Annotated in this window: 47 protein-coding genes and 1 riboswitch (2 of these 48 only partly in view); of the genes, 19 read left to right on the forward strand and 28 right to left on the reverse strand. The window is 72.3% G+C overall.

The genetic code is table 11. The features are described from left to right. The 3 genes from AQJ58_RS09710 to AQJ58_RS09720 form a co-directional block, all read right to left on the reverse strand. Positions 1 to 377: the beginning of an alkaline phosphatase family protein gene (locus AQJ58_RS09710; RefSeq protein WP_067247385.1), read on the reverse strand. The gene continues 814 nt to the left of window position 1, outside the view; the window shows 377 of its 1191 coding nt (coding positions 1-377); it begins with the start codon at positions 375 to 377; the stop codon falls past the left edge of the window. Beyond that, positions 377 to 973 carry a DUF5998 family protein gene (locus AQJ58_RS09715; RefSeq protein WP_079078802.1) on the reverse strand — a complete coding sequence of 199 codons (597 nt, stop codon included), beginning with the start codon at positions 971 to 973 and terminating at the stop codon, positions 377 to 379. The genes AQJ58_RS09710 and AQJ58_RS09715 overlap by 1 nt, the downstream gene beginning before the upstream one ends. Before the next feature lie 75 nt (positions 974 to 1048). Beyond that, the gene (locus AQJ58_RS09720) at positions 1049 to 3868 is read right to left on the reverse strand and encodes a bifunctional acetate--CoA ligase family protein/GNAT family N-acetyltransferase (RefSeq protein WP_067247389.1); all 2820 of its coding nucleotides are present in this window, start codon (positions 3866 to 3868) and stop codon (positions 1049 to 1051) included. Positions 3869 to 4061: 193 nt separating this feature from the next. On the opposite strand from AQJ58_RS09720, the gene AQJ58_RS09725 reads away from it, so the two are divergent. After that, positions 4062 to 4343 (forward strand): HPr family phosphocarrier protein, encoded by a 282-nt coding sequence (locus AQJ58_RS09725; protein WP_067247392.1) that lies wholly within the window; start codon positions 4062 to 4064, stop codon positions 4341 to 4343. Between the two features lie 177 nt (positions 4344 to 4520). Here AQJ58_RS09725 and AQJ58_RS09730 read toward each other — a convergent pair whose 3' ends face one another. The 4 genes from AQJ58_RS09730 to AQJ58_RS09745 all read right to left on the reverse strand — a co-directional run bounded on the left by AQJ58_RS09730 (position 4521) and on the right by AQJ58_RS09745 (position 9263). Continuing rightward, positions 4521 to 5216, reverse strand: a complete 696-nt coding sequence (locus AQJ58_RS09730; protein WP_067247395.1) for a GntR family transcriptional regulator — start codon at positions 5214 to 5216, stop codon at positions 4521 to 4523. A gap of 199 nt (positions 5217 to 5415) precedes the next feature. Continuing rightward, entirely contained in the window at positions 5416 to 6159 is a 744-nt protein-coding gene (locus tag AQJ58_RS09735) for a M23 family metallopeptidase (protein ID WP_067247397.1), read from the reverse strand. Between the two features lie 14 nt (positions 6160 to 6173). Then, a riboswitch (cyclic di-AMP (ydaO/yuaA leader) is annotated at positions 6174 to 6336 on the reverse strand. Positions 6337 to 6528: 192 nt separating this feature from the next. Next, positions 6529 to 7917 carry a M16 family metallopeptidase gene (locus AQJ58_RS09740; protein ID WP_067247399.1) on the reverse strand — a complete coding sequence of 463 codons (1389 nt, stop codon included), beginning with the start codon at positions 7915 to 7917 and terminating at the stop codon, positions 6529 to 6531. Then, entirely contained in the window at positions 7914 to 9263 is a 1350-nt protein-coding gene (locus tag AQJ58_RS09745; RefSeq protein ID WP_067247402.1) for a M16 family metallopeptidase, read from the reverse strand. The genes AQJ58_RS09740 and AQJ58_RS09745 overlap by 4 nt, the downstream gene beginning before the upstream one ends. A gap of 267 nt (positions 9264 to 9530) precedes the next feature. On the opposite strand from AQJ58_RS09745, the gene AQJ58_RS09750 reads away from it, so the two are divergent. After that, on the forward strand, positions 9531 to 11987 hold the full coding sequence (locus tag AQJ58_RS09750) for a DNA gyrase/topoisomerase IV subunit A (protein WP_067247405.1): 2457 nt from the start codon (positions 9531 to 9533) through the stop codon (positions 11985 to 11987). Positions 11988 to 12049: 62 nt separating this feature from the next. Here AQJ58_RS09750 and AQJ58_RS09755 read toward each other — a convergent pair whose 3' ends face one another. After that, on the reverse strand, positions 12050 to 13117 hold the full coding sequence (locus AQJ58_RS09755; protein ID WP_079078803.1) for a CobW family GTP-binding protein: 1068 nt from the start codon (positions 13115 to 13117) through the stop codon (positions 12050 to 12052). A 319-nt stretch (positions 13118 to 13436) separates the two neighbouring features. Between AQJ58_RS09755 and AQJ58_RS09760 the strand changes: the two genes are divergently transcribed. Further along, the gene (locus AQJ58_RS09760) at positions 13437 to 13994 is read left to right on the forward strand and encodes a DUF6082 family protein (RefSeq protein WP_067247410.1); all 558 of its coding nucleotides are present in this window, start codon (positions 13437 to 13439) and stop codon (positions 13992 to 13994) included. Between the two features lie 211 nt (positions 13995 to 14205). Further along, positions 14206 to 14445, forward strand: coding sequence for a hypothetical protein (locus AQJ58_RS09765; RefSeq protein ID WP_107122000.1), 240 nt, complete (start codon positions 14206 to 14208; stop codon positions 14443 to 14445). Between the two features lie 175 nt (positions 14446 to 14620). Here the strand turns inward: AQJ58_RS09765 and AQJ58_RS09770 are convergent, their stop codons facing one another. The 3 genes from AQJ58_RS09770 to AQJ58_RS09780 are packed head-to-tail and all read right to left on the reverse strand — an operon-like array spanning position 14621 to position 17406. Beyond that, positions 14621 to 15658, reverse strand: coding sequence for an NAD(P)/FAD-dependent oxidoreductase (locus AQJ58_RS09770; protein WP_107122001.1), 1038 nt, complete (start codon positions 15656 to 15658; stop codon positions 14621 to 14623). Beyond that, positions 15655 to 16170 carry an isoprenylcysteine carboxyl methyltransferase family protein gene (locus tag AQJ58_RS09775; RefSeq protein WP_067247415.1) on the reverse strand — a complete coding sequence of 172 codons (516 nt, stop codon included), beginning with the start codon at positions 16168 to 16170 and terminating at the stop codon, positions 15655 to 15657. The genes AQJ58_RS09770 and AQJ58_RS09775 overlap by 4 nt, the downstream gene beginning before the upstream one ends. 9 nt (positions 16171 to 16179) lie before the next feature. Beyond that, the gene (locus AQJ58_RS09780) at positions 16180 to 17406 is read right to left on the reverse strand and encodes a type III polyketide synthase (RefSeq protein WP_079078804.1); all 1227 of its coding nucleotides are present in this window, start codon (positions 17404 to 17406) and stop codon (positions 16180 to 16182) included. A 247-nt stretch (positions 17407 to 17653) separates the two neighbouring features. On the opposite strand from AQJ58_RS09780, the gene AQJ58_RS09785 reads away from it, so the two are divergent. Both AQJ58_RS09785 and AQJ58_RS09790 read left to right on the forward strand, forming a co-directional pair. Continuing rightward, the gene (locus AQJ58_RS09785; RefSeq protein ID WP_107122013.1) at positions 17654 to 18511 is read left to right on the forward strand and encodes a UbiA family prenyltransferase; all 858 of its coding nucleotides are present in this window, start codon (positions 17654 to 17656) and stop codon (positions 18509 to 18511) included. 234 nt (positions 18512 to 18745) lie between these two features. Then, positions 18746 to 19396, forward strand: coding sequence for a hypothetical protein (locus AQJ58_RS09790; protein ID WP_067247417.1), 651 nt, complete (start codon positions 18746 to 18748; stop codon positions 19394 to 19396). A 39-nt stretch (positions 19397 to 19435) separates the two neighbouring features. Here AQJ58_RS09790 and AQJ58_RS09795 read toward each other — a convergent pair whose 3' ends face one another. Next, positions 19436 to 20080: a DUF488 domain-containing protein gene (locus tag AQJ58_RS09795; protein ID WP_079078805.1), complete on the reverse strand. Its 645-nt coding sequence runs from the start codon at positions 20078 to 20080 to the stop codon at positions 19436 to 19438. Between the two features lie 427 nt (positions 20081 to 20507). Here AQJ58_RS09795 and AQJ58_RS09800 point away from each other — a divergent pair, with 427 nt between their 5' ends. From AQJ58_RS09800 to AQJ58_RS09840, 9 genes are all read left to right on the forward strand, one after another. After that, positions 20508 to 21566 (forward strand): LacI family DNA-binding transcriptional regulator, encoded by a 1059-nt coding sequence (locus tag AQJ58_RS09800; RefSeq protein WP_067247420.1) that lies wholly within the window; start codon positions 20508 to 20510, stop codon positions 21564 to 21566. 441 nt (positions 21567 to 22007) lie between these two features. Further along, complete coding sequence (locus AQJ58_RS09805) at positions 22008 to 23516, forward strand: glycoside hydrolase family 32 protein (protein WP_067247423.1); 1509 nt, start codon at positions 22008 to 22010, stop codon at positions 23514 to 23516. 182 nt (positions 23517 to 23698) lie between these two features. Further along, the gene (locus AQJ58_RS09810; protein WP_067247426.1) at positions 23699 to 25045 is read left to right on the forward strand and encodes an ABC transporter substrate-binding protein; all 1347 of its coding nucleotides are present in this window, start codon (positions 23699 to 23701) and stop codon (positions 25043 to 25045) included. An 86-nt stretch (positions 25046 to 25131) separates the two neighbouring features. Further along, complete coding sequence (locus AQJ58_RS09815; RefSeq protein WP_067247817.1) at positions 25132 to 26112, forward strand: carbohydrate ABC transporter permease; 981 nt, start codon at positions 25132 to 25134, stop codon at positions 26110 to 26112. Between the two features lie 2 nt (positions 26113 to 26114). Beyond that, positions 26115 to 26951 carry a carbohydrate ABC transporter permease gene (locus AQJ58_RS09820; protein WP_079078806.1) on the forward strand — a complete coding sequence of 279 codons (837 nt, stop codon included), beginning with the start codon at positions 26115 to 26117 and terminating at the stop codon, positions 26949 to 26951. A 234-nt stretch (positions 26952 to 27185) separates the two neighbouring features. Further along, entirely contained in the window at positions 27186 to 28439 is a 1254-nt protein-coding gene (locus AQJ58_RS09825; RefSeq protein ID WP_067247428.1) for a citrate synthase, read from the forward strand. Between the two features lie 139 nt (positions 28440 to 28578). After that, on the forward strand, positions 28579 to 29520 hold the full coding sequence (locus AQJ58_RS09830; protein ID WP_067247431.1) for a ferredoxin family protein: 942 nt from the start codon (positions 28579 to 28581) through the stop codon (positions 29518 to 29520). A gap of 143 nt (positions 29521 to 29663) precedes the next feature. Then, entirely contained in the window at positions 29664 to 31334 is a 1671-nt protein-coding gene (locus AQJ58_RS09835; protein WP_067247434.1) for a sensor histidine kinase, read from the forward strand. Beyond that, on the forward strand, positions 31331 to 32011 hold the full coding sequence (locus tag AQJ58_RS09840) for a response regulator (protein WP_067247436.1): 681 nt from the start codon (positions 31331 to 31333) through the stop codon (positions 32009 to 32011). The genes AQJ58_RS09835 and AQJ58_RS09840 overlap by 4 nt, the downstream gene beginning before the upstream one ends. A gap of 21 nt (positions 32012 to 32032) precedes the next feature. On the opposite strand, the gene AQJ58_RS09845 is transcribed toward AQJ58_RS09840, so the two are convergent. From AQJ58_RS09845 to AQJ58_RS09855, 3 genes are all read right to left on the reverse strand, one after another. Then, positions 32033 to 33088, reverse strand: a complete 1056-nt coding sequence (locus AQJ58_RS09845; RefSeq protein ID WP_067247438.1) for an ABC transporter substrate-binding protein — start codon at positions 33086 to 33088, stop codon at positions 32033 to 32035. A 115-nt stretch (positions 33089 to 33203) separates the two neighbouring features. Continuing rightward, entirely contained in the window at positions 33204 to 34067 is an 864-nt protein-coding gene (locus AQJ58_RS09850) for an ABC transporter permease (protein ID WP_067247441.1), read from the reverse strand. Beyond that, the gene (locus tag AQJ58_RS09855; protein ID WP_067247443.1) at positions 34057 to 34872 is read right to left on the reverse strand and encodes an ABC transporter ATP-binding protein; all 816 of its coding nucleotides are present in this window, start codon (positions 34870 to 34872) and stop codon (positions 34057 to 34059) included. Before AQJ58_RS09855 ends, AQJ58_RS09850 begins: the two co-directional genes overlap by 11 nt. 161 nt (positions 34873 to 35033) lie before the next feature. On the opposite strand from AQJ58_RS09855, the gene AQJ58_RS09860 reads away from it, so the two are divergent. Further along, a complete protein-coding gene (locus AQJ58_RS09860) occupies positions 35034 to 35726 on the forward strand; it encodes a response regulator (protein ID WP_067247445.1) in 693 nt (230 codons plus the stop codon). A 122-nt stretch (positions 35727 to 35848) separates the two neighbouring features. Here AQJ58_RS09860 and AQJ58_RS09865 read toward each other — a convergent pair whose 3' ends face one another. The 6 genes from AQJ58_RS09865 to AQJ58_RS09890 all read right to left on the reverse strand — a co-directional run bounded on the left by AQJ58_RS09865 (position 35849) and on the right by AQJ58_RS09890 (position 42818). Beyond that, positions 35849 to 37441 (reverse strand): solute symporter family protein, encoded by a 1593-nt coding sequence (locus tag AQJ58_RS09865; protein WP_067247448.1) that lies wholly within the window; start codon positions 37439 to 37441, stop codon positions 35849 to 35851. Further along, a complete protein-coding gene (locus tag AQJ58_RS09870; RefSeq protein WP_067247450.1) occupies positions 37438 to 38007 on the reverse strand; it encodes a DUF485 domain-containing protein in 570 nt (189 codons plus the stop codon). The genes AQJ58_RS09865 and AQJ58_RS09870 overlap by 4 nt, the downstream gene beginning before the upstream one ends. 79 nt (positions 38008 to 38086) lie before the next feature. Continuing rightward, positions 38087 to 38770 carry a response regulator transcription factor gene (locus AQJ58_RS09875; protein ID WP_067247453.1) on the reverse strand — a complete coding sequence of 228 codons (684 nt, stop codon included), beginning with the start codon at positions 38768 to 38770 and terminating at the stop codon, positions 38087 to 38089. Further along, positions 38767 to 39918, reverse strand: a complete 1152-nt coding sequence (locus AQJ58_RS09880; RefSeq protein WP_067247455.1) for a sensor histidine kinase — start codon at positions 39916 to 39918, stop codon at positions 38767 to 38769. The genes AQJ58_RS09875 and AQJ58_RS09880 overlap by 4 nt, the downstream gene beginning before the upstream one ends. After that, positions 39915 to 40439, reverse strand: a complete 525-nt coding sequence (locus AQJ58_RS09885) for a DUF1453 family protein (protein WP_067247457.1) — start codon at positions 40437 to 40439, stop codon at positions 39915 to 39917. Before AQJ58_RS09885 ends, AQJ58_RS09880 begins: the two co-directional genes overlap by 4 nt. Before the next feature lie 255 nt (positions 40440 to 40694). Further along, positions 40695 to 42818, reverse strand: a complete 2124-nt coding sequence (locus tag AQJ58_RS09890; protein WP_067247460.1) for a DNA gyrase/topoisomerase IV subunit B — start codon at positions 42816 to 42818, stop codon at positions 40695 to 40697. A 445-nt stretch (positions 42819 to 43263) separates the two neighbouring features. Here AQJ58_RS09890 and AQJ58_RS09895 point away from each other — a divergent pair, with 445 nt between their 5' ends. After that, positions 43264 to 43494, forward strand: a complete 231-nt coding sequence (locus tag AQJ58_RS09895; protein WP_067247462.1) for a DUF7455 domain-containing protein — start codon at positions 43264 to 43266, stop codon at positions 43492 to 43494. Between the two features lie 166 nt (positions 43495 to 43660). Here AQJ58_RS09895 and AQJ58_RS09900 read toward each other — a convergent pair whose 3' ends face one another. The 7 genes from AQJ58_RS09900 to AQJ58_RS09930 all read right to left on the reverse strand — a co-directional run bounded on the left by AQJ58_RS09900 (position 43661) and on the right by AQJ58_RS09930 (position 54890). Further along, positions 43661 to 44587, reverse strand: coding sequence for a serine protease (locus tag AQJ58_RS09900; RefSeq protein WP_067247465.1), 927 nt, complete (start codon positions 44585 to 44587; stop codon positions 43661 to 43663). Positions 44588 to 44763: 176 nt separating this feature from the next. Further along, positions 44764 to 46314 (reverse strand): RNA polymerase sigma factor, encoded by a 1551-nt coding sequence (locus AQJ58_RS09905; RefSeq protein WP_067247822.1) that lies wholly within the window; start codon positions 46312 to 46314, stop codon positions 44764 to 44766. A 430-nt stretch (positions 46315 to 46744) separates the two neighbouring features. After that, positions 46745 to 47632 (reverse strand): FadR/GntR family transcriptional regulator, encoded by an 888-nt coding sequence (locus AQJ58_RS09910; protein WP_079078808.1) that lies wholly within the window; start codon positions 47630 to 47632, stop codon positions 46745 to 46747. Positions 47633 to 47795: 163 nt separating this feature from the next. Then, positions 47796 to 49901 (reverse strand): ABC transporter ATP-binding protein, encoded by a 2106-nt coding sequence (locus AQJ58_RS09915; RefSeq protein WP_067247469.1) that lies wholly within the window; start codon positions 49899 to 49901, stop codon positions 47796 to 47798. 143 nt (positions 49902 to 50044) lie between these two features. Then, entirely contained in the window at positions 50045 to 50803 is a 759-nt protein-coding gene (locus tag AQJ58_RS09920) for an NUDIX hydrolase (protein WP_067247472.1), read from the reverse strand. Between the two features lie 131 nt (positions 50804 to 50934). Then, complete coding sequence (locus tag AQJ58_RS09925) at positions 50935 to 53025, reverse strand: glycogen debranching N-terminal domain-containing protein (RefSeq protein ID WP_079078809.1); 2091 nt, start codon at positions 53023 to 53025, stop codon at positions 50935 to 50937. A gap of 245 nt (positions 53026 to 53270) precedes the next feature. Then, positions 53271 to 54890 (reverse strand): DUF4192 domain-containing protein, encoded by a 1620-nt coding sequence (locus AQJ58_RS09930; protein ID WP_079078810.1) that lies wholly within the window; start codon positions 54888 to 54890, stop codon positions 53271 to 53273. 131 nt (positions 54891 to 55021) lie between these two features. On the opposite strand from AQJ58_RS09930, the gene AQJ58_RS09935 reads away from it, so the two are divergent. Both AQJ58_RS09935 and AQJ58_RS09940 read left to right on the forward strand, forming a co-directional pair. After that, a complete protein-coding gene (locus tag AQJ58_RS09935) occupies positions 55022 to 57187 on the forward strand; it encodes a RecQ family ATP-dependent DNA helicase (protein ID WP_067247475.1) in 2166 nt (721 codons plus the stop codon). Between the two features lie 258 nt (positions 57188 to 57445). Beyond that, positions 57446 to 57671, forward strand: partial view of a hypothetical protein gene (locus AQJ58_RS09940; protein ID WP_067247477.1) — the start only. Its footprint extends 395 nt past the window's final position; 226 of the gene's 621 nt are visible here — the first part of the coding sequence; the start codon lies at positions 57446 to 57448; its stop codon lies beyond the right edge, outside the window.

Consider the following 57671-nt stretch of genomic DNA (forward strand, 5'->3'; position numbering starts at 1 on the left):
ACGGTGTAGCCGGGCAGGCCGTGGGCGCCCGGCGGGAGGCCGGTGCCGACGGAGGCGAGGGAGGTCGCGGTGGTCGCCGGGTAGCCGGCGGTGAGCGGGCGGCCGGTGCCGCCGCGGGAGCCGCCGAGCAGCGCGTGCAGATACGGCGCCTCGTCCGGGTGGGCCTTGATCTGCTCCCAGCCGAGGCCGTCGATCAGGAAGACGCAGTTCCGGTCGGCCGGGGTGAGTTCCTCGATCGCCGCGGTCACCCCGGGCACGCCCATGCCGGCGGCGAGTGTGGGCAGCAGGTCGGCGAGGGAGCCGGTGCCGTACTCGGGGACGGGGGCGGAGGAGACGGCGAGGGGTTCGGGGTGGTCCCAGGAGGCGGGGGCGGCCATCAGCGGGAGGTGTCCGCGGTCGCCTCGGAGAGCGCCTGGGCGAAGACCAGCGTCTGGCGCACCGTCTCCGGTCCGTCGCCCGCCTCGCTGACACGCAGGCTGAGGTCGTCCGCCGTGGAGTTGCCCGTGTAGCCGTGGTCGGCGTCGCAGTTGGGGTCGCCGCAGGCGGCCGGCTCCAGGTCGATGCGGGAGACGGCGCCCCAGCCGATGGTCAGCACGACCTCGCGGGGCAGGGTACCGGGGGTGTAGGACTCCGGGTTCGCCACCACGCGGCTGAGGACGACGGAGGAGATCCGGCCGAGCTTCACCGACTCCGTGGACGTCGTGGCGTACGGCGTCGGGGAGGTGGTGTCGGCGGCCTGCTCGTCGGTGTGGCTGACGATGAAGCGGTTGCCGGTGAGGACCAGCACGGTCACATGCCGGCGCACCTCGTTCTGGTCGAACGTGGTCTCCTGGTGGACCAGGTACGACCGGATCGGCTCGCCGCCCACGGCGGCCTCCACCGCCTCGGCCACGAGGGCCGGGTAGTAGCCGCTGCGCTCGATCGCCGCGCGCAGCCCCTGGGTCGTCGTACTGGTCTTGGCCATGCCGTCCATCCTACGGGGACCCACTGACTGCGAGGCACCGCTCGCGGGTGCCCGGTCCGGGGCCGCGCGGGGACGCCCGGCCCGTCAGTACGCCGGCAGGGTCCGCGGGCCGAGGTCGTCGCGGACCGGGGGCGGGGCGAGGCGGACCGAGGCGCCCAGGACGCTGACGCCGTGCCGGGCGACGACGACCGGCTCCAGGGTGACCGCGACGACCTCGGGGTGGTCGTCGACCAGGCGGGAGACGCGCAGCAGCAGCTCTTCCAGGGCGGGGGTGTCGACCGGGGCGGCGCCGCGCCAGCCGAAGAGCAGGGGGGCCGTGCGGATCGAGCGGATCAGGGAGGTCGCGTCGCGGTCGGTCACCGGCACCAGGCGGTGCGCCATGTCGCCGAGCAGCTGGGAGGCCGCTCCGGCGAGCCCGAAGGAGAGCACGGCGCCGGCCGCCGGGTCGATGACCGCGCGGACGACGGTGTCGACCCCGCGCGGGGCCATCGCCTGGACGACCGGACGGATCTCCTCCGGCCTGCCGAACAGTTCGGTCAACTCGGTGTACGCCCGGCGCAGTTGTTCCTCGTCGGCGAGGTCGAGGCGGACGCCGCCCAGGTCGGCGCGGTGGCGCAGGTGCGGGGCGGTGGCCTTGAGGGCGACGGGGTAGCCGAGCGCGCCGGCGGCGCGGGCCGCGTCGTCGGGGGTGGGCGCGGGGGTGGCGCGGCGGGGGTGGACGCCGTAGTGCCCGAGCAGCTCGCAGGTCTCCTCGGTGCCGAGGGTGAGGCCCTCTCCGCGGGAGAGGAGCCCGTCGATCAGGCGGGCGGCGCCCTTCTCGTCGATGTCGTCGTAGGCGGGCACCCTGCCGGGGTCGGCGGCCTCGCGTCGCCACTGTCCGTACTTCACCGCTTCGGCGAGGGCGCGTACGGCGCGTTCGGCGGCGGGGTAGGCGGGGATGAGGTGGGCGCCCGCGGGGGCCTCCACCGCGGGGGCGCCCTCGGGGGTGCCGGGCCGGGGCGGGGCCGTGTCACGCGCGCGTGCGCCGGCTCCGGCGCGTGGTGCGGTGCTGGTCGCGGCGGACAGCGCGGCGGCGAGGCCGCCGAGTTCCACGTGGACGACGAGGACCGGCTTGGCGGGGGCCGCGGCGGCCGCCGAGCGCAGGGCCTGGGCGAGGGCCGCGTCGCTGGGCGAGGTCTCGCCGATCGCGGGGATCGCCGTCACCACGACCGCGTCGCAGGTCTCGTCGGCGAGCGCCCGGGCGAGCGCGGCGTGGAAGTCGTCCGCCGACGCCTCGGTGGTCAGGTCCAGCGGGGGCTGCGGGCGCAGCCCCTCGGAGAGGCAGGCGTCGTACGTCAGCAGGCCGAGCGACTCGGAGTTGCCGAGGATGGCGACCCGGGGTCCGGTCGGCAGGGGCTGGCGGGCGAGGAGCAGGCCCGCGTCGACCAGTTCGGTGATGGTGTCGACGCGGATGACGCCGGCCTGGCGCAGCAGTGCCGACACGGTGGCGTGCGGGAGCCGGGTGGCGCGGACCGCGTGGCCCTGCGGGGCGGAGCCGGAGCCCTGGACGACCACCAGGGGCTTGGCCGCCGCGGTGCGCCGGGCGAGGCGGGTGAACTTGCGGGGGTTGCCGATGGATTCGAGGTACATCAGGGCGACGTCCGTGTCCGGGTCGTCGTACCAGTACTGGAGGACGTCGTTGCCCGAGACGTCCGCGCGGTTGCCGGAGGAGACGAAGGTGGACACCCCGGTGGTGCCGGTGACGCCACCGCCACGCCGGTGCAGCCGGGACAGCAGGGCGATGCCGATGGCGCCGGACTGGGCGAACACTCCGATGCGGCCGGGGCGCGGCATCTGAGGGGCGAGCGAGGCGTTGAGCCGGACCTGCGGCGAGGTGTTGATGACGCCGAACGCGTTGGGGCCGATGATCCGCATGCCGTACGCGCGTGCGTGGCGGACGAGGGCGCGCTGGCGTTCGCGGCCGTCGGGGCCGCTCTCGGCGTAACCGGCGGAGAGCACGACGAGGCCCTGGACGCCGTGCTCCCCGCACGCGCGGACGACCTCGGGCACCTGCTCGGCGGGGACGGCGACGATCGCGAGGTCGACGGGGCCGGCGATCTCGCGCACGGAACGGTGGGCGGGGATGCCGTCGATGTCCTTGAGGTCCTCGGGGAAGGCCGGGTTCACGGCGTACATCGGGCCGGTGAAGCCCGCCGCGCGGAGGTTGCCGAGGACGCTGCGGCCGACGCCGCCGGGGGCGCGCCCGGTGCCGAACACGGCGACCGAGCCGGGTGCCAGCAGCCGTCGTACGGAGTGGGACTCGGCGCGCTGCTCCCGCGCGCGCTGCACGGCCAGGGACCGCGCGGTGGGTTCGAGGTCCAGCTCCAGGCGGACGACGCCGTCCTCGAAACTGCGCTGCTGGGTGTAGCCGGCATCCGTGAACACCTTGATCATCTTGGTGTTGGCGGGCAGCACCTCGGCGGCGAACCGGCGGATGTCGCGCTCGCGCGCGACAGCCGCGATGTGTTCGAGGAGGGCGGAGGCGACGCCGCGCCCCTGGTGGGCGTCCTGGACGAGGAAGGCGACCTCGGCCTCGTCGGCGGGTGCGGAGGCGGGCATGCCGTCGGCACCAATGCGGTCATAGCGTACGGTGGCGATGAACTCGCCGCCGACCGTGGCCGCGAGTCCCACCCTGTCCACAAAGTCGTGGTGCGTGAAGCGGTGGACGTCCTTCGCGGACAGGCGCGGGTAGGGCGCGAAGAAGCGGTAGTACTTCGACTCGTCCGAGACCTGCTCGTAGAAGCTGACCAGGCGCTCGGCGTCATCGACGGTGATGGGGCGGATGCGCGCGGTGCCGCCGTCGCGCAGCACCACGTCGGCTTCCCAGTGGGCGGGGTACGCGTGCCGGTCCGAGGCGCTCTGCATGGGGCCCAGAGTACGGCTCGCGTACGACAACGGCGCGAGGCAGTCTGTGGAGGACGGGGGCCGGATCGAGGCCGCGATCCGGTGACCGCCCGAGGGACGGGACGTCCGACCCGTTCCTCACCGGCTTCACGTGTGGAACACTGGTCTAGACAACACCGGTCTAGACAACCTGAGAACCGAAGGGCAGCAACACATGGCTGAGCGCCGCGTCAACGTCGGCTGGGCCGAGGGCCTCCACGCCCGCCCCGCTTCCATCTTCGTCCGAGCCGCCACGGCCGCAGGCGTCCCGGTGACGATCGCCAAGGCCGACGGCAACCCCGTCAACGCGGCCTCCATGCTGGCCGTCCTCGGCCTCGGCGCGAAGGGGGGCGAGGAGATCGTCCTCGCCTCCGACGCCGAGGGCGCGGACGTCGCTCTGGACCGGCTGGCCAAGCTGGTCGCCGAGGGTCTCGAGGAACTCCCCGAGACCGTCTGAGGCACAGACCGGGCCGCGTCACCTTCGAAAGGTGGCGCGGCCCGGTTTTTTTGCACAAACGGAAACCCGGCTCCGGGCACACCGAAAGCGCACCTCCGAGAATTCCCGGGCGCGCATGAAAAGGGCAGCGGAAATACTCCTCCGCCGAATATCCCTTCTTTGTATACGGCCCCCGTGTTAATGCCGCAGCCCCGTCATGTTTACGGGAGGTTGCGAAGTCCTCACACGGTCGGCGCGGTCCGCGCCGCCGGCGAAACGCAGGCGGTGCACGGCCGTGGCGCGCTCGGTGTGCAGGGCCGTGACCGTCCGCGCGCGCTCCTGGTCGCCGCGCGCCACCGCGTCCACGATCGCGCCGTGCTCGGCCCAGGACTCCACCGGGTCGGCCGGCGCGTCCACCGCGTACATCCAGGCGATCTTGTGGCGGAGCTGGGTGAGCATCGAGGTGAGGGCGTGGCTCCCGGAGGCCTGGGCGAGCGTCTCGTGGAACCAGCCGCCCAGCGAGCGCAGATCCTCGCTGTTGCCCCTGCGGGCCCGCTCCTGGCCCAGCCGGACGAGGCCGCGGAGCACCTTCAGATGCGCCTCCGTGCGGCGCTGGGCGGCCCGGGCGGCCCCCAGCGGCTCCAGGAGCATGCGCATCTCCAGCAGGTCGGCCGCCTCCTGCTCGGTCGGCTCCGCGACGCACGCGCCCGCGTGCCGCCGGGTGACGACGAAGCCCTCGGCCTCCAGGGTGCGCAGCGCCTCCCGGACGGGGACGCGGGAGACGCCGTAGCGGCGGGCGAGGAGTTCCTCGGTGAGACGGCTGCCGCGCTCGTAGACACCCGCGACGATGTCGTCCCGGATGGCCGTGCACACCGAGTGCGCCGGAATACGCATGACCGCCTCCGTCTTAATCCCCGTGAAACGTCGCCGAGCTCCGCCGATTGACGTGTGTTCCGTGACTCTATTGCAATCAGCCGCAATTTCCGAAGACGGACCGGAATCCAGGGATATTTTTTGGACAGCGGGGTGGCGAAAACGGCGAAAGCCCCGGCCACTGGGGCCGGGGCTCGGGACGCGGTGTCGCCGGGTGGCGTCAGACGTTGACGCCGTGCTGACGGAGGTAGGCGACCGGGTCGATGTCGGAGCCGTACTCCGCCGTCGTCCGGGCCTCGAAGTGCAGGTGCGGGCCGGTGACGTTGCCGGTCGCGCCGGACAGGCCGATCTGCTGCCCGGGGGTGACCTGCTGGCCGACCGAGACCCCGATGGAGGACAGGTGGGCGTACTGGGTGTACGTGCCGTCGTTCATCCGGATGACGACGTTGTTGCCGTACGACCCGCCCCAGCCCGCCTCGACGACGGTACCGAGGCCGACCGCGTGCACGGGGGTGCCGCTGGCGGCGTGGAAGTCGATGCCGGTGTGGCTGCCGGAGGACCACAGGGAGCTGCTCGCGTGGTAGCCGGTGGAGACGTAGGACCCGGTGATCGGCAGCACGAAGGCGTTCAGGCGCTTGCGCTCGGCCTCACGGGCGGCACGCACGCGTGCCTCGCGCTCCTCGGCGGCCTTCTTGGCGGCGGCCTCGCGCGCGGCCTCCTCGAAAGCTGCCCTCTTCTGCAGGGCGACCTGGTCGTCGACCTGCTCGGCGACGGCCTCGCCGGCCGTGACGACCGGGATCAGGCCGGTCTGTTCGGGGGTCGGCTCCGCGGCGAAGGCCGGGCTGGAGGCGACGGTGGCCATGACACCGGTGGTGGTCAGCGCCGCGAAACCCGCCGCGCGGGCGGTGGTGCGCTGCATCCGGCTGGGCCGGCGGTGCTTCCCGGTGGTGCAGGTGTACGCCATGAAGGGCGAGCGGTCCTTTCCTTCCCTCTCGCCTACCGGGTTAGCTGACGGGTTCGGAGCAGGAAGGTCTCCTACGGACCCCCTCGCTCACGCGCGGGCGTCCGATTCACCCCAGGGACTTCATGGGTCCCCGGCTCCCCTGGCTCGCGCCGTACGGGGACTCGGCGATGACTGTCCGGTGCCGCGGATGCGGCGCGGTGCCTGACGAACAGTCGGGCCGACGCTATGCGGGACCGTTATCAATCCTCAAACGGATCACGGTTTTTGTAGCGCACGCCACAGCACAGACACACAACCTCCGCATCAATTCGGACATCTTGCGGCCCCGGGACGACGCCCGGGGCCGCAGTACGTCCGCCTCTCCCGTGCCTACTCGGCGGGGACCACGGTGACTTCGCCGATCCCGAGCGCCTCGACGGGCTCCTTGATCTGCGCCGCGTCACCGACGAGGACGGTCACCAGACGGTCCACCGGGAAGGCGCTCACGGCCGCGGCGGTGGCCTCGACCGTGCCGGTCGCGGCGAGCTGGCGGTAGAGCGTGGCCTGGTAGTCGTCGGGCAGGAACTGCTCGACCTGGTCGGCCAGCGTGCTCGCGACGGCCGCCGCGGTCTCGTACTTCAGCGGCGCCACGCCCACCAGGTTCTGCACGGCGACATCGCGCTCGGCGTCCGTCAGGCCCTCCGCCGCGAGGGTGCGCAGCACCTTCCACAGGTCGTCCAGGGCGGGACCGGTGTTCGGCGTGTCGACGGAACCGCTGATGGCGAGCATCGCGGCGCCCGAGCCGTCCGGGGCGGAGCGCAGGACCTGCCCGAAGGCACGCACGCCGTACGTGTAGCCCTTCTCCTCGCGCAGGACGCGGTCGAGGCGGGAGGTGAGGGTGCCGCCGAGGCAGTAGGTGCCGAGGACCTGGGCGGCCCACACGCGTGCGTGCCGGTCGGCGCCGACGCGGCCGATGAGCAGCTGCGTCTGGACGGCGCCGGGGCGGTCCACGATGACGACGCGGCCGGTGTCGTCGGCGGTCACCGGCGGGACGGGCCGCTGCTGGGCCGGGGAGCCCGTCCAGGCGCCCAGGGTCTCGCCGAGGAGCGCGGCGAGGTCGATGCCCGTGAGGTCGCCGACGACCACGGCGGTGGACGTGGCCGGCCGGACGTGGCGCTCGTAGAAGGCGCGTACGGCGGCGGAGTCGATCTTCTCGACGGTCTCCGCGGTGCCCTGGCGCGGCCGCGACATGCGCACGGTCGCCGGGAACAGCTCCTTGGAGAGCTCCTTGGCGGCGCGTCGGGAGGGGTTGGCCAGCTCGTGCGGGATCTCGTCGAGCCGGTTGTGGACGAGACGCTCCACCTCGCTGTCGGCGAAGGCGGGGGCGCGCAGGGCGTCGGCGAGCAGGCCGAGCGCCTTGGGCAGCCGGGAGGCGGGCACCTCCAGGCTGATCCGGACGCCGGGGTGGTCGGCGTGGGCGTCGAGGGTGGCGCCGCAGCGCTCCAGCTCGGCGGCGAACTCCTCGGCGGAGTGCTTGTCGGTGCCCTCGGTGAACGCGCGCGCCATGATCGTGGCGACGCCGTCCAGGCCGGACGGCTCGGCGTCCAGGGGCGCGTCGAGGAGGACCTCGACGGCGACGACCTGCTGGCCGGGGCGGTGGCAGTGCAGGACGGTCAGGCCGTTGTCCAGCGTGCCGCGCTCGGGCGCCGGGAACGCCCACGGCCTGGCCTCGCCCGCCCGGGGCTGGGGGTGGAAGTCCATCGTGGCGAGCTCCGTCACTGGGCCGCCTCCTCGTTCTCGTCCTGGTCGGCGGGGGCTTCGGGGGCGGTCGGCTCGTAGACGAGGACCGCGCGGTTGTCGGGGCGCAGGCGGGCCTGGGCGACCTCCCGCACCTCCTCGGGCGTGATGTCCAGGACGCGCTGGACGGCGGTGAGGGCGAGCTGCGGGTCGCCGAACAGGACCGCGAACCGGCACAGTTCGTCCGCGCGGCCGGCGACGGTGCCGAGCCGGTCGAGCCACTCGCGCTCCAACTGGGCCTGCGCGCGCTCCATCTCCTCGGCCGTGGGGCCCTCCTCGGCGAACCGGGCGAGCTCCTCGTCGATGGCGGTCTCGACGACGGGCACCTCGACGTCCCCGGAGGTCTTCACGTCCAGCCAGCCCAGGGAGGGCGCTCCCGCGAGCCGCAGCAGCCCGAAGCCGGCCGCGACGGCGGTGCGGTCGCGGCGCACCAGCCGGTTGTACAGGCGGGAGGACTCGCCGCCGCCCAGGACGGTGAGCGCCAGGTCGGCCGCGTCGCACGCGCGCGTGCCGTCCTGCGGCAGACGGTAGGCGGCCATCAGCGCGCGGGCCGGGACCTCCTCCTCCACGACCTCGCGCAGCTGCTCGCCGATGACGTCGGGCAGCGTGCCGTCACGCGGCTCCGGCTTGCCGTCGTGGGAGGGGATGGAGCCGAAGTACTTCTCGATCCACGCGAGCGTCTGCTCGGGGTCGATGTCGCCGACGACCGACAGGACGGCGTTGTTGGGCGCGTAGTACGTGCGGAAGAACGCGCGCGCGTCCTCCAGCGTCGCCGCGTCCAGGTCGGCCATCGAGCCGATCGGCGTGTGGTGGTAGGGGTGGCCGTCCGGGTAGGCGAGGGCGGTCAGCTTCTCGAAGGCGGTGCCGTACGGCACGTTGTCGTAGCGCTGGCGGCGTTCGTTCTTGACGACGTCGCGCTGGTTCTCCATGGACTCGTCGTCCAGGGCGGCGAGGAGGGAGCCCATGCGGTCGGCCTCCAGCCAGAGGGCGAGCTCCAGCTGGTGGGTGGGCATGGTCTCGAAGTAGTTGGTGCGCTCGAAGCTGGTGGTGCCGTTGAGCGAGCCGCCGGCGCCCTGGACCAGCTCGAAGTGGCCGTTGCCCTTGACCTGGGCGGATCCCTGGAACATGAGGTGCTCGAAAAGGTGAGCCAGGCCGGTACGGCCCTTGACTTCGTGGCGGGAGCCGACGTCGTACCAGAGGCACACCGCCGCGACGGGGGTCAGGTGGTCCTCGGAGAGCACCACGCGCAGGCCGTTGGCCAGGCGGTGCTCGGTCGCTGTCAGGCCCCCGGTGCCTGCCTGGTCTGTGGCCGTGTGACCCATGGGCATGTACGTCCTTCCGATCGCGGACGCGGTCGTGGAAACCGCGCGGTTCCTACCGGTCCTGTCACTGTATGCAAGCGCGCGGTGGGTCGGCGAAGTTCCCGGGGCCGGTACGCCGAGAGCGAGAATCCGGGACGTCGGACCGGATCGGACATGACGTACCCTGCGGGCAATCATGAGAGGGCGGGGGTCCTGGGCCCGTCTTGTCAGTGCCGCGGTCCACAATGGACCGCGTCAGCATCCCTCACACGCCTCAGCAAGGAGCCGGCAGCGATGGCCCGCCGCAGCACGAAGACCCCGCCGCCCGACGACTCGTACGAGGAGCGGATCCTCGACATCGACGTCGTCGACGAGATGCAGGGCTCCTTCCTCGAGTACGCGTACTCGGTCATCTACTCCCGCGCCCTGCCCGACGCCCGCGACGGACTCAAGCCGGTGCACCGTCGCATCGTCTACCAGATGGCCGAGATGGGCCTGCGCCCCGACCGCGGGTACGTGAAGTGCGCGCGCGTCGTCGGCGAGGTCATGGGCAAGCTGCACCCGCACGGCGACGCGTCGATCTACGACGCCCTGGTGCGCATGGCGCAGCCGTTCTCCATGCGCGTGCCCCTGGTCGACGGCCACGGCAACTTCGGCTCTCTGGGCAACGACGACCCGCCGGCCGCCATGCGGTACACGGAGTGCCGTCAGGCCGAGGCGACGAGCCTGATGACGGAGTCGATCGACGAGGACACCGTCGACTTCGCGCCGAACTACGACGGCCAGGAGCAGGAGCCGGTGGCACTGCCCGCCGCCTTCCCGAACCTGCTGGTCAACGGCGCGTCCGGGATCGCGGTCGGCATGGCCACGAACATGCCGCCGCACAACCTGGGCGAGGTCGTCGCGGCCGCCCGGCACCTGATCCGTTACCCCAACGCGGATCTGGACACCCTCATGAAGTTCGTCCCGGGGCCGGACCTGCCCACCGGTGGCCGGATCGTCGGTCTGTCCGGCGTCCGCGACGCCTACGAGACGGGCCGCGGCACCTTCAAGATCCGCGCCACGGTCGCGGTGGAGACCGTGACGGCCCGCCGCAAGGGCCTGGTCGTCACGGAGCTGCCGTTCACGGTCGGCCCCGAGAAGGTCATCGCCAAGATCAAGGACCTGGTCGGTTCGAAGAAGATCCAGGGCATCGCCGACGTCAAGGACCTGACCGACCGTCAGCACGGCCTGCGCCTGGTCATCGAGATCAAGAACGGCTTCGTGCCGGAGGCCGTCCTGGAGCAGCTCTACAAGCTGACGCCGATGGAGGAGTCCTTCGGCATCAACAACGTGGCGCTGGTGGACGGCCAGCCGCTGACGCTGGGCCTCAAGGAGCTGCTGGAGGTCTATCTCGACCACCGCTTCGACGTGGTCCGCCGGCGCAGCGAGTACCGCCGCGGCAAGCGCCGCGACCGGCTGCACCTGGTGGAGGGCCTGCTCACGGCGCTCGTCGACATCGACGAGGTCATCCGACTGATCCGCTCCAGCGAGAACAGCGCGCAGGCCAAGGAGCGCCTGATCGAGCGCTTCTCGCTGTCGGAGATCCAGACCCAGTACATCCTCGACACTCCGCTGCGCCGTCTCACCAGGTTCGACCGGATCGAGCTGGAGGCGGAGAAGGAGCGGCTGGGCGCGGAGATCGCGGAGCTGACCCGGATCCTGGACTCGGACGCGGAGCTGCGCAAGCTGGTCTCCGCGGAACTGGCCGCGGTGGCCAAGAAGTTCGGCACCGAGCGGCGTACGGTCCTGCTGGAGTCGTCCGGCACCCCGGCCGCCGCCGTACCGCTCCAGGTCGCGGACGACCCGTGCCGGGTCCTGCTGTCGTCCACGGGCCTGCTGGCCCGTACGGCGAACGGCGAGCCCTTCACCGGTGAGGGCGACGACAGACGCGTCAAGCACGACGTGATCGTCTCGGCGGTGCCGGCCACCGCGCGCGGGGAGATCGGCGCGGTCACCTCGGCGGGCCGGCTGTTGCGGATCAACGTCGTCGACCTGCCGCAGCTGCCGGACACGGCGTCGGCACCCAACCTCGCGGGAGGCGCCCCGGTGGCGGAGTTCGTCTCCCTGGAGGGCGACGAGACGCTGGTCTGCCTGATCACGCTCGACGAGTCCTCGCCCGGTCTGGCGCTCGGCACCGAGCAGGGCGTGGTCAAGCGGGTGGTGCCCGACTATCCGTCCAACAAGGAGGAGCTGGAGGTCATCACCCTCAAGGAGGGCGACCGGATCGTGGGCGCGATCGAGCTGCGCACCGGCGAGGAGGACCTGGTCTTCATCACCGACGACGCCCAGCTGCTGCGCTACCAGGCGGCGCAGGTGCGTCCGCAGGGCCGTCCGGCGGGCGGCATGGCGGGCATCAAGCTCGCCGAGGGCGTGAAGGTCATCTCGTTCACCGCGGTGGACCCGTCCGTGGACGCGGTGGTCTTCACGGTCGCCGGCTCGCGCGGCACACTGGACGACTCCGTCCAGACGACGGCCAAGCTGACGCCGTTCGACCAGTACCCGCGCAAGGGCCGTGCCACCGGCGGTGTGCGCTGCCAGCGGTTCCTGAAGGGCGAGGACTGCCTGTCCTTCGCCTGGGCGGGCCCGGTCCCGGCGAAGGCGGCCCAGAAGAACGGCATGCCGGCCGAGCTGCCCGAGATGGACCCGCGCCGCGACGGCTCGGGCGTCTCCCTGCCGAAGACGGTGGGCGTGGTGGCGGGGCCGGTCTAGGCCGGTTCGGACGGTCCGTGCCGGCCCGGGCGGTCCAAGCCGGTTCGGACGGTCTACGCGGTCTAGTAGGCCGGTTCGCCGGGGTCCGACGCGCCGTCCGGATCCTGTACGTAGCGCAGGACGCCCCACATGCCGTGCTCGTCGGCGTGCGGGGCGTCGCTGCCGCAGGCCTGGAGCTCCTTGCCGAGCGCCTCGGCGTCGATGCCGGTGCCGATGAGGACGAGCTGGGTGAGGCGGTCCTCGGCGGGGCCGCGGCGCTCCGGGTAGAAGCGCAGGAAGCGGCCGACGGCGTGCACGGCGTAGCGGTTCAGGACGTCGTACGCGCCGAAGTCGACGTACCCCTTGATGCGGTAGAGCCCCTCGGGCCTGCTGTCGAGGAAGGCCATCAACCGGCGCGGGTCGAGGGGGACTTCGGAGACGAAGGAGACGCTGTCGTAGGCCGCGTGCAGGTGTCCGCCGTGGTCCTCGTCGTCGCCGTGCTCGTGCAGGTCGTCGAAGGACAGCTGTCCGACGCGTTCCTCACCGGGCCGGCAGTCGAAGAGGAACTCCGGGTCGACCCGGCCGTACGTCGCGGGGACGACCGCCGCGCGGTCGGTGAGCGAGCGGACGAGCTCCAGGACGTGCCCGGCCCGCGGGGCACGGTCGATCTTGTTCACGACGACCAGGTCGGCGAGGGCGAGATGCCGGTCGATCCCGGGGTGCTTGGCGCGGGTGTCGTCGAACTCGGCGGCGTCGACGACCTCGACGAGCCCTCCGTACACGATCCCCGGGTGCTCGCTGGCGAGCACCATCCGCACCAGTTCCTCGGGTTCGGCGAGACCGCTCGCCTCGATGACGATGACGTCGATGCCGGTGTCGGGGTGGGCGAGCCGCTCCAGGTACACGTCGAGTTCGCTCGCGTCGACGGCACAGCACAGACAGCCGTTGCCTAGGGAGACGGTGGAGTCGCCGAGCGCGCCGGCCACGGCCATGGCGTCGATCTCGATCGCCCCGAAGTCGTTGACGATCGCCCCGATGCGGCTGCCCCCGCTGCGGTGCAGGAGGTGGTTGAGCAGGGTCGTCTTGCCGGAGCCGAGGAATCCGGCGAGTACGACGACCGGGATCTGCTGCGGACTGCGGCTCTGCGTCACCGTGCGACCTCTCTGACACCTGCGCGCACTCCGGCTCACGGCCGCGGAGCGCGTACGACGATGGGACGCGCCCCAGGATACGAGTCCGCCCAATCCCCCCTAAGTGAACGATTGTTAGCAGCACTTGCCGGGCAGACGTCTGGCAAGGCGCCCTGGCGTGCGACCCTCGCTTCCCTCCGTGCGCCTCCCCTCCGCCTCCCCCGCCGATCAGAGCGGCTCGGCACCCTGGGAGACGGCAAGCGCCGCCCACCCCGCCGGTACCCGTCACTCCACCCGCACCCCGACGACCGGCGCACGGCCGCCTGATTCGGGGGTTGACATGGCCACACAGAAGTCTCGGACGCGGGGGCTCGCTCCTGTCGCCGCGGCGGGCCTCGGCCTCGCGGCCGGTGCCCTCGCGGCACTCACCGTCCAGCGAAGCACCCTCACCGCGCTGCGCACCCGGCTGGAGCGCCTGGAACGGGCGGTCCCCGCGCCGCCCGACACGAACCTCGCCCACCAGCAGCGGCTGCACTGGGAACTGCTGAGCAAGGCGATCGACAGCCCCGAGCTGGCCGAGGTGCTGGACATCTTCGAGGTGCCGGCGTCGCCCCAGAAGCGACGGCAGTACCTGTTCGCCAACGCCCTGTACACGAACCTTCTCTTCTACCACCGCATCGGCAACCTCACCCGCGAGGAGTTCCACGGCCGGATGCGCGGACTGCTCCAGAACCCCGTCGTCCGGGAGTACTGGTACGCCACCCAGGGTCAGCGCGCGACCCTCCCCGCCGACTCGGTCGAGGCCGACCTCGGCCGCATGGTCGACGAGCTGCTGCGGCAGCTCGAAGAGGCCGATGTGGACGAGTGGTGGGTGGTGGGCGAGCCACCGGCCGAGTAGACGGCGCGCGCCGTGAGGTTCACGCCGACGGCCCATAACGAACCGATCAAGTGCACAGTTGAGGGGGGCGTCAGGGAGTTGACTCGCGCTTGATCGCGTAGAGGACCCCACACCATCGTCGCCTACGCCGCCGGATGACGAGTGCACCCCACAGGGTCCGCCTTGCACCGAGCAGTCGTCGTGCGCAAGCCAAGGACCAAGGGAAACAACAGTGAGTCAGATCATCCGTCGGATCGGTGCGGCCCCAGCCGAGCGGGGGAGCACGGGCGGGGGCAACTGCCCCGACATCTTCGAGTTGGCCGACGGGAACTTCGCCGTGATCGGTACGGACGCCACGGATTCGCTGGATCCCGGTCTCCCGTCCGACGCCTCCCGCGCCGACTACGAACGCATCGTCGTCATCACCCGCGAGACCCTGATTCGTGCGAAGGCCGACATCCCGGACGCGTGACACCGCTTCGGGGAGGGCCGTCCGGCACCGGCACCGGCGGCCCGCGTCGGGTGGCCGGTGCGCCACCGCGTCGCGCGGCCCGGTCCGCCGGCCGGGCCTGCGCAGCGCAGGCCCGAGCGGGGGCCGTCCCGGGCCGGTCCGGACCGCTGCACGGCGCCGTCGCCTCCGGCTCGGTTCAGGCGAGTGCGTTCACCGCTGCCGCGAAGACCCGCGGCAGCCGGGCGGCCGCCGGGGTGATGCGCGGGCCCAGAGCGCGCTGTGTGCGGGCCCGCACCAGGGTTTCGGTGAGGAGCCGGTGGCGGCGGGTGACTCGGCGCCAGTCGCTCTCGTAGCGGCCCGGGGTGCCGCGGCGGACGTTGGCGACCAGGACCTCGGCGCCCGTGAGCGCGAGGGAGATGCCCTCGCCGGTCAGCGCGTCGACGTAGCCGGCGGCGTCGCCGACCAGCAGGACCCGCCCGTGGACGCGGGTACGGGCGCGCTGGCGCAGCGGCCCCGCGCCGCGCACCGGGGTGACGGCCGCTTCCGGCGGGAGCCGCGCCACCAGTTCGGGGAACGCCCGCAGGTGGTCGCCGAAGGGGGCGCGGCGGCCCGTCAGCAGGGCGACACCGACCAGCCCGGGACCGAGCGGGGTGACGTACGCCTCCCCCTCCACGCCCCAGTGCACCTCGACGTACGACGACCAGGGCGGCACCGCGTAATGCCGGCGCAGCCCGTACCGCGCCTCCCCCGCGCCCCGCGGTGGGGCGCCGAGGCCCAGGGCGCGGCGTACCGGCGAGTGCAGCCCGTCCGCGGCCACGAGCCACCGGGCGCGCAGTCCCGTGCCGGGGACAGTCACGCCCGCGCCGTCCTGCCGCACCTCCGCCACCCGCAGCGGCAGGACGGGCACACCCGCATCCAGCACGGCGCGGTGCAGGGCGCCGTGCAGGGCCGTGCGGCGCACGCCGAGACCGGGCCCGCGCCGGAACGCGGCCTGCACCGCGCGGGGTCCCTGGACGTACCGGATGCCGGCCAGGGGGCGGCCGGGGACCTCCAGTCCCAGCGCGCCGAGGGCGCGGACGGCGCCCGGCATCAGGCCCTCACCGCACGCCTTGTCGACCGGCGCGGGGCGCGGCTCGACGACGACCGTGTCGAGACCGGCGCGCGCCGCGTGCAGGGCAGTGGCCAGACCGGCGGGTCCGCCTCCGGCGATCACCAGGTCGTGCACGGGTCTCACGCGGGCCCCGCGAGGGCCAGAGCGGTGTTCTCACAGCGGACGCGGACCGTCAGCAGCGCCGCGTTGGCGAGGCTGAAGGCGGCCGCGGTCAGCCAGGCGGAGTGCACGAGCGGAAGCGCGGCGATCTCCACGACCACCGCGAGATAGTTGGGGTGGCGCAGGAAACGGTAGGGTCCCGCGGCGACCAGGCGGGCCCCGGGCACGACGATGACCCGGGTGTTCCAGAATGGTCCGAGCGTGGTCACGCACCACCAGCGCAGTCCCTGGGCCAGCACCGCGAGCGCCAGCATGGGCCAGCCCAGAGCGGGCAGGAAGGGCCGGTCCGCCAGCGCGGGTTCGAGCAGACAGCACACCAGCAGCCCCGTGTGCAGGGCGACCATGACGGGGTAGTGCCCCCGGCCGTGCTCCACTCCGGCGCGGGCGAGGGTCAGGGCGGCGTTGCGCCGGGCGACGAGGAGTTCCGCGAGGCGTTCGGCGGCGACGGCGAGGAGGACCAGCGCGTACCAGGACATGGGCATCCCTCACCAGCGCAGGAGGACGAGTTCGGAGCAGAAGCCGGGCCCCATCGCGAGCAGCAGACCCCAGGTGCCGGGCGCGGGCCGGCCGGCCGCCCGGATGCTCTCCAGGACGTGCAGGACGGAGACCGAGGACATGTTCCCCGCCGCCGCGAGGGAGCGCCGCGCCAGGTCCAGGGCATCGGGCGGCAGCTCCAGTGCGTCGGTCAGCGCGGACAGCACCCTCGGGCCGCCCGGATGACACACCCAGGTTCCGATGTCCTCGACGGTGAGACCGTGTTCGGCGAGGAAGTCGCGCAGGTCGCGGCCGACGTGCTCGCGCACGAGGGCCGGCACGCCCGCGTCGATCACCACACGGAATCCGCCGGCCCCGATCTCCCATCCGAGCAGCCGCTCGCTGTCCGGGTACAGACGGCTGCGCGTGGCGACCACCGACGGGCCGGCCGCCGCGTCGGGTGGTCCGGCATGTGGTCCGGCGCCGCCGCGGCGCGCCACGAGCGCGGCCGCGCCGTCGCCGAACAGGGCGCCGGCGACGAGGTTGGCGCGCGAGTCGTCGCGCCGCTGGAGCGTCAGCGAGCACAGTTCCACGGTGAGCAGGACCGCGACGCCGCCGGGATGCCCGCGCAGGTAGTCGTGCACCCGGGCGAGTCCCGCGGCGCCCGCCACGCATCCCAGGCCGAACACCGGCAGCCTCTTGACGTCGGGCCGCAGTCCGATGCGTCCGGCAAGGCGTGCGTCGAGGGACGGCGCTGCGACGCCGGTGATGGAGGCGCACACGAGCAGGTCCACGTCGGCCGGCCCGAGCCCCGCCTCCGTCAGCGCCCCCGTCACGGCCGCCTCGCCCAGCTCCAGGCCCGCCGCGAGCCACGCGTCGTTCGCCTGCCCGAAGTCGCCGAGAGCGGCGTACCGCTCGATCGGCAGGGCGAGGTGGCGTGTACGCACCCCGGAGGCGGCGTGCAGACGGCGCAGCACCGCGCGGTCGGCCCCCGGGGGCAGACACAGGTCGCCGATCCGCTCGGTGAGGTCCTCCTGGGCGTACCGGTGCGGGGGCAACACGGTCCGGACGGCGGCGACGGTCGTGGTGGGGGCGGCCGGGGCGGGAGCGGGCACCGTGCCGGCGGGCGTGGCGGGGGCGGGCGCGGCAGGGGCGGGCGTGGCGGGGGCGGTTGCCGTGTCGGCGGGCCTGGGGGCGGTGGGGGTCGTCGCGGCGCCGGTGGCGGGCGCGGCGGTCATGGCGGTGGCGGCGGCGGTCGTCATGGCGGTGGCGGTGGTCATGGCGGTGGCAGCGGCGGTCGTCATGGCGGTGGCGGCCGTGTTACCGGTGGCGGCCGTCCGGCCGGGCGCGAGCGACGGCGCGGCCGCGGCGGCCGGAGGACCGGCGGACGGGGCCGCGGCGGGGGACGCCGCTGCGTCGGCGATCGCGGGGACACGCATGCCGGCAATGCCTTCCTCGTGCCGGATGCCCGCCTACCGTGCGTACGTGTCTCTCCACCCGTCTGGGGCTCTCCCCCGTACGGCATACGGGCTCTCGGCGCTGCTGCGCTCGTGTCACCCGGAGCCGGCGCTCGCCGTCACCGTGTTCGTGTCGGCCCTGGCCGTGGCGGCCGGCCGCGGGGCGGCGGGGTCGGCGGCGGTGGCGGCTGCCGTTCTGGCCGGCCAGCTCTCGGTCGGCTGGTGCAACGACGCGGCCGACGCACGGCGCGACACGGCCCGCGGCCGCCGTGACAAACCGGTGGCGGCGGGCGAACTGCCGCCCCGGGCGGTGGCCGTGGCGGCCGGGACGGCGTTGGGGCTGTGCGTCCCCCTGTCCCTGTTGAGCGGCGCCGCCGCCGGAGCGGTACACCTCGGGGGCGTGGCCGCCGGCTGGGCCTACAACCTGCGGCTGAAGCGGACCGTGCTCTCACCGCTGCCCTACGCCGTCGGCTTCGCCTCGCTGCCGGCGTTCGTCACCCTCGGCCCACCGTCCCAGACGTGGCCCGCATGGTGGGCGACTACGGCGGGGGCGCTGCTCGGCGTCGGCGCGCACCTGGTGAACGTCCTCCCGGACATCGACGACGATCTCGCCACCGGGGTGCGCGGGCTGCCGCAGCGGCTGGGCCGTCCGGTCTGCCGCCGGCTGGCCCCTGCCGTGATGCTGACCGCCGTGGCCGCGGTCGTGGCCGGGCCGCCCGGGCCGGTCGGGCTCATGGATCGCGTCCTGGCGGCGGCGGCCGGGATCGTCGCGGTCGCGGGCAGTGCCCTGCCGGGGGAGGTGAGCCGATGGCCGTTCCGGGCGTCGATCGCGGTGGCCGGACTGGCCGTGGCGCTGCTCCTGCTGCGGGGCGCCGGCATGGGCTGAGCGGGTCCGCTTCCGGCTGCGTGCGTTTCCGTGCGCCCGCGACGGGGGACTCGCCGCGTGTGGTGGCGTACGGAGCGGAACAGCGGGTGCTCCTGCCCGCGTGGCGGACCGGCCGGGTCGCGCAGACCTTCGTCCACTGGGCCTACCGGCCGCGGGAGGCGCAGTTCTCTGAGGGGGTCAGGCAGGTCGCCTCGGCCCCCCGAGGCCCTGCGCCCGGTGTTCCGGAGTGAGCGGATGAGGACGAGGCCGCCAGGGCGCGGGCGGTCCGGCAGACCCTCGCGGCTGCGCTTCGACGGCTGGATCGCCGGTCTGGGCACCACGTCCGGGACACGCGTCGTGCTCGGGCACTGGGAGCGGTCGCCGTTCGGGCCGTTCAGCGATGTGATGCTCGAACGGGCCGACGGTGAACGGATTCTGCTGGCGCCCACCCGGGAGACGGCCGACTTCGTCAGCGGCACCTACACGTTCGACTCGGTCCGCCTCGTCGCGGTCGACGTCCGCGTCTCGGGCCGCACCTGGACGGTCACGGCGGGGCCGCTCGGCCTGCGCTTCCGCACCGGCCGACGAAGGTTCCTCGGGCTCCTGTTGCGTGCCGTTCCGGGCGTCCTCGCCCGGCGTCCGGCATGGGCGGCGCTGACCGACCGGCCGGCCCGGGTGCTGCTGTCCGGCGTACGGACGCGGGGCAGCGCCGGCGCGGGTCGCCGTGAGTGGTACGGCGCCCGTGACCTGCGGGCGGTGTGCGCGGTGTCGGCGGTGTTCGAGGGCACCGACCTCGGCGGGCCGGCGCCCGTCGAGCCGCCGGTCCGCTTCGGTTTCGGATCGGTGCCACGACGCCCCGGGCTCACCCGGGTCACCACGACGGTGGAACTGCCGTCGGCGCGGTGAGCGGCCCGGCCGGGTGCGTCCGGCGGGCCCGCATCGCGATCACGCATCCGCCGGGCCCGGCTCGCGATCGTTCCCTCTGCTCCCGCAGCGCACGCCAAGCCAGTCCGGCAGTACGCCCGGGCGGGGCTCGCGCTCGCTGATCGCTCCCGCGAGGCCGTCGTAGACGTCGTAGACGAGGAGCCCGTCCGCGCGCAGCCGGACCCCGGCCGTCGGGACATGGGCGCCGACGCGGCCGCCGGGCAGGAGGTGGCGGACGGGTGTGTCGCGGGCGACCACCGCGAAGTCGGCGATGAGACGCCGGTGACAGCGCCACCAGACGGCTTCGCTGCACATCACCGCGGTACGGACGCGGGCGGCGTCGGCCAGCAGCCGGTCCACGGCGGTGACGAACTCGGGGGAACGGGTGTGGGCGGCGTAACCGCGGAAGGAAACGTTGCGCCAGACGGTGTCGGGGCTGTCCGGGGGCGGTCTGCGGAAACCGCCGAGCGCGGGCTCCCACCGGTAGTCGATCCCGGCGTGCGGCAGCCATTCGGCGAGCCGCTGCCGGGACACGTCGGGATTGCGCCGACTGCCCGGAGCGGTGCGGACGTCCACCACGTACCTGACACCGGCGTCGTGCAGCAGAGCGGTGATCCGGTCACGGTCGGCGGTGCTGTACCCGAAGGTGAACAGGGGTTTTTCCATACGCCCGGCGCCTCCTCGGACGGAAGGACGGAAGAGCCCGCTCTGCGGCGCGCGCGTGGGTGGTGTGGGAGAAGTCGTCGTCGCTCTTCGGGTTCCCGGCGGTGACCACCCCATGACCGGAATCAGACTTTTCGTAGCGCAGTCGGCCGGAGGTTCGCTCGCGGGCGCACCCAGCACCGTGGCGGCCGGCGCCGTACGTACGCGAGCGAACCGGCGGCCTGCGCACCCGGCCCTCGCGCCGCCCTCGCGCCGCCCTCGCGCCACCCTCGGGCCGCCCTCGCGCCGCCGTTCGACATGTCGTGGCCACGAGTTCGTCACGAGCCATTGACAGTGGCTTCGGCGACCGGGCACCCTCATGTCCACACGGTTGGCTAAACGATTAGGCAAACCGAAATCAGCCGGAATCAACCATCTTGGGACAGGGATCATGGCGCGCCGGATCGGGATCAAGGACGTGGCCGCGGCGGCGGGCGTATCGACCGCGACCGTGTCGCACGTCCTGAACCGGGTCGAGGGCAAGCGCATCAGCGAGGAGACGCGTCAGCGCGTCTGGAAGGCCGCCGACGAGCTCGGGTACGCGCCCAACGGACTGGCCCGCGGGCTGAGGACGCAGCGGTCGCAGACCATCGGCTTCGTCAGCGACCAGATCGCCACCACCCCCCACGCGGGCCGCATGATCCTGGGAGCCCAGGAGGCCGCAGCCGCCGAGGGGCTGGTGCTTCTGCTGGTCAACACCAGCGGCGACGCCGAACTGGAGCGCACCAGCATCGAGATGCTGCTCCAGCGGCAGGTGGACGGTGTGGTGTACGCGGCCATGTACCACCGCATCGTGGAACTGCCGGAGGCTCTGCGGACGACGCCCACGGTGCTGCTCGACGCGGGATCGGCCGACCCCGCGGTGCCCTCCGTGGTGCCCGACGAGGTCCAGGGCGGTTACGCCGCGGTGCGCGAGCTGACCGATCACGGCCACCGCCGGATCGGCGTGACCGTACAGACGGTCGACCTGCCCGCCCGCAACGGCCGCCTGGAGGGCTACCGGAAGGCACTGGCCGAGATCGGCGTCGCCTACGACCCCTCGCTGGTCGCGGCCGAGACGGCGGTGCCGTTCAACACCGTCGGCGGTGACGTGGAGACGGGCTACCGGGCCGCGCGGCGCCTGCTGACGGCGGACCGGCCTCCCACCGCCCTGTTCTGCTTCAACGACCGGATGGCCGCCGGTGCCTACCGGGCCGCAGCAGAGCTGGGACTGTCCGTCCCCGGCGACCTGTCGGTCATCGGGTTCGACAACCAGGAGCTGGTCTGCGAGTCGGTTCACCCGCAGCTGAGCACGGTCCAGCTCCCGCACTACGAGATGGGGGCACGGGCCGTGGCCCAGTTGCTCGCTCTCACCAAGTCTCCGGGCCGGCCACCGGGCCCGGACCTGCACGAGAAGCTGCCTTGCCCGCTGGTGGCGCGGGCATCGGTCGCTCCGCCGTCCCGACTCTGACCCCGGGACGACGGAGCAACACCGTGACAGGCGACCGTCGGAACCGGTCGTCGGTCCTGTCAGTTCACGCAACACAGTGAGGGTACACAGATGTCCCCCGAGTCCTTCGGCGAGCGGCCGAGCCGGCATTCCCGCCCCCTGTCCGACAGCGCCTCGGAGTACTGAGCCGCGCCCTTCCCGCCGACCGGCAGTCGGCGCTCGATACGGCCTTCCCGCGCCCCTTCGCCGCATCAGGCGATCCGTCCCGCCCGCCCCCTGAGGAGGGCGGGCGGCGGGCGCCGGGGGAAGGCGCCTTCACCGGGTCCCGCGGGGAGTTCGCGGCCGGCCGGGTCCGGTCACGTACGTCCTCGCACACTCCGCCGCACCCATCGAGTCCTCGCATGCTCCGTCGTACCCATCGAGTCCTCGCACACTCCGCCGCACCCATCGAAAGGCACGCGTGTGTCCACCGCGCCCTGCGATCCGTACCGGCCCGTCGCGCACCTGCGACCGCCCCGGAACTGGATCAACGACCCCAACGGGCTGGTCTTCCATGACGGTCACTATCACGTCTTCTACCAGTACAACCCCTCCGGCGCGACGCACGCGAACATGCACTGGGGCCACTTCCGCAGTCCCGACCTGCTGAGCTGGGAGCCGCTGCCGATCGCCCTGTCCCCGGCCCCGGGCGGCGTGGACGCCGACGGCTGCTTCTCCGGCAACGCCGTCTCCGACGGCGACCGTCTAATCGCCTTCTACTCCGCGAACCGCTGGGACCGCTCACCCCAGCACCAGCCGGTCACCACCGCCACCTCCCACGACGGCGGCCGGACCTTCACCCCGCGGGGCGACCTGGCCATCCCCACCTGGCCCGGGGAATGCACCATGTACCGCGACCCGTACGTGTGGCGGGACGGCGAGCGGTGGCGGATGCTGGTCGGCGCCGCCCTCGCCGACGGCCGGGGCGCGGCCCTGCTCTACGAGTCGGCGGACCTGGAGACCTGGACCTACCTGGGCCCCTTCGAAGGCCGCGGGCAGACACCGGTCGGCGGCACCGGCCTGCACACCGGCGAGGGCTGGGAATGCCCGCAGTACCTCCCGCCGCGGTCGGGCCACCCCGGGGCCCTCATCTTCAGTGCCTGGAACGACCACGACGGCGACCGCTGTGTCACCGCCCTGATCGGCGAGGACCACGGCGACGCCTTCGAGGCCGGCCCGCCCGTGCTCGTCGACCACGGGCCGGACTGCTACGCGCCCGCCCTGTTGCGCGCACCCGGCGGCCGCTGGCTGCTGTGGGGCTGGTCCGCGGAGGCCCGCGAGGAGAGCTGGGCGGTCGCCGACGGATGGGCGGGCACCCTGACCCTGCCCCGCGAGATCTCCATGGGCGCCGACGGCACACTGCACCAGCGTCCGGCCGCCGAACTCCTCGCCCTGCGCGGCGGGCACACGCTGCACGCGGAGGGCGCGACGCACGGCGCCCGGCCCGTGGAACTGGGCGGTGTGGGCCGCGCCTTCGACCTGACGGCCAGGCTGGAGACGACCGGGACGGCGGGCCTGCGGCTGCTCACCGGCCCGGGGGCCGCCGAGTACCTCGACATCCGCCTCGACGCCGCCGCGGGCGAACTGGTCGTCGACCGCGACCACGCCTCGCTGGACAGCCGCGCCCGCGGCGGTTCCTACCGGATGCCGTGCCCCACGGGGCACCCGGTCGAGCTGCGGCTGGTCGTCGACCACTCCCTCGCCGAGGTCTTCCTGACCACCACCGGCCAGGTGCTCACCCTGCGCTTCTACCCGACGGGCGACGGCCCCTGGCGCCTTGTCGCCCGCGCCGCGCCGGACACCCGCCTGAGCTACACGGTCGACGCCTGGCAGCTGCTGCCGCTCACGGTCAAGGAGCCGAGCACCGGCACCGGCACCGGCCTGCCGCACGGGCAGGTCCCCATGACGGAGTCGTCGCCCGCGCCCTCGTAGAGCGCGTGCCGATCCCGAGATCCCCCACACCCGCGCACCACCCGTCTCACCACCCGTCTCACCACCCACCCTCACCTCCCACGTTCACCACCCCCTCTCACCTCCCACGGTCACCACACCCACCCTCACCTCCCACATTCACCACCCACCCACACCCGCACCCCACACCGGAGGCATCCCGCATGAACCCCGGCACCACGAGATCCCCCCGCCGTACGGCAGCCACGGCCCTGGCCCTGGCCCTCCCCCTGGCCGCACTGGCCGCCTGCGGCTCCGGCGGCGGCACCGGCACCTCCGCCGAGCAGGGCAGCGGCACGGGCACCATCACCGTCTGGGCCCACCAGGGCCAGGCGAGCGAGGCCGCCGCCCTGCAGAGCGCGGTACGGACGTTCAACTCCGCGCAAAAGAAGGTCAAGGTCAAGCTGACCCTGATCCCCGACACCGACTACACCAAGACCATCACCGCCACCGACGCCTCCAAGCTGCCGGACGTGATGGAGTTCGACGGCCCGACCATGGCGAACTTCGTCTACAACAGCAAGCTCGCCGCGATCGACGACTACGTCTCCGCCAAGACCCTGGCCAACGCCACCGACGCCATCAAGGCCGAGGGCGCGATCGACGGCAAGCAGTACGGCCTGGGTATGTACGACTCGGGGCTGGGCGTCTACGGCAACAAGAAGCTGCTGGACGCCGCCGGCATCACGTACCCGACGGGGCTGTCCGACGCCTGGACCGCGGCGGAGTTCACCGACGCCGTCAAGAAGCTGGCCGCCAAGGACTCCGACGGCAAGAGCCTGGACCTCCAGGAAAGCGGTGGGTACGCCAACGAGTGGGGCACCTACGGCTTCGCGCCCCTCGTCTGGTCGGCCGGCGGCTCCCTGCTGCGGAACGGCAAGGCCGAAGGCGCCCTGGACACCCCGGCCGTGGCGGCGGCGCTGAAGACGTTCCAGTCCTGGAAGCGGTACACCGACCCCAACACCGACGGCAACGCCTTCGCCAAGGGCCGGGTCGCCCTCAGCTGGGTCGGCCACTGGATGTACCCCGCCTACAGCAAGGCCCTCGGCAAGGACCTCGTCGTCCTGCCCCTGCCCGACTTCGGCAACGGTCCCAAGACCGGCCAGGGCTCCTGGGAATGGGGCATCGGCGCGCACACCAAGAACGGCAAGGCCGCCGGCGCCTTCCTCGACTCCCTCCTCGACGACACCAACGTCACCGCGATGACCACGGCCAACGGCGCCCCTCCCGGCACCAGGTCCGCACTCGCCAAGAGCGAGCTGTACAGGCAGGGCGGCCCGCTCCAGCTCTTCGCCGACCAGCTCGCCAAGCCCTGCGGTGCCACCACCGTCGACACCTCCTGCGTCGCCGTGACCCGGCCGATCACCGCCGGGTATCCCACGGTCACCGCCAAGTTCAGCCAGGCGCTCAGCGACGTCTACGGCGGTGCCGACCCGAAGACCGCCCTGGCCAAGGCCGCCCGCGCCATCGACCAGGACTTCTCGGACAACGACGGCTACGAGCTGCCGTAGCCGGCATCCAGCAGCCGGGAGGGACGGACCCACTCTGACAGCGCCCGTCCCTCCCGGCCCGGAGGAGGACCTCTACCGTGACCATCGTGAACCCCGCCCCCGCTCCACCGGACGGGAGCAAGCCCGGCCCGTCGGCGCCCTCCGGCACACCCCCGCGGTCCCGGCGCCCGGCCCGCGCGTGGGTGCCCGGACTGCTGATGTCCGCCCCCGCGCTGGGCGGGCTGATCGCCTTCGTCGGCGTGCCGTTCGTCTACGCCGTCGTGCTGTCCTTCTACAACGTGCGGCTCGGCTCCCCGCTGCCGCCCCGCTTCTTCGGCATCGAGCAGTACCGGCGCATCTTCACCGACCCCGACCTGTCCGGCCCCTTCCTGCGGGCCCTGCTCAACAACCTGACCTTCGCCGTGGTCGTCGTACCGCTGCAGACCGGCCTCGCGCTCGGCCTGGCGATCCTGCTGAACCGCAAGCTCAAGGCGATCGGCTTCTACCGGTCCCTGTTCTTCCTGCCGGTGGTCTTCCCCATGGCCCTGGTCGCGGTCATCTGGCGGCTCATCCTCGCCCGCAGCGGAGACGGCCTGCTCAACTCCGCGCTGCACGCGGTGAGTTTCGGCAACTGGGGCGCCTTCGACTGGCTCGGCGACAGTCTGACCGCGATGGCGTCGATCATCGTGCTGTCCGTGTGGCAGGGCGTCGGCTTCCAGATGGTCATCCTGCTCGCCGGCCTCCAGCAGATCCCCGGCGAGCTCTACGAGGCCGCCGAACTCGACCGCGCTTCGCGCCGGCAGCAGTTCCGCCACGTCACCCTGCCCGGCATCCGCCCCACCCTCACCTTCGTCGCCCTGCTCACCTCCGTCCTCTCCTTTCGCGTCTTCGACCAGGTCTATGTGCTGGTCAAGGGCGGCGGACTCGACGAGGACGCCACCCGCACCGTGATGTACCAGGCCGTCACCACCGCCTTCGACCAGAACAACATCGGCCAGGCGTCCGCGATCACCGTCGTCTTCTTCCTGATCGTCGTCGCCCTGACCCTCATCCAGCGCCGCGTCGTCCGCCCCGGCACCGAGGACTGACCATGACCCGCACACCCCTGCGCCGCTTCCTCGACCACGCCGTCCTCGGCGTGCTGGCGTTCCTCTTCGTCCTGCCCGTCCTCTACCTGGTCATGGGCAGCTTCAAGCCGTCCGACCAGGTGCTCGCCGGCCTGACCGGCTTCCTCCCCACGCATCTGTCCCTCGACAACTACCGTGCCGTCCTCAGCAGCTTCGACTCCGACGCCACCGGCTACTTCTGGCGCTTCATGGGCGTCTCGATCCTGCTGTCCACCGTCGTCGTCCTCGGCGGACTGATCGTCAACTCCATGGCCGCCTACGGCCTCACCCGGCTGAAGTGGCGCGGTCAGGGCGTCGTCTTCACCGTCGTGCTGCTGCTGATGCTGGTGCCGTTCGAAGCGGTCGCCGTCCCGCTGTTCTACCTGTTCAACAACGAGCGCAACACCCTCTACATCCAGGCCGTCCCCTTCATCGCCAACGCCTTCTCCGTCTACCAGTTCGCCACCTTCTTCCGCGCCGTCCCGCCCAGCATCGAGGAAGCCGCCCGCATCGACGGCGCCGGCCCCTGGCGCACCTTCTTCGCCATCGTCGTCCCGATGTCGAAGCCCGTCTTCGCGTCCGTCGCGATCCTGACCTTCCTCACCCAGTGGGGCTCCTTCCTCTGGCCGGTCCTGATGGTCTCCGACCCGGCCGTGCGCCCGCTGCCCCTGGAGATGAGCGTCTTCCAGGGCCAGATGCCCGTCGACTGGGGCCAGGTCCTCGCCTTCGGCGTCCTGCTCGTGCTGCCGGTCCTGGTCGTCTTCGCGTTCTTCCAGCGGTGGTTCGTCCAGGGCGTCGCCAGCTCCGCCGTCAAGGGCTGACCGGCCCGGCACACGTCCACCGGCCGGGCAGGGACGAACGCCACGTCCTCTGCGGCCTGCCCCTGCCGCGTGCGGCCAACGGCGGCGTCACCGTCAGCCGCCCGGCACGGACGACGTCACCCGGTCGTGTCACTGCCCGAGGTGAGTGGACCGGGCGGCGGACAGGGTGGCGGACAGGGTGGCAGTCAGGACGTTCTCCCTTGCCATGAGTCCGCTGCGGATACGGTGGCCCCCATGCGCGATCACGAAGCCGCCCCCGGCCGTACGGACCGGCGGCTGAGCACCAAGGAGGCCGCCGATCTGCTCGGCGTGAAGCCCGAGACCGTGTACGCGTACGTGAGCCGCGGCCAGCTCAGCAGCAGACGCACACCCGGCGGCCGGAGCAGCACCTTCGACGCCCGGGAGGTCGAGGCGCTCGCGCGGCGCAACAGGCGGCCGGGCGAGGGAAGTCCGGGCGCTGGCGGCGAGTTGTCCGTGCGGACCCGGCTCACGTTCATCGACAAGGACCGGTACTACTACCGCGGCGTCGACGCGACCGAACTGGCCGCGAGGCACCCGTACGAAGAGGTCGCCGAGTGGCTGTGGACCGGCCGCCCGCACCCCGGCACCGCCTTCACGGCCCCCACCGCCTCCGTCGAGGCGGCCCGCCGCGCGGTCGACGCGCTGCCCGGACACAGCGGCCCCACCGACCGGTTGCGGGTCGCGGCGGTCGCCGCGGCGGTCGCCGATCCGCTGCGGTTCGACCTCACCGAGGCGGCCGTGCTCGGCACCGCGCGCATCCTGATCCCCACCCTGGTCGCCGCCCTCCCGCCCGTGCGGCCCACCCACCGCGACGAGGGCTCCCTGGCCCGGCGCCTGTGGGCACGGCTGACCGGGCGGCGCGTCGACGAGGCGAAGCTGCGCGTCCTGGACACCGCCCTCGGTCTGCTCGTCGACCACGACCTGGCGGCCTCGACACTCGCGGTGCGGGTCGCCGCCTCGGCCCGCGCGCACCCCTACGCGGCCGTCTCGGCCGGCCTCGGCGTCATCGAGGGAACGCTGCACGGCGCCGCGAGCGGGCTCGCGCACCGGCTGCTGGAGGAGGTCCTCGAGGTCGGCGACGCGGGGCCGGTGATCGCCCAGGAGCTGCGGGCCGGTCGCCGTGTCCCCGGCCTGGGCCACCGGCTCTACCCCGGCGAGGACCCACGCGCGCGTGCCCTGTTCGCCCTCCTGGAGGAGATTCCGGATGCGGCACCCGCCCTCGCGGCGGCACGCGACATCGTGAGCACGACCGCCCGCCACACGCCGTTGCACGCCAACGTCGACCTCGCGCTCGGTGTCCTCACCGCCTCCTTCGGCATGGAACCCGCCGCGGGCGAGACGATCTTCGCGGTGGCGCGGACGGCGGGCTGGATCGCCCACGCCCTGGAGGAGTACGGCGAACGGCCCCTGCGGATGCGCCCCAGCGGCCAGTACGTGGGAGCGAAGCCGCCCCAGGACCTTCCCTAGGGCCACGCGGGACCCGGGGAGAGGCACCGCCGGTCCCGGGGCGAGGGCCTCGCGCCGCAGCCCCCACCCCGGGCAGTCCACAGTGATCCACAGGCGCAGAGGGAGGTGCGGCGCGCCAAGTCAGGTTAGGCTCACCTCTGTGAGTACGTGTGCGACCGACTCGCGGACCCTCGGCGAGCCCATGCCCGGAACCGCGGCCACCGCCTCGACCTGGCTCCTGCTGGAGCAGGCCGGTCCGTGGGGTGCCATGGCGCTCACCTCGAGCCACCTGGACCCCGTACTGGGCCGTGCCCTGGAAGCGGCCGCCCAGGACACCGGCGTGCGGATCGCGCTCATCCGCCGCCCGGGCCGGCACGCCGACCCCGGCATGCCGCCGCCCGTACGGCAGGTGTACGCGGCCCACACCACGCCGGGGAACGTCTGGGTGCGCGCCGCCACGACCACCGACCCCGCGCGGCTGCTCGGCCTCGACTTCGCCGCGCTCGGCCGGGGCGACCACCGCAGTTTCGACACCGCGCTGCGCGGCGGCCCGCACACCGGTGATCCGCTCGCCCTCGTCTGCACCAACGGCAAGCGCGACCGCTGCTGCGCCCTGCTGGGCCGCCCGCTCGCGGCCGAGCTGGCCGCCTCGGGCGTACCGGGGGTGTGGGAGGTCACTCATCTGGGCGGTCACCGGTTCTCCCCGACGGTCCTCGTCCTGCCGCACGGCTACGTGTACGGCCGTGCCGAGGCCGGCACGGTCAAGGAGGTCCTGCACGGCGTGCGGGAGGGGCGGGTCGTCCTGGACGGCTGCCGCGGGCGATCCGCCTGGGAGCGGCCCGGACAGGCCGCGGAGCTGGCGGTGCGCCGGGCGACCGGCGAGGACCGCGCCGAGGCGCTCGACGTCGTCCTCACCACCGGCGAGGCGCCCCGCTGGGAGGTGACCGTCGCACACGCCGACGGGCGCCACTGGCGGGTCGTGGTGGCCCGGGGCGCGTCCGAGCCGCCCCGCGCCGAGAGCTGCGGGGCGTCGGTCCTCGGTCCGCCGGCACGGATGGACGTCGTGGCGGTGCGCGAACTGGTGGTGGCGGGGGTCGGCTGATCGGCCCCCCTTGTCCATGGTTGATCCCTGGCCTCACGGGGCGCGGCCGAACCGTTTCCTCATGAGCTGATCAAGAGCCGGTCAAGAGATCCACACCACACACCCCTACGGCTGCACCGCCCCGCCCACGTACCGTCTTGGACATGAGCCCCTCTCCCCCCGCCCGTCGCCTGCGCCTCGGCATGCCCCGGCGCGTCTTCTCGCAGGTGCTGCTGATGCAGCTGGCGATCGCCGCGGGAGTCGTGGTGCTCGCGACCGGTCTGTTCCTCGCCCCGCTCAGCAACCAGCTGGACGACCAGGCGATGCGCCGCGCCCTCGCCATCGCCCAGACCACGGCGGCGGTCCCGCAGATCGCCGAGGACCTGCGCCGGACCCCGCCCACGGTCGACGGCCCGGTGCAGCGCCAGGCGGAACGGATCCGCGAGGCCAGTGGCGCCGAGTACGTCGTCGTCATGGACCTGAACGGCACCCGCTGGTCGCACCGCGATCCCGACGAGGTCGGCGGCCATGTCTCGACGAACCCGCAGAAGGCACTGGCCGGCCAGGACGTGATGGAGATCGACAGCGGCACCCTGGGCCGCTCGGCCCGCGGCAAGGTACCCCTGCGCGACAGCGCGGGCGCCATCGTCGGGGCGGTCTCGGTCGGTATCGAGTACGACAGCGTGCGCGCCCGTCTGATCCATGCGATCCCGGGCCTGTTCGCCTACGCCGGCGGTGCGCTCGCCGTGGGCGCCCTGGCCGCCTGGCTGATCTCCCGACGGGTCCAGCGGCAGACCCGTGACCTGGCCTTCTCCGATATCTCGGCCTTGCTCGCGGAGCGCGAGGCGATGCTGCACGGCATCCGCGAGGGGGTCGTCGCGCTCGACCGCAGCGGCCGGGTCCGGCTGCTCAACGACGAGGCGCAGCGGCTCCTGGGCATCGGGGACGAGGCGGTGGGCCGCTCCCCCGACCAGGCGCTCGGCGAGGGACGCACGGCCGATGTCCTGGCCGGCCGGGTGACCGGCACCGACCTGATCGCCGTACGCGGACAGCGGGTCCTGGTCGTCAACCGGATGCCCACGGACGACGGCGGCGCCGTGGCCACCCTGCGCGACCGCACCGAACTGGAGCAGCTGGGCCGGGAACTGGACTCCACGCGGGGGTTGATCGACGCGCTGCGCGCCCAGGACCACGAGCACGCCAACCGGATGCACACCCTGCTCGGTCTGCTCGAACTGGAGATGTACGACGACGCCGTGGACTTCGTCGGAGAGGTGGTCGGCGACCACCGCGCCACCTCGGAGCAGGTGACCGAGAAGATCGAGGACCCGTTGCTCGCCGCGCTGCTGGTCGGCAAGGCGACCGTCGCGGCCGAGCGCGGCGTCGCCCTGTGGGTCTCCGACGGCACCCGGCTGCCGGACCGGCTCGTCGACCCGCGCGGGCTGGTCACGGTCGTCGGCAATCTCGTGGACAACGCGCTCGACGCCGTCGCCGGCACCCCGCACGCGCGCGTGGAGGTCGAACTGCGCGCGGAGAGCCGTACCGCCGTCCTGCGGGTAAGGGACACCGGACCCGGTATCCCCGCCGAACAGCGCGAGCTGGTGTTCACCGAGGGCTGGTCCACGAAGAAGCCGCCCGCGCACGGCAAGCGCGGCATCGGACTGTCCCTGGTGCGCAGGCTCGCCGAACGGCAGGGCGGCAGCGCCACGGTCGGCGAGGCGGTCGGCGGGGGCGCCGAGTTCACCGTCGTCCTTCCCGAGGCCCTGGCCGGACCCGACCTGGAACCGGCGCTGACCGCATCGGCGAACGGCACGGTCGAGGAGGAGTCGCGATGATCGAGGTCCTGGTCGTGGACGACGACACCAGGGTCGCCCGGGTCAACGCGGCGTACGTGGAGAAGGTGCCCGGCTTCCGCGTCGTCGGCGAGGCCCACAGCGCCGCCGAGGCGCTGCTCCGGCTGGAGCTGCACCCGGGCCTGGACCTGGTCCTGCTGGACCACTACCTGCCCGACGAGACGGGCCTGGAGGTCGTCCAGGAGATGCGGCGGCGCGGCCACCAGACCGATGTGATCATGGTGACGGCGGCACGGGACGTCTCGACCGTGCAGGCGGCGATGCGTCAGGGCGCCCTCCAGTACCTGGTGAAGCCGTTCAACTTCGCGGGCCTGCGCGCCAAGCTGGAGGCGTACGCCGATCTGCGCCGTACGCTCGACGGCGGCGGGGAGGCCGAACAGGCCGACGTGGACCGCATCTTCGGTGCGCTGTCCGCCTCTTCGGAGCACGGGCTGCCCAAGGGGCACTCGCCCACCACGGCCGAGCTGGTCCGCCAGTCCCTGATGAACGCCGAGGGGCCGCTGTCGGCCCAGGAGATCGCCGACCGGACCGGGGTGAGCCGCCAGACCGCCCAGCGCTATCTGAAGCTCCTGGAACGCACGGGCCGGGCCCGGCTGACCCTGAAATACGGCGACGCGGGCCGCCCGGAACACCGTTACGTGTGGGCGACCCGCGCCTGAGGGCACGGCGGGACGGGGCCGTCAGCCGGCCGCCTTCTCGACGAACTCCGTGGTGTAGGTCTTGCTCAGGTCGACGTCGGCGTTCTGGATGGCGGGGTTGAACGCCTTGAGGACCTTCTCCACGGTCTCGGGTCCCTGCGCGGGCATCACGCCGTCCTTGGTGAACATCGGCAGGGTGCTCTTGATGGCGACCGCGTACAGCGTCTTGTTGCCCTGCGAGTAGTCGGCCGGCATCTTGCCGGCGATCTCGGCGGCGCTGTGGGTGGACATCCACTGGAGCGTCTTGACGAATGCATGGGCCAACTTCTGGACGGTGTCCTTGTGGCTGTTGACCCAGTCCGTCTGCATGTACAGGCTGGACGACGGGTACGGCCCGCCCAGCGCCTCCATGGACCCCTGCGGCGTCCTCATGTCGATGAGAACCCTGCCGGCCTTCTTGTCCAGGATGTTCGCGACGGTCGGGTCGGTCGTCATGCCCGCGTCGATGGCGCCCTGCTCCAGTGCCGAGATGAACGTCGGACCGGCGCCCACCGCGACCGGGGTGAACTCGCTGACCTTCACGCCGTTCTTGACGGCGAGGTACTTGGTGAGGAAGTCGGTCGAGGAGCCGAGCCCGGTCACACCGAGCTTCCGGCCCTTGAAGTCCTCGGGCGAGGTGATCTTGCCCTCCGCCTTGGTGGAGACGATCTCCACCTCGCCGGGTGCCTGCGAGAACTGCACGACGGACTCGACGGCCTTGCCCTTCACCTGGAGGTCGAGCGTGTGGTCGTAGAAGCCGACGGCGCCCTGGACCTGGCCGGAGACGAGCGCGGTCTCGGCCTGCACACCGGCCGGCTCGCTCAGCAGCTCGACGTCGAGGCCCTCGGCGTCGAAGTAGCCGAGGCGCTGGGTGAGCATCGCGGGCAGGTAGATGACCTTGTCCAGGCCACCGACCATGATCTTGACCTTCGTCCCCTTGCCGTCCCCGCCGGAGCCGGTGGAGGCGGTGCTCGCCGCGTCGTTGGCACAGGCGGTGAGGGAGGAGAGGGCGAGCAGGCCGGCGGCGGCCAGGGCGGCGTTTCTGGCGGAGAAGCGCATGGCGGGTTCACGTCCTTGTGAGTGGGGTGGTGGTGCGGGGTGGGACGGCCGGGAGGGGCGCGGCTGGTTCGACGAAGCGGCCGACGGGGTGCGGCTGAGGACCGTTCAGCGGGTGTCAGCTGTCGGAGCCCGACGGCTTCCAGCGGAAGATGCGCCGTTCGGCGAAGGTGAGCAGCCCCTCGGCGACCAGGGCCACGACGGCGAGGATGACCATCGCCGCGTACACACCGGCCGCGTTGAACGTGCCCTGCGACTGCGCGACGAGCAGGCCGATGCCCTTGGTGGCGCCGATGTACTCGCCGACGATCGCTCCGATGAGGGCGAAGCCGAAGCTGACATGGAGGCTGGTGAAGATCCAGGAGGTGGCGGACGGGATGACGACCTGAAGCGTCACCCTGCGGTCGCTCGCCCCGAGGATGCGGGCGTTGGCGACCAGATTGCGGTCGACCTCGCGGGCCCCTTGGAAGGCGTTGAAGAAGACGGGGAAGAACACCAGGACGACGGCCGAGGCGACCTTGGAGGCGGGGCCGAGTCCGAACCAGATGACGAAGATCGGCGCGAGGACGATACGGGGGATCGAGTTGAGCACCTTGATGTATGGACCAAGGACATCGGCGAGGAAGGTGATCCGCCCGAGCGCGATACCGCACACGACACCGGCGATCACACCGATGACCCAGCCGAGCAGTGCCTCGTAGAGCGTGTACCAGATCTGTTCGCCCAGGGAGCCGAGCGCTGTCCCATGGGTGACCCACGTCCAGATCTGGTCCCAGATCTTCGAGGGCATCGAGAAGTTGAACGGATCGATGGCCTCGGCCCGGGAGAGCGCCTCCCACAGGGCGAGGACGAGCACCAGGAGCAGGACCCGGGAGGCTCCGACGACGATCTTGCGTCGACGGGCGGCCCGCGCACGCGAGTGGGCGCGATCCGGCGCCTTGACCGTGTCCGCGACGGGCGTGCTGAGGACCTCAGGCGACATGGGCGGCACCTCTTTCGCGGGTGATGCGGACCTCTTCGCCGAGGGACTCCCAGATCTCCCGGTAGATCTCGATGAACCGCGGCTCCAGGCGCACCGACTCGACCTTGCGCGGGCGCGGCAGGTCGATGTCGAAGACCTGCTTCACGGTGGCCGGCCCGGCGGTCATGACCACGACCTTGTCGGCCAGTGCGATGGACTCCTCCAGATCGTGGGTGACGAACACGACCGAGGCGCCCGTGCCCTCCCACAGCTCCAGGAGCTCGTCCGACATCAGCGCCCGCGTCTGCACGTCGAGTGCCGAGAACGGCTCGTCCATGAGCAGGATCTCGGGGTCGTTGACGAAGGTGGCGGCGAGGGCGACGCGCTTGCGCTGGCCTCCGGAGAGCTGGTGTGGGTAACGGTCCTCGAAGGCGGCGAGCCCGACCCGGGCCAGCCATTCGCGGGCCTTCTCCTTGGCTTCCGCCTTGGCCACGCCGCGGAAGCGGGGGCCCGCCATGACGTTGGACAGGACCGTGCGCCAGGGGAACGTGGCGTCCTGCTGGAAGACGAAGCCGACCTTGTCGCCGACCCCGCGCACCGACTGCCCGGCGACCAGCACCTCGCCCCGGGTCGGCTCCTCCAGCCCGCTGACCAGGGTCAGCGTGGTCGACTTACCGCAGCCGGTGGGGCCGACGACGGCCACGAACTCGCCGCGCCCGACGGTGAGGTCGAGGTCCCGGACGGCCGTGTGCAGACCTCCCGAGGGGGTCCTGAAGACCTTGCTCGCGCCCCGCAGCTCGATGGCGGGGCTGGTGTGTGCGCTCATGGCCGGGGACGGTAGAGGTGAGCCGGGACACGGCATCAGCCTTGTGGGCGCATGCGCTTCTTTTGCTTGCAAGAGGCTGTTGTGCTCGTTTTGCGCGCGCTACAACAACGGAGCCGAAACATGGGCTTTACGCCCACCAGGCCTTGAGGGAAAGAGGCCCGATGATTGACGTCCTGGTCGTGGACGACGACTTCCGCGTCGCCGAGATAAACGCCAAGTACGTGGGAAAGGTTCCCGGCTTCCGGGTGGCCGCCCGCGCGCACAGTGCCGCCCAGGCGCTGGCGACCGTGCAGCGCGGCAGCATCGACCTGGTCCTGCTCGACCACTATCTTCCCGACGGGACAGGTCTGGAGCTGGTGCACCGGATGCGGGAGCAGGGTCAGGGCACCGACGTCATCATGATCACGGCGGCCGGCGACGTCACCACCGTGCAGACCGCCATGCGCCTGGGGGCTCTGCACTACCTGGTGAAACCGTTCACCTTCGCCGCGCTGCGCACCCGGCTCGACTCCTACGCCGCCCTGCGCCGCACCGTGGACCGGGTCGGCGGCCGGGGTGTCGCCGGCCAGGAGCAGGTCGACCGGATCTTCGGCGCCCTGCGCACCACGTCGGTCCCGTCCTCCCCGGGCCTGCCGACCGGCCACTCGGAACCGACCACGGACCTGATCTGCACCGTCCTGCACCGCGCCGACCACCCGCTGTCGGCCCATGAGGTCGCCGCCGAGACCGGTCTGAGCCGCTCGACCGCGCAGCGCTACCTCCGCCACCTGGAGCAGGCCGGCCGCCTGCGCCTCTCCCTCAAGTACGGTGACACCGGCCGCCCGGAACACCGCTATGCCTGGGTGGCCCCGTAGCGGTCCGGAGCCGCCCGGTGTGCTGACCTACGCCCGCGACCGTCGTACGTCCTACGAGGGCGACCTTCGCACGGTCTTCGATGCCCACCGCGCCCAGGTCGTACGGCGCCCGGCCCGCGTGGTCATACGGCGCCCGCCCCCGTCAGCGACCGCACCTCGGTCTCCGCGTGCTTCGCTTCGTCGGCGGCCTCGGTCGAGGTGACCGTGCCCAGCCATCCCGCGAGGAAGCCCAGCGGGATCGAGACCACTCCGGGGTTCTGGAGCGGGAAGTACTGGAAGTCCACGCCGGGGAAGAGCGACTCGGGGCTGCCCGACACCACCGGTGACAGCACCACCAGCAGCAGCGCCGGCACCAGCCCGCCGTACACCGCCCACACCGCGCCCCGCGTGGTGAAACCGCGCCAGAACAGGGAGTAGAGCAGCACCGGAAGATTCGCGGACGCCGCGACCGCGAACGCCAGTCCCACCAGGAACGCGACGTTGAGATCGCGGGCCAGCAGCCCCAGGGCGATCGCGATCACACCGATGCCGACGGCGGCGATCCGCGCCACCGTCACCTCGCTGCGGGCCTTCGCCCCACGGGCGCGCAAGGAGGCGTACAGGTCGTGCGCCACCGACGCGGAGGAGGCCAGCGTGATCCCGGCGACCACGGCGAGGATCGTCGCGAACGCGATCGCCGCCACGAACGCGAACAGCACCGTGCCGCCCGTCGAGTCGGCTCCGCCGCCCAGGTCGAGGGCGAGGAGCGGAACCGCGGTGTTCCCGGCCACGTTCGACGCGCGCACCGTCTCCGGTCCGAGGATCGCCGCCGCACCGAACCCGAGGACGATCGTCATCAGATAGAAGCCGCCGATGAGCCCGATCGCCCAGACCGTGGACCGCCGCGCGGCCCGCGCGGTCGGCACCGTGTAGAAACGCGAGAGAATGTGCGGCAGACCCGCCGTGCCCAACACCAGCGCCAGGCCGAGGCTGATGAAGTCGAGGCGGGCGGTCCAGTCCCCGCCGTACTTCAGCCCGGGCGCGAGGAACGCGGCACCGTGACCGCTGCGCTCGGCCGCCGTGAGCAGCAGCCGGTCGAAGTCCCCGTGGAAACGCACCAGCACGAGCACCGTGAGGGCGATCGTGCCGCACAGCAGGAGCACCGCCTTCACGATCTGGATCCATGTGGTGGCCCGCATCCCTCCCAACGACACATAGATCACCATCAGCGCCCCGACCCCGATGACGGCCCACGCCCGGGCCGCCTCCCCGGTGTTCCCCAGCAGGAGGGCGACCAGGCTGCCCGCGCCGACCATCTGCGCCACCAGGTACAGCACGGACACAGTGACCGAGGAGGTGCCCGCCGCGATCCGCACCGGCCGCTCGCTCATCCGGGCCGCGACGACGTCGGCGAGCGTGAACCGTCCGCAGTTGCGCACCAGTTCGGCGACGAGGAACAGCACCACCAGCCAGGCCACCAGAAACCCGACCACGTAGAGCAGCCCGTCGTAGCCGAAGAGGGCGATGAGACCCGCGACACCGAGGAAGGAAGCGGCCGACATGTAGTCGCCCGCGATGGCAAAACCATTTTCCATCGGGGAGAACAACCGTCCTCCCGCGTAGAACTCCTCCGCCGACCCGTGCCGGTTGCGACTCACCCAGGTCGTGATCCCCAGGGTGACCGCGACGAAGGCGCTGAACAGCGCCAACGCCAGCGCCTGATGGTGTCCGGTCACGACGCTCCACTCCTCGCCCCGCGTGTCAGTTCCTGTGTGTCCCAGCGCAGTTCGAGTGCGGCGCGGTCCCGGCGCAGCCGCGCGTGCCGCGCATAGGCCCAGGTGAGCAGGAACGTCGTGAGGAACTGGCCGAGACCCGCGAGCAGCGCCACGTTCACCGCGCCCACCACCGGCCGCGCCATGAACCCCGGCGCGGCCGTCGCGGTCACGACATAGGCCACGTACCAGAGGAAGAACCCCGCGCTCGCCGGCCCGACGAACCTCCGATAGCGGCCGCGCACCTCCTGGAACGCGGCACTGCGCTGCACCTCGAGATACACCTGCGCCGCCGCCACGGCCCCGTCCTCGCGCTCCCTGCGTGCCGCCGGCACCTCGGTCCCGCGAGTGCCCGCCGGGGCCGTCGTCCCCGGTTCGCCCCAGCCCGACGCGAGCGCGTCGTACCAGGGGTCCTCGTAGCGCACCTCGCGCGGCGCCTCGACGAACTCCGGGTCCCGGCCCTGCTGGTGCTCGCCGGATCTCTCAGGGCCGTCCCCACCGCCGCGGGCACGGCCATCGCTTGACTGCATGCCCAAGGATGGACAGATCGGGAAGACCCCCGGATCTCCTTCCCCGTCTCCTTCACCCCATCAGGTGACGAAAGACCACCTATCGCGTCGGCGGCCGGACCAGCCCTTTTGCGAAGGCGTAACGCACCGCCTGCGCACGGTCCTTGAGCCCTGTCTTGGTGAACATGTTGTTGATATGGGTCTTCACCGTCGCCGTGGACACCTGGAGCCGACGGGCGATCTCCTGGTTGCTGAGGCCCTCGGCGATCAGCGTCAGCACCTCCGTCTCCCGTGCGGTGAGCCCGTCCGGCGGAGTGGCGGGGGCAACCGGTTCCGGCTCGGGCGCCGACAGCCGATCCAGCAGCCGCCCCTGCACGCGCGGCGACAGCCCCGCGTCCCCGGACAGCACACTGTGCACGGCCCGCACGATCTCGTCCCCGCCGGCGTCCTTGGTGAGATAGCCCCGCGCCCCCGCCTGAAGGGCCGGGAACAGGGACGCGTCGTCCGCGTACGTCGTGAGCACCACGACCTGCGTCCCGGGGTGCTCGGCCCGGATCCGCCGGGTCGCCTCCACCCCGTCGCACCGCGGCATCCGCAGATCCATCAGCACCACGTCCGGCGCGAGTTCCGCGACGAGCCGCACGGCCTCGTCTCCGTCCCCGGCGGCCCCCACCACCTCGATTCCGGACAGCAGCCCGAGCAGCATCACGATGCCCTCCCGGACGACGGTCTGATCGTCGGCGACCACCACCCTGGCCGGCTTCCGCTCCGCCGTCTCCGTCATACCGGCACCCTCAGCGTCACCACGAACCCTTCCTCGTCCGGTCCGGCCTCCAGCGACCCGCCCATCAGCTCGGCGCGCTCGCGCATCCCCTGCAGACCGTACCCGCCGTCGGCCTCGGCGAGTTCACCGGGCGCACCCCCCGAGTCCCGCACGTCCAACGTCACTTCATGGGTGCCGTACGCCAGCCGCACCCTCACCTTGGCGCCGGGCGCGTGCTTGCGGACGTTGGTCAGGGCCTCCTGGGCGACCCTGCGCACGGCCTGCGACGCCTCGGCCGACAGCGCTCTGCGGTCACCCGCGACGGTGACCTCGGCACCGTCGGCCGCCCGGACCAGGTCGGTCAGGAAGTCCTCGAGCGGCGTCAGATCGCCGCGGAGCGCGGAGAGGGCGTGTCGGGTCTCGTCGAGGCCGTCGCGGGCCATCCCCCGGGCCGCCACGACCCGTTCGAGGATCTGCTCGCGGTCCGCTCCTCTCTCGATCAGCAGCCGGGCCGCTTCCAGATGCACCAGTTGCGCCGAGAGGCTGTGGGCCAGCACGTCGTGGATCTCCCGGGCGATCCGGGCCCGCTCGGCGAGCGCGGCCGACTCCGCTTCCGCGAGCCGCGCCGCCCGCTCCTGGGCGAGCAGCCGCTGGGCGTTGCCGCGGGCCTCTGCGTCCAGGCGCAGGGTGTATCCCGCGAGAGCCATCCCGCCGACCGTCGCGGCCGTGGTCAGCCATACGTCGTCGTCGACCGCGGCGTACGCGGCGAGCGCCACCGAGGCGACGGGGAGCGCCGCGGCCAGGGGCATCCGCTCCAGCACCGCGATGCAGCAACCGCACCACACGACGACTGCCAGTTCCCGGAATCCCACGGCCTGGGCCGCGACGGCGAGCCCCAGCAGGAGGAGAACGACGGCCATCGACGGCCACAGTCGATGCTGGAGCGTGGTCCGCCAGAAGGACCAGGCCAATCCGCCGGTCACAAGGACTCCCACGGCTCCGGCCACCGCGACCCAGCCGTGCACCCGGGTGTCGTGGAAGGCGCCCCACAGGAGGATTCCGAGAAGCAACAGGCGCACCGCCCAGGCGAGCAGGCGCCGGGGAGCCGTCGTCCCCTGCCGGCTCAGCGCCTCCCGAGAGGGCCAGCGCATCCAGGCGTTCTCCGTCACACGCGCTCCTTCCACGTGGTCCGGACCGTGTGCTCACCGTACGCCGGGCCCGGCACCGTGCTCCTGTCCAGACGCCGCGCGCGCCGGATGAGGATCCCGGAGCGGACCAGCAGGGTGCCCGCCAGCGCCAGCAGCAGGGCCGAGCTGTTCTGGTGGACGCCGAACAGCGCGCCCAGGGCGAACAGACCCGCGCGCAGACTTATGCCGAGGACCCAGACGCCCACGCTGGACCTGGTGCTCTTGCTCCACACCGCGCCGTCCGACTCCACCCCTATGCGGGTGGTCCAGGCCCAGCCGATTCCCGTGGCGAGGCCGACCAGCAGTTCCGCGCCGAGGATCACGGCCGAGGCGGAAAAGTGGTGAGCGTCGAGCAGGTGGGGCTCGCGCAGGGCGACGACAGCCAGGACCACGGGCAGGAGCCACCAGCGCCGGTCGGTGTCGACGCGGCTCGCACCGACCTGGCGCACGATCACCAGCGCGGCGACCGCCACGATCACCAGTGCGTCGATCAGCGCGGACATCACGCCTCCGTGAGCGAGAAGGAGTGGCGGCAGCGAGCGCTGCCGACGCCTTCGACGCTACGGATTCGCGCAGGTCGGCGGATCGGAGCCAGGGTGGATCATGGGTGGAACCGCCCGGTGAGGGAGCTCCACCCCTGGTTGGAGGGTCCGCCTGAGCCTGCACCGACGGGGACACGGAGACGCGCCGACGGGGACTGGATTCCTCCCGGAACCAGCCCCCGTCGTGCCGATGTTCCTGCGGGCCCGGCCCGCCGGCTACGCGTCGATGCGTGACCGGTCGAGGGTCGCCGCCGAGCTGGAGATGAACTCCTTGCGGGGGGCGACGTCGTTACCCATGAGCAGATCGAACACCTGCTCGGCCGCCTCCAGGTCGGACAGGTTGATACGGCGCAGGGTGCGGTGGCGGGGGTCCATCGTCGTCTCGGCCAACTGGTCGGCGTCCATCTCACCGAGACCCTTGTACCGCTGGATGGAGTCCTTGTACCGGACGCCCTTGCTCTGGAACTCCATGAGCTTGTCGCGCAGCTCGCGGTCCGAGTACGTGTACACGTACTTGTCCTGACCCCGCTTGGGCTGGACGAGCTCGATGCGGTGCAGCGGCGGCACCGCGGCGAACACCCGGCCGGCCTCGACCATCGGCCGCATGTAGCGGTGGAACAGCGTCAGCAGCAGGGTCCGGATGTGGGAGCCGTCCACATCGGCGTCGGTCATCATGATGATCTTGCCGTAGCGGGCGGCGTCGATGTCGAAGGTGCGCCCGGAGCCGGCCCCTATGACCTGGATGATCGCGCCGCACTCGGCGTTCTTCAGCATGTCGGTGACGGACGACTTCTGGACGTTGAGGATCTTGCCGCGGATCGGCAGCAGCGCCTGGAACTCGGAGTTCCGGGCCAGCTTGGCGGTGCCGAGCGCGGAGTCCCCCTCGACGATGAACAGCTCGCTGCGGTCGACGTCGTCGCTGCGGCAGTCGGCGAGCTTGGCGGGCAGCGAGGAGGATTCCAGGGCCGTCTTGCGGCGCTGCGCGTCCTTGTGCTGACGGGCCGCGATGCGGGTCCGGGCGGCGGCGACCGCCTTCTCCATGACGACGCGGGCCTGGGCCGCCGCGTCGCGCTTGGTGGAGGTCAGGAACGCCTTGAGCTCCTTGGAGATCACCGTGTTCACGATGCGCCGGGCCGCCGAGGTGCCGAGGACCTCCTTGGTCTGACCCTCGAACTGGGGTTCGGCGAGGCGGACGGTGACGACCGCGGTCAGACCTTCCAGGGCGTCGTCCTTGACGATGTCGTCCTCGGCGACGCGCAGCATCTTCTTGGTACGCAGGACCTCGTTCAGGGTGCCGGTGACGGCCGTCTCGAAGCCGGCGACATGCGTGCCCCCCTTGGGGGTGGCGATGATGTTCACGAAGGACTTGAGGGTCGTGTCGTAGCCCGTGCCCCACCGCATCGCGACATCCACTTCGAGCTCGCGGGTGACCTGTGTGGGGGTCATCTGCCCGTGCTCGTCCAGGACCGGGACGGTCTCCCTGAAGGTGCCCTGGCCGGTGAAGCGGAGGACGTCGCAGACGGCCTTGTCGGTGGCCAGATACTCACAGAACTCGCTGATGCCGCCGTCGAAGCGGAAGGACTCCTCGCCCTTGCTGCCGCCCTCGCCGAGGCCGTACTCGTCGCGGACGACGATGGTCAGGCCGGGTACGAGGAACGCGGTCTGGCGGGCGCGCTGGTGGAGGTTCTCCAGGGAGAGCCTGGCGTCCTTGAGGAAGATCTGGCGGTCGGCCCAGTACCGCACCCGCGTGCCGGTGCGTGTCCTGGCGATCTTCTTGGCCTTGCGCAGGCCGCCCTGGGCCTCGAACTTCGCGTCGGGGCCTTCCCCGGCGAAGGCGCCCGGCACCCCGCGCCGGAAGCTGATCGCGTGGGTGTGTCCACTGCGGTCCACCTCCACGTCGAGGCGGGCGGAGAGGGCGTTGACGACCGAGGCGCCCACACCGTGCAGACCGCCGGACGCGGCGTAGGAGCCGCCGCCGAACTTGCCGCCGGCGTGCAGCTTGGTCATGACGACCTCGACGCCGGAGAGGCCGGTCTTGGGTTCGACGTCGACGGGGATGCCCCGGCCGTTGTCGCGCACCTCGACCGAGGCGTCGTCGTGGAGGATCACCTCGATGTGGTCGCAGTAGCCCCCGAGGGCCTCGTCCACGGAGTTGTCGATGATCTCCCACAGGCAGTGCATCAGTCCCCGGCTGTCGGTGGATCCGATGTACATGCCGGGGCGCTTCCGCACGGCCTCGAGGCCCTCGAGGACGAGCAGGTGCCGCGCGGTGTAGTTGGAACCGTCCCGGTCTGCTCCTGCCAGCAGCGCAGTGGACGGCACGGACGTTTCGGCGGTCACGCGGTTCGCTCCTCGCTGAATTTCAGGTGGGGCCCTTCTGGGTAAGGGCGCGGCTTCGTTCGCCGCCAAGAGGGTACCGAGGCCTGGTAGAGCCGTTGTCACGCCACCCTAGGTCTGAACTCAGACTAGTCCAGGGTCGCATGCGTGTTCGATCCCTCGTTGGAGTGAAGTACATATCACGTTCCCTTCGAGGCATGAACCATTTAGGCTCCGGGCACGTCCTCATGAACAAACCGGCAATCCAGCCGGGGAGGATCGAGACCATGACCGACAGCGCGAAACCGTAAGCACCACCGAGACGCAATACGGCACATTCGCCGCCAAACCGGCAGCAGACGGCCGCCTCGAAGATTTTTTTCGAGGAGAAGCCACGAGCGGGAACGTTTTGGGGCTGGTTGGATGTTGACCCTGGTACGACAGCTCGTCGAGCTAGAGAAGAGGCGACGTGACTACTGTTCTGACCCCCGCGAGCCCGCTGACGGCCGCTGACCGCTGCGACCGCTGCGGCGCCCAGGCGTACGTGCGCGTGGTCCTGCTCAGCGGCGGAGAACTGCTCTTCTGCGCCCACCACGGCCGCAAGTTCGAGCCGGAACTCAAGAAGATCGCCGCTGAAATACAGGACGAGACGGAGCGGCTGACGACCGTTCCCGCATCTGCCTCCGACGAAGAGCGCTGATCCGAAGCGTCCACGACGAGCCACCATCGGCACAGGCCGGTACACGGGCGGCGGCCCCTGGAAACAGGGGCCACCGCCCGCTCTCGTGGCTTCCTCGTCCGCCGACGCACTTCCCGGGCGGCGCCGCACCGCCGGCAGAGGCGAGGAGAACCGGCTGGAGACGTCGTCAGAGGGCTTTTCCGGTCCCCTTGTGGGGTCCGTGCCTCTTCGCGGACCCGTGCCCCTCGTGGGGCCCGCGCCTTGTGGCGGACCCGTGCCCCTTGGGCCCCCGGCCCCGCCCCATGGCCCGGACGATCTCGGAGACGCGGGTGTAGACCCCCGGGCTCTCCGGCCTCCCGCAACCGCTGCCCCAGGACACCAGCCCGATCAGCCGGCCCTGTGCGACCAGCGGCCCGCCACTGTCCCCCTGGCAGGCGTCCCGCCCGCCCCGCTCGTCCCCGGCGCACACCATGCTCGCCGAGAGGTACTTGCCGTCGGCGGAGCCCGGGTAGGCCCGCTCACAGACCGCGTCGGCCAGCACATGGACATGGGCGGCCCGCAGTCGGCGGGGATACGCGCCGAACCCCGTGGTGTCCCCCCAGCCGGTGATCACGGCCTCCGTCCCGGGCCGGTACGCAGCGTCGCCCGGTCCGGCCAAACCGATGGCCGAAGCCCTGGACAGGGGCTCGGCGAGGGTGAGCACGGCGAAGTCGCCGGCGTTGGTGCCGCTGTCGTAGGCCGGGTTCACCCAGGCCTCCCGGACGGCGATCTCCCGGCCCTCGTCCGTGTAGAGATCCGTACGGCCCGTGATGACCCTCAGATCGCGCGCCCGATCCGGCGGCGCCCCCAGGACGTCCTCGCCCATGCAGTGGGCCGCTGTGAGCACCGTCGTGGGGTCCACCACCACACCGCCGCAGAACTGTCCCGACCTCATACGTCCGAACCGGTCACGGCTGGACAGCGCGACCGTCCACGGGCTCTGGGCGGCTTCGACGGGATATCCGCCCAGGACGACGTCGGAGGCCGCGGGGGCCGCGGACAGCAACGGTATGGCCACCGCGGTGGCCGCCAGTGCCAATGGCCGGGCCAGCGCCCGGACAAAGCGACGACGCATGCACACTCCTCACTCCGAAGTGATCGATGAACACCCAGAGTGATCCAGTGCACGGCGACCCGCGACCGCGCGCCCACGCCGAAGACACCCGTGCGGACCGAAGGCCCGGCTCCCCGAGGGGAGCCGGGCCTTCGGCGCCGGACCGACGCGACCTGGGGTCGCGCGAGCGATCCGGCCTAGTCGAGGTAGTCGCGCAGGACCTGGGAACGCGACGGGTGGCGCAGCTTCGACATGGTCTTGGACTCGATCTGGCGGATGCGCTCACGCGTCACGCCGTACACCTTGCCGATCTCGTCGAGGGTCTTCGGCTGACCGTCGGTGAGACCGAAGCGCATCGAGACGACGCCCGCCTCGCGCTCGGACAGGGTGTCGAGGACCGAGTGCAGCTGCTCCTGGAGGAGCGTGAAGCTGACGGCGTCGGCCGGGACGACGGCCTCGGAGTCCTCGATGAGGTCACCGAACTCGCTGTCGCCGTCCTCACCGAGCGGGGTGTGCAGCGAGATCGGCTCGCGGCCGTACTTCTGGACCTCGATGACCTTCTCCGGGGTCATGTCGAGTTCCTTGGCCAGCTCCTCCGGGGTGGGCTCGCGGCCCAGGTCCTGGAGCATCTGGCGCTGCACGCGCGCGAGCTTGTTGATGACCTCGACCATGTGCACCGGGATACGGATGGTGCGCGCCTGGTCGGCCATGGCGCGGGTGATCGCCTGACGGATCCACCAGGTGGCGTACGTGGAGAACTTGTAGCCCTTGGTGTAGTCGAACTTCTCTACCGCGCGGATGAGACCGAGGTTGCCCTCCTGGATGAGGTCCAGGAAGAGCATGCCGCGACCGGTGTAACGCTTGGCCAGGGAGACCACGAGGCGGAGGTTGGCCTCCAGCAGGTGGTTCTTGGCGCGGCGGCCGTCCTCGGCGATGATCTCCAGCTCGCGCTTGAGTTTCGGGGCGAGCTTGTCGGCGTTGGCCAGCTTGTCCTCGGCGAACAGACCGGCCTCGATGCGCTTGGCGAGCTCGACCTCCTGCTCCGCGTTGAGCAGGGGAACCTTGCCGATCTGCTTGAGGTAGTCCTTGACCGGGTCTGCGGTGGCACCGGCGGCCGCGACCTGCTGGGCGGGCGCGTCGTCCTCGTCCTCGTCGGAGAGCACGAAGCCGGCGCTCTCGGCGCCCTCGGGCTCGTCGCCCTTGGGGGCGTCCTCGAGGACCTCGTCCTCGAGGAGCTCGGCGTCGTCCTTCTTGGCGGTGGTCTTCTTCGCGGCCGCCGTCTTCTTGGTGGCCACGGTCTTCTTGGTGGCCGCCGCCTTCTTGGCGGGCACGGCCTTCTTGGCAGCAGCCGCCTTCCTGGCGGGGGCGGCTTCCTCTGCGGGGTCGTCCACGGCGGGTGATGCCGGGGCAGCCGCGGTGGTGGCGGTGGCCTTCCTCGTGGTCACGGTCTTCGCCGCGACCGTCTTGGTGGCGGTGCGCTTGGCCGGACTCTTCGCTGCGACGCTCTTTCGGGTGCGCTTGGGCTCCGCGGCACTGACCATCAGCGTCACACCCTCTTCCTCGAGGATCTGGTTGAGGCTGCGCAGTACGTTCTTCCACTGAGTGGCCGGAATCTGGTCAGCTTCGAAGGCCCGACGCACATCGTCGCCGGCGATCTGCCCCTCAGCCTTTCCCCGCTCAATGAGCGCCATGACAGAGACGGACTCGGCGATCTCCGGCGGGAGCGTACGGGATGTGCTGGCCGACACGAACAACCTCTCGGAACGTTGGAAAACGGCTTCCGGCCCCGTCCACGGCGGACAGGAGCCGACCATCGGCCATGGGGGTGGACCGACGGTGCGGGCGGGGGCCGGGAAGATGCACAGCGCCTTGAACGGCGTCCGTATTCCCTCCTCGGCTGTCACCTCTTAGGTCATCGCGTTGTTTCCACAAGCGTTACGCCCAATCTTCGTGGCCCGAGTCACACCGCGTAAGCGCTCAAAAACGGCCAGACACGGGCAGAGGTGGTCACCCGTAGTACGTACCCAGGTTGCCGCGATCCACCCCGCTCCCGGTCGCACCATCGGACCCCGCGGCCCCCGAACGGGGTTGTGCGGGGTCCGACACCGAGGGCGGGGAGCCGGCCGAGGAGGGCGGAAGGGGGACGACATCCCCGGTCGCACTTCCCGCGGCGGGCCGTCAGTGCTCGCGCGGCGCCGGCACGACGCGCTCCACCTCGGGGTGCACGGTGAGGAGCTGGCGCATGGCCGCCTCGGCCGCGCCGCCGTCGGCCGCGGCCAGGGCGTCGACGATCCTGCCGTGGTGCGCCAGGGATGCCTCGGTCGGCCGGTCGCAGCCCGTGACCGGACCTCCGGACACCTGCAGAGCGGCCGAGACGATCCCCGAGAGGTGCTCCAGCATGCGGTTGCCTGCGACCTGGATGAGCAAGGTGTGGAACTCGGTGTCGGCCCGGGAGTAGGTAAGTGCGTCACCCTGCCCCATGGCATGTCCCATGATCTCGACCATGTCGCCCAGCCGCTGCTGGACGTCGTCCCGTCCGTGCCCGGCGGCGAGACGGGCGGCGAGCGGCTCGATCGTCCAGCGCAGCTCGCTCAGCTCCCGTCGCTGGTCGTCGCGCTGCGGTCCGAAGGCCCGCCACTCGATGATGTCCGGATCGAGCAGATTCCAGTCGCTGACGGGACGCACGCGGGTGCCGACGTTCGGCCGGGCGCTCACCAGGCCCTTGGCCTCCAGCACGCGCAGCGACTCCCGGACGACGGTGCGGGACACCTCGAAGCGCTGGCCGATCTCCTCGGGCACCAGCGGACGGTCGGCGCCGAGATCACCCGAGACGATCATCTGGCCCAGCTGCTGGACGAGTTGGCCGTGCAGCCCGCGTCCGCGACTGCCCGCGGTGCGCCGGCCCACGCGGCCCAGCTCGGGGTCCGCGCCCTCCCAGACAGGGGTTCCCACGCGGTCGGCCACCGGAGCGTCGGCGTAGGGGTAGCGGTCGAGTTCGCCCGGGCCGGCCAGACCGGAGTCGGCGGAGCGGGCGGTGGTCATCATGGTGTGCGCAAGGGTACTCACGCATCCTTTGTCGGCTCCGCCTCCAACTGCCTTGAGGTCTTTGGTGAAAAGCACACGAAAGGGTGATCGCTCACCCCGTCGCAATTGACGCCTTATCGGAAAGAAACGGGCGTTCTCCGGGTAGTTGTGCACACGCCATGACAGGAAGAGTGCACAACTACCGTCATCGGACCCTGCTCCGCAGGTTCACCAGCACATACGCGCCCAGGAGTGCGGCGAGGGACAACGCCATTGCCCCACCCACGGGTTGGGCGATCACGCGCAGTGCCGCGAACAGATAGCGCTCTCCCCCGAAGGGCCACTGGACGAGCAGCACCTCGCGCAGTCGCAACGAGAAGCCTGCCGCAGTTCGCACGGACGCGTGCTCGGCGACCCGCTGTGCGACGGGTACCACGGCGACCGGTACGGCCAGCACGGCGGCGAGTCCGGCCGTGGTCGACCGGAAGACACCGGCCGCGAGGACGCCGGCCCAGGCGCAGCCGACCACGAGGGCCAGCCAACTCCCACTCAGCCAAACCCACTCCGCGGGAACCCTCGCGAGCTCCCGGCCGTAGAGGAGATAGAGCATTTCGGCGTCGCAGCCCACGGTGAGGAAGGCGAGCATCAGCGCGGTGAGCCCGGCGACGAGGAGCTTGGCTCCGAGCAGTCCGAGCCTGCGGGGCACGGTGCCGCGGTCTGCGGCCAGGGCGGGGTGGCGGAACTCGTCCCCGAAGGCGAGCGCACCGAGCAGCCCCGCACCGAGCGCCGCCGGCGGCAGCGGCAGCTCCGCGGGCCACGCCGCGAGCAGCCGCGCCTGCGACGTGTGTCCCGCACGAGCCAGGAGTACGGCGATGGCGACGGACGAGAGGAGCACGGCGGCGCCCGTCAGGAATCCGGTGCCGATTCCTGCGGCACGGCGGAGTTCGTAGCGGAGGGGGCGCAGCGGGCTGGGGGCGGAGCGGACCGAGATCGGGGGCGGCAGGGCCGACGCGGAGTCGAGGTCTCCCGGCAGCGTGGCGAAGCGTGACGCCCGGGATCGGGCTCGGCGCCTGCCTCGCAGGGTGAGACCGGACCGCTTCGGCGACCGGGGTCCGTCTCCCCCGGGGTCGGAGGCCGGCTCGGGGAAGGTCAGTTGCTCGGCGACCGCCAGCGGAAGCGGCAGGAGTTCGGGCCTGGCGACGAGTTCGGGAGCCGTTGCGTCGCCCGGAACCGAGGCAGGGGCCAACGCCGCGACCCGGGCCGGCACCGACGCCGAGGCTGAGCCTGGGGCCGGGTCTGCGCCCTCCGTCTCTCCGCCGCCCTCCGCCGCCGCGCCGCCCTCCTGCCGTACGGCACGACGCTCGCCTGCGGCGCTCTTCCCCCGTACGACGACAGAGGCCCCCGCGCCGGACGGGCGCGGCTCAGGCACGGCGCCCGGTCCCATGTCCCCCGTCTCGTCGGCGAGTTGGTGGACGAGGATGCCGTGCCGGAAAGCGGCCTCGCCGACCTCGGCGCAGGTGCTGCCGTACACGCAGAGCCGGTTGCCGTCCTCCTGCACGACTTCGACGGAGCGGTGCGCGGTGCGCGCCTCCTTGGTCAGGAGGGCGGCCAGACGGGCGGCGTGCGGGCTGCGCACCGCCACCCGGGGGCGCAGCCGGGTGCGAGCGAAGTCGGCGACGTCCTGGTCGGCGACAAGCCTGCCCTGTTCGAGGGTGACGACCCGGTCGGCCGTACGGACGGCCTCCTTGGGGTCGGCCGTGGTCATCAGCACAGTGCCGCCGTGGGCCGCGTGCGCACGCACCATGCCGTGCAGCCAACGGTCTTCGCGGCCGGAGAGCCCCTCGGCCGGTTCGTCGAGCACGAGGGTGTGGGGGTCCCCGAGGAGGGCGCAGGCAAGCCCCAGCCGCCGGTCCATGCCCCGGGACAGGGTGCCGAGGCGCTCGTCCCGCAGACTGATCAGACCGACCACCTCCAGCACTTCGTCGGCGCGGCGGACCGGAACCCCGGCAGCCGCGCAGAGCATCCGCAGATGACCGCGCACGGTACGGGCCGGGTGCCCGGGCACATCGCCGAGCAGCACTCCTACCTCGCGGCAGGGATGGGCGATGCGATGCAGGGGGCGGCCTCTGAAATAGGTGAGACCACGGCCCTGTTGGAGTTCGAGCATGAGTCTGAGCGCCGTGCTTTTTCCCGCGCCCGGCGCCCCGAGCAGCACGGTGACGCGGCCCGCACCTGCCTCGAAGGAGACGTCGTCGACGGCGGCTGGAAGCTCCTTGCGGGAGTCACTGGTCAATCCGAAGGCCTGGATCACCTTCAGGAAGATAGCGCGCCAAATAAGGTTTTTCCGGACACAGCATGGCCGACGGGGCGGGCCGCGTGGACCCGTCCGCCCCGCCTCCCCTCGGCTTTGCCGCCGACTCCCTTGGGAGCGGGGGCAGTTGCGGGGTTCCGGTGTCACACCTCGGGACGCAGCATCGGCGGGTTGAGCAGCGTCGCACCCCCGGCGCGGAAGAGCTGGGCGGGGCGGCCGCCCTGGCGCGTGGTGGTACCGCCGGTGGGGACCAGGAAGCCGGGGGTGCCGGTGACCTTGCGGTGGAAGTTGCGCGGGTCGAGGGCCACGCCCCAGACCGCCTCGTAGACCCGGCGCAGCTCGCCGACCGTGAACTCGGTGGGACAGAACGCGGTCGCCAGGGAGGAGTACTCGATCTTGGACCGGGCCCGCTCCACCCCGTCCGCGAGGATCCGGGCATGATCGAAGGCGAGGGGCGCGACGGGTTCGCCGTCACGTCCGTAACCACCCTGCTGGAGCAGTTCCTCCACCGGCGCCCAGCGCGCGTTGCTCGCGTCGCCGCCGGCCCGGGGGGCGGGCAGGTCGGGGGCGAGCGCGAGGTGGGCGACGCTGACGACGCGCATTCGGGGGTCGCGCTCGGGGTCGCCGTAGGTGGCGAGCTGTTCCAGGTGGGCGCCGTTGTCCTGGGCCGGGGCGTCGGGGTCGTGGGCGAGCAGTCCGGTCTCCTCCTCCAGCTCCCGCGCGGCCGCCTGGGTGAGGTCCTCGTCGGCCCGTACGAAGCCGCCGGGGAGGGCCCATCTGCCCTGGAACGGCGACTCGCCGCGGCGCACCGCCAGTGCGCACAGGGCATGACGGCGCACGGTCAGTACGACCAGATCCACTGTGACGGCAAAGGGCGGAAAGGCTGACGGGTCGTAGGGCATGCGGCGATCATAGTCGTCTTCCTGACGATAAACACACCCTTCGCCGGACGCATCGATGGCTGATCCACTTCCGTTCGGCATCGCGGCCCGAGACCACCGCCGGGCGCTGTCCCGTCCCTCGTCGTCCGAGGTCACACACCCAATTGGAGTCCTTCGGCCGCCTCCTCGACCAGGGCGAGACCGAGTCGGCTCACCCGTACGGAGAAGGGCTCGCCCGCCACCCGCAGTCCGGTCAGACCGATCTCGCCCAGGGGTGCGCTGCGCTGGGGGCGCAGGGTGACCGTACCGGCGGGCGCGTCGGGCCGGATGCCGACCGCGGTGGTCAGCAACAGGATCCCGGCGGCGGCCGAGGTGGCGGCCGGACGGCAGGCGGCCGGGTGGGGCACCGGGAGGCTCCCTTCGGTGCGCTGCTCCCCGGCGTACATCTCCGGGAGGCGGTACCCGAAGGCCTCGGCCGCCGTCAGGACCCCGCCCAGTAGCCCGCCCGCCTCCTTCTCGAAGCCGGCGGCGGCCAGACCGGCGACGGCGATCGCCGTCTCGTGGACCCGGACGGCGCCACCGCGGTGGCCGAACGGGTTGTGGCCCGCCTCTTTGGCGCTCAGGCTCCGCAGGCCCCAGCCCGAGTCCAGTGCAGGGCCGCCGAGCAGCCGGGCCAGGCTCTCGGTCTGCACCTTGTCGAGCAGTCCCGGAGCCATGGCACCGCCTCCGAGCAGGCCGGTGTCGAGGAGGTGGACCGCCGCGGCACCGAGCTGGGGCACCGGGCGCCCGTCCGGGGTGAGCGCGGCCGGGGGTCTGCCACCGGCTCGGTCGTCGAGCCAGAAGTCCCGTCGGAAGACCGCCCGCAGTCTCCGTGCCCACTCCCGTAGCCAGACCGCGTCGGCGCTCGTCCTGCCGCAGCTGTCGAGGAGGTCGGCGCCGAGCAGGGCCGCCCGATGGGCGTGCGCCTGGGTCTCGCAGCGGACGGGCCCGCCGGGCTGGGGGTCGCGCAGATACGTCCCCTCCCCCACGGCGGTCCGCAGCCAGGCAAGGCAGCGCTCGGCACTCGGCAGCAGCTCCTCCGTGTCCTGGTCCGACATCCCCCAGCGGCGGGCCTCTGCGAGGAGCACCGGAAAGAGCAGGGTGGCCTCGGTGCCGGTGCAGCTCGGCGGCAGATGGGCGCCCGCGTCCCGGCGCGGGCCGGGAATCATGCCGTGGCGCGGTCCCTGCTGTGCGACCTGGGTGCGGGCGAGGGTGCGCAAGGTGCCCACGGCGAGCCGGGTCCCGAGCGGCAGGGTCATACGGGCTGCGGCGAGCGCCTCGGCCGGTGCCAGACCGCAGCGCCACGGCGCCCCCGCCGCGAGATGGATGTCCCCGGGATCGGCGGGGTCGCGGACGAGCAGGGCCTGGAGATCCTCGACGCTCGTGGCCATGAGCACCGCCAGGCGTGGGTCGTCCCCCGTCGCACGGGCGGGCGCCAGGGGACTCGTGGCCCCGCGCCCGACGGCCCGGACCGGGCCCGCGCCGTCCGGGCGGACCTTCAGTTCCACGCGGACGCTGCCACCCGGGGGCAGATCGAAGTCCCAACGCAGCAGTCCCGCGGCGGCGATCGCGTCGGCCGGCTGAGGGTCGGCGGTGACGCGCGAGGTGCCTGCCGGGGACGACCAGCACAAGCCGGAGTCCCGGACGTGGGCGGGGAGTTCCGGGCCCACGGCGCCGGCCGCGATCGCCCCGATGTCGGCGAGGTCCGTGCCCAGCGCCACTTCGACCGGCAGGCGCAGGGGCCGGGCGCAGACGTTACGCAGTGTGATCAGTTCCGTGCCGTCCGCGCAGCGGCTCCGGTCGACGACGACGTCCGGATCGGGACCGCCGTGCGGCGTGACGCGCACCGTGGCCGTGAAGTGCGCCCGGTCGGCGGCGGTCATCCGGGCCTGCACTCCGAGCGGTTCACGGCCGGCCACGCGCACCTGGCAGCGCGACAGAACACGCCGGCCGGCTCGGTAGAAGCCTTCCAGTCCGCGCCCGGTCAGCTGTCCCTGTTCGGTGGAGACGGCGAGGCCCGGCAGGGCGACGCAGATGATCGCGGTGTGGGCGGGCGGCAGCTCTCCGAGGGGAGGAACCGCCGAACTGCCGACGGTTCTCCCCGGGGTGTGGCTGCCCTGGCCGGTGAAGGCGCCCGGGGTGTCCTCCGCCCTTCGAGCAGGCGAGGCGGGTCGGGCGGTGGAGGGCGGAGTCGGCTGGTTCATGAGGTGGCTTCTTCTGCTCTCTGTGCGCCTCGGACAGGGCGTGGCCGGTGACGGACTTCGGCGATGCGGGTGCGCGGTGGCGGTGCCTCGCGGTGCGGGTCTACCGCCACTCAGGTGAACGGGGCGGGACTCTCCCAGGTCACGGCCTTGGCGGGCGGACCCCACCGATCGGCGGTGGGTCGGGCGGCCCGTCCTGCGGGCGCGAGGCGGGACACGGCCGTCGCCGTCGACGCGTCCGCTCCGGTTCAGCCCTCCCCCTTGCTGTCGTCGCCTTCCGCCCGCACGCCTTCGGGGCAGGGTCGGCGCCGAGCGGAAGGCTTTCCGACGGGCGGGCGGGAGCCGCCCCTGTCGGCCGGGGCGGGACGCGTCCCGGGCTTGCACGGTCGCCCGGCGTTAGCGCCTTTCCCGCGCCGCGTCCGTGCGGTCCGGTCGGCGCGCTTGGCGTCCCCGGCGGCGGCCGGGGCGTCCGCCTCGCCTGCCTGGGGTGCGCCGGTCCGACGCCGTTCGCGCTCCGAGCGCAGGCAACGGCGTACCGATTCCGGGTCGAGCCCCTCGTTGCAGGCCTGGTGCAGCAGACGGGCGAAAAGGTAGTCGGGGTCCGCGCCCAGGGCCATGGCGAGGGCCTCGCGGGCCTCGAGTTCGTCGCCGCCGGACCAGGCGACCCAGCCGGCGAGGGTGAGCGGTGCCGCGGCGTGTTCGCCGAAGGGACCGACGCAGCGGCGGGCCAGTGCACGCCACAGCCGCAGGGCGGGCGGCGCTTCGTCCCCTTCCATCCATTCCGCCGCCCGGTCGCGGGTCACCCGGTCCTGGAGGCCGAGAATCAGGGCGGCGGCCTCGTCGCAGCCGAGCAGTGCGTCGTCCCTGCGATCCGCTTCGGCGTCGCCCAGCACGACGGGTGCTTCGGCGAAGCGCCTGATGAGCCGTCCGGCCCGTTCGATCGTCTCCTGGGCGACCACCGCACGGCTCGTGTCGTCGAGCATCCTCGTGACCAGCGCGATGTTCGCGGTGTCCAGGGCGACCTCCTGCTCCAGCGCGACGCCCGTCTCCAGAGGCTGCAGCCGGGCGCGGAGCTCGCGCAGGGTGCCCCGGACCTGGATCCCGGCGTAGGTGGCGGCCGCGGCCAGCACGGAGGTGCCGGGCAGGCCCATGGAGGTCCCCTCCACCGGGCAGCAGCCCACGCGGGGGCAGCAGTAGGACCAGAAACGTCCGTCGGAGATGCAGAGCGCCTCGATGACCGGGGCGTCGAGCTTGCCACAGGCGACCCGCAGGGCCTGCGCCAAGGGCTTCAGCCGGGCCATGACCTCGCGGCCCGTCTCACCCCTCGCCGGGTCCTGGCAGAGGTAGGCGACCATCTGGGCCGGGCGGGCGCCTCGGCGTTCGCCTCCCTTCACCAGTCCCTCCGCGAGCTGCCGGGCCACGGCGGGCCAGTCGGCGGGCTGGGCGGGGATGCCGAGCCTGGCCCGGCCGCCGAACCGGCCCCGGCCGGCCCGGTCGCTGAGGGCGACCAGCACGATGCTGTCCTCCGGGCGGTAGCCGAGCAGGTAGGGCAGGGCGTCGGCGAGTTCGCCCGGGGTGCGCAGGGTGACGTGGTGGGCGGCGGAATCACCGGTGTACGGGGGGCTCGCGTCGTAGGGGGTGCTCGCGTCATAGGGGGTGTGACTGATGTACGCCAGGGGCGCGTCGTACGGGGGCTCGTCGTCGTACGGCCACTCGTCACCGTGACCAGGGCCTACGCCGCTATCACCGTGACCGGACGCCTCGCCGTGAGCGGGCCCACCGTCGTGAGGGACGGCCCCCTCGACCTCGTCACGTCGGGAAATGTCACCGTTTTCGAAGGAGCCGGTCGTTTCGCTGTGGTTCGTCATGAGCCGACGATCTCGCGGATCGCGATCCTCCGCTTCGACCTGTGGATAAGTCCAATCAGGGACACATCAATGGGATGTCCCGAGTGTCGCTCGGGCCCGGTCTGTCAGAGCCGTCCTGTTGTATGGAAGGCATGGAGCACACGAGCAACGCGGACCTCCGGGCCGACGCCGACGCCGTCCTCGCCCGCCTCGTCGGCGGCGCCCCGGGCGCGGCCAGACTGCGCGAGGACCAGTGGCGGGCCATCAAGGCGCTGGTCGCCGACCGACGGCGGGCCCTGGTCGTGCAGCGGACGGGGTGGGGGAAGTCCGCGGTCTACTTCGTGGCGACCTCCCTGCTGCGTGCCCGTGGCTCCGGCCCCACCGTGATCGTCTCGCCGTTGCTCGCCCTGATGCGCAACCAGGTCGAGGCGGCGGCCAGGGCCGGCATCCACGCACGCACCATCAACTCCTCGAACACCGAGGAGTGGGAGACCGTCCGGGCCGAGATCGCCTCGGGCGAGGTAGACGTGCTGCTGGTCAGTCCGGAGCGGCTCAACAACCCGGACTTCCGGGACCAGGTGCTGCCCGAACTGGCGGCCGCGACCGGCCTGCTCGTGGTGGACGAGGCGCACTGCATCTCCGACTGGGGGCACGACTTCCGGCCGGACTACCGGCGGCTGCGGACGATGCTCACCGATCTCCCGCCCGGGGTCCCGGTGCTCGCGACGACCGCGACGGCGAATGCGCGCGTGACCGCCGACGTCGCCGAACAGCTGGGAACGGGCGGCTCGTCGGACGCCCTGGTGCTGCGCGGCCCGCTCGACCGGGAGAGCCTCAGCCTGAGCGTGCTGCGACTCCCCGACGCGGCGCACCGGATGGCCTGGCTCGCCGACCATCTCGACGCACTGCCGGGCTCCGGAATCATCTACACGCTCACCGTGGCCGCCGCCGAGGAGGTCACCGCGTTCCTGCGGCAGCGCGGGCACGTCGTCGCCTCGTACACGGGCCGGACGGAGAACGCCGACCGGCAGCAGGCCGAGGAGGATCTGCTGGCCAACAAGGTCAAGGCCCTGGTCGCCACGTCCGCGCTCGGCATGGGCTTCGACAAACCCGACCTGGGCTTCGTCGTGCACCTCGGTTCCCCCTCCTCCCCCATCGCCTACTACCAGCAGGTGGGCCGCGCCGGCCGCGGCGTCGAGCACGCCGAGGTGCTCCTGCTGCCGGGCAAGGAGGACGAGGCGATCTGGGAGTACTTCGCGTCGCTGGCCTTCCCCTCCGAGGAACTGGTGCGCCGCACGCTCGACGTCCTCTCGCGCGCGGAGCGGCCCCTGTCGCTGCCCGCGCTGGAGCCGCTGGTGGAACTGCGCCGCTCCCGGCTGGAGACCATGCTCAAGGTGCTGGACGTGGACGGCGCGGTGAAGCGGGTCAAGGGCGGCTGGACCGCGACCGGCCGGCCATGGACGTACGAAACCGAGCGTTACGCGTGGGTCGCGCGCCAGCGCAAGGCGGAGCAGGAGGCGATGCGCGGGTACGCGGCGACGACCGACTGCCGGATGGAGTTCCTGCAGCGTCAACTCGACGACGAGGGCGCCAAGCCGTGCGGACGGTGCGACAACTGCGCGGGGGCTCGCTACGCCGCGGAGACCTCGACGGCCGCGCTGGACGCCGCGCGCGTGGATCTCGGCCGGGCGGGGGTCGAGGTCGAACCGCGGCGGATGTGGCCCACCGGCCTCCCCTCGATCGGCATGGATCTCAAGGGGCGCATTCCGGCCGCAGAACAGGCGCAGCCGGGACGCGCGCTGGGGCGCCTCTCGGACATCGGCTGGGGCAATCGACTCCGTCCGCTGTTCGCCCCGCACGCACCTGACGGCCCGGTACCGGACGACGTGGCCAAGGCGGTGGTGGGCGTGCTGGCCGACTGGGCGAAAGGGCCCGGCGGTTGGGCCTCGGGCGCCTCCGACGCCGTCGCGCGCCCGGTCGGCGTGGTCACCGTCGCCTCCCGGACTCGGCCTCGGCTGATCCAGTCGCTGGGAGCGCGGATCGCCGAGGTGGGGCGGCTGCCCCTGCTGGGAGCGGTGGAGTACGCGGCCGACGCGGCGCCGGTCTCACGCAGCAACAGCGCCCAGCGCCTCAAGGCCCTCCACGGTCTGCTGGAGGTACCGCCCGCCCTCGCCTCGGCGCTGGCTCAGGCCCCGGGACCGGTCCTGCTCGTGGACGACTTCACCGAGACGGGGTGGACCCTGGCGGTCGCGGCACGCCTGTTGCGGCGCTCGGGCGCCCAGGCGGTGCTGCCTCTGGTGCTGGCTGTACAAGGCTGATCACGCACCGAGTGCGGAAGGGGCGTCCACTGCCGTCGCACGCGTCCTCCCATGAATCACTGGGTAGGGATATAAGACACACACTGCCCTATAACGGTCTGTGGCCCCAATTGCTCGTTGCCGCATCCAAGTTCGACAGGAAGAATTGAAGTCCGCTCCCCGCACGGCTGGCCCGTAGTCCGGTTGGGCTCTGCTGCGGCGTGCGCTCCCCCCCCATCCGACCCGCCCGCAGTGTGGGCCGTAGCCGAAGGGAGGATCGTGACCCTCGGATTCGCTCCGTCCTCGGCAGCATCGTTGTCGTCGTCCACGTCCGCCGCCTCCGCCCATCGTCTGCTCGAGCCCGCGGAGTGGTCCGCGGCCGGCATCCCTTTGCTGCGCAACCCGCGTGAAGTGGTCAGCGGGCTGCACTCGCGGCACCGGCCCGGGCCGGCCACCGCGATCGTGGCCGTGCTCGATCCCGACGAACGGGTCTGCGCCAGCGCGT

It is taken from the genome of Streptomyces sp. DSM 15324 (assembly GCF_001514285.1).
Classification (GTDB): domain Bacteria; phylum Actinomycetota; class Actinomycetes; order Streptomycetales; family Streptomycetaceae; genus Streptomyces.

Excerpts from the sequence above, each read along its gene's own strand:
- AQJ58_RS09715 (WP_079078802.1), bottom strand. The coding sequence starts at position 973 with ATGGACGGCATGGCCAAGACCAGTACGACGACCCAGGGGCTGCGCGCG.
- AQJ58_RS09720 (WP_067247389.1), bottom strand. The coding sequence starts at position 3,868 with ATGCAGAGCGCCTCGGACCGGCACGCGTACCCCGCCCACTGGGAAGCC.
- AQJ58_RS09725 (WP_067247392.1), top strand. The coding sequence starts at position 4,062 with ATGGCTGAGCGCCGCGTCAACGTCGGCTGGGCCGAGGGCCTCCACGCC.
- AQJ58_RS09730 (WP_067247395.1), bottom strand. The coding sequence starts at position 5,216 with ATGCGTATTCCGGCGCACTCGGTGTGCACGGCCATCCGGGACGACATC.
- AQJ58_RS09735 (WP_067247397.1), bottom strand. The coding sequence starts at position 6,159 with ATGGCGTACACCTGCACCACCGGGAAGCACCGCCGGCCCAGCCGGATG.
- AQJ58_RS09745 (WP_067247402.1), bottom strand. The coding sequence starts at position 9,263 with ATGCCCATGGGTCACACGGCCACAGACCAGGCAGGCACCGGGGGCCTG.
- AQJ58_RS09750 (WP_067247405.1), top strand. The coding sequence starts at position 9,531 with ATGGCCCGCCGCAGCACGAAGACCCCGCCGCCCGACGACTCGTACGAG.
- AQJ58_RS09760 (WP_067247410.1), top strand. The coding sequence starts at position 13,437 with ATGGCCACACAGAAGTCTCGGACGCGGGGGCTCGCTCCTGTCGCCGCG.
- AQJ58_RS09775 (WP_067247415.1), bottom strand. The coding sequence starts at position 16,170 with ATGTCCTGGTACGCGCTGGTCCTCCTCGCCGTCGCCGCCGAACGCCTC.
- AQJ58_RS09780 (WP_079078804.1), bottom strand. The coding sequence starts at position 17,406 with ATGACCGCCGCGCCCGCCACCGGCGCCGCGACGACCCCCACCGCCCCC.
- AQJ58_RS09790 (WP_067247417.1), top strand. The coding sequence starts at position 18,746 with ATGAGGACGAGGCCGCCAGGGCGCGGGCGGTCCGGCAGACCCTCGCGG.
- AQJ58_RS09795 (WP_079078805.1), bottom strand. The coding sequence starts at position 20,080 with ATGGAAAAACCCCTGTTCACCTTCGGGTACAGCACCGCCGACCGTGAC.
- AQJ58_RS09800 (WP_067247420.1), top strand. The coding sequence starts at position 20,508 with ATGGCGCGCCGGATCGGGATCAAGGACGTGGCCGCGGCGGCGGGCGTA.
- AQJ58_RS09810 (WP_067247426.1), top strand. The coding sequence starts at position 23,699 with ATGAACCCCGGCACCACGAGATCCCCCCGCCGTACGGCAGCCACGGCC.
- AQJ58_RS09820 (WP_079078806.1), top strand. The coding sequence starts at position 26,115 with ATGACCCGCACACCCCTGCGCCGCTTCCTCGACCACGCCGTCCTCGGC.
- AQJ58_RS09825 (WP_067247428.1), top strand. The coding sequence starts at position 27,186 with ATGCGCGATCACGAAGCCGCCCCCGGCCGTACGGACCGGCGGCTGAGC.
- AQJ58_RS09835 (WP_067247434.1), top strand. The coding sequence starts at position 29,664 with ATGAGCCCCTCTCCCCCCGCCCGTCGCCTGCGCCTCGGCATGCCCCGG.
- AQJ58_RS09840 (WP_067247436.1), top strand. The coding sequence starts at position 31,331 with ATGATCGAGGTCCTGGTCGTGGACGACGACACCAGGGTCGCCCGGGTC.
- AQJ58_RS09845 (WP_067247438.1), bottom strand. The coding sequence starts at position 33,088 with ATGCGCTTCTCCGCCAGAAACGCCGCCCTGGCCGCCGCCGGCCTGCTC.
- AQJ58_RS09850 (WP_067247441.1), bottom strand. The coding sequence starts at position 34,067 with ATGTCGCCTGAGGTCCTCAGCACGCCCGTCGCGGACACGGTCAAGGCG.
- AQJ58_RS09855 (WP_067247443.1), bottom strand. The coding sequence starts at position 34,872 with ATGAGCGCACACACCAGCCCCGCCATCGAGCTGCGGGGCGCGAGCAAG.
- AQJ58_RS09860 (WP_067247445.1), top strand. The coding sequence starts at position 35,034 with ATGATTGACGTCCTGGTCGTGGACGACGACTTCCGCGTCGCCGAGATA.
- AQJ58_RS09870 (WP_067247450.1), bottom strand. The coding sequence starts at position 38,007 with ATGCAGTCAAGCGATGGCCGTGCCCGCGGCGGTGGGGACGGCCCTGAG.
- AQJ58_RS09875 (WP_067247453.1), bottom strand. The coding sequence starts at position 38,770 with ATGACGGAGACGGCGGAGCGGAAGCCGGCCAGGGTGGTGGTCGCCGAC.
- AQJ58_RS09885 (WP_067247457.1), bottom strand. The coding sequence starts at position 40,439 with ATGTCCGCGCTGATCGACGCACTGGTGATCGTGGCGGTCGCCGCGCTG.
- AQJ58_RS09900 (WP_067247465.1), bottom strand. The coding sequence starts at position 44,587 with ATGCGTCGTCGCTTTGTCCGGGCGCTGGCCCGGCCATTGGCACTGGCG.
- AQJ58_RS09920 (WP_067247472.1), bottom strand. The coding sequence starts at position 50,803 with ATGCCCTACGACCCGTCAGCCTTTCCGCCCTTTGCCGTCACAGTGGAT.
- AQJ58_RS09925 (WP_079078809.1), bottom strand. The coding sequence starts at position 53,025 with ATGAACCAGCCGACTCCGCCCTCCACCGCCCGACCCGCCTCGCCTGCT.
- AQJ58_RS09930 (WP_079078810.1), bottom strand. The coding sequence starts at position 54,890 with ATGACGAACCACAGCGAAACGACCGGCTCCTTCGAAAACGGTGACATT.
- AQJ58_RS09935 (WP_067247475.1), top strand. The coding sequence starts at position 55,022 with ATGGAGCACACGAGCAACGCGGACCTCCGGGCCGACGCCGACGCCGTC.